The sequence below is a fragment of the Streptomyces roseolus genome, from assembly GCF_014649855.1.
Taxonomy (GTDB): Bacteria; Actinomycetota; Actinomycetes; order Streptomycetales; family Streptomycetaceae; genus Streptomyces; species Streptomyces roseolus.
On record NZ_BMTV01000002.1, the window covers coordinates 109,278 to 166,948 of the forward strand.

The window sequence follows — 57,671 nt, forward strand, 5'->3', positions numbered from 1 at the left end:
GCGGTCGCAATGAGGAAGGTTCCAGCCCCTCGTCTCCCCGGGATCATGTTGAAGGAGTTCACATGCGGCGTGGCATAGCGGCCACCGCGCTGGTCGCGGCCCTGGGCGTCACCCTGGCGGCGTGCGGCGGGAGCGACAGCGGTTCCAACGGCGGCTCGAAGGGCTCGGGCGAGCTCTCCGGCACCGTGACGTGGTGGGACACCTCCACGGTCGGCTCCGAGGACAAGGTCTTCAAGAAGCTGGCCGAGGACTTCACCAAGAAGCACCCGAAGGTCACCGTCAAGTACGTGAACGTGCCCTTCGGCGAGGCCCAGAACAAGTTCAAGAACGCCGCGCAGTCCGGCTCCGGGGCCCCCGACGTGATCCGCTCCGAGGTCGCCTGGACCCCCGAGTTCGCCGACCTCGGCTACCTCGCCCCGCTGGACGGCACCGCCGCGCTGAAGGACCAGGACGACTTCCTGGAGCAGGCCGCCGCCTCCACCAAGTACAACGGCAAGACCTACGCCGTGCCGCAGGTCATCGACTCCATGGGCATCTTCTACAACAAGAAGATCTTCAAGGAGGCCGGCGTCGCGGTCCCGAAGACCATCGCCGAGCTGAAGACCGTCTCCGCCGCGATCAAGGAGAAGACCGGCAAGACCGGCCTGTACCTCCGCGGCGACGACCCGTACTGGTTCCTCTCCTTCCTGTACGGCGAGGGCGGCGACATGGTCGACGCCGCCGACAAGAAGGTCACCTTCGACGACCCGGCGGGCGTCAGCGCCTTCAAGACCGTCAAGGACCTCGTCGACTCCAAGGCCGCGATCACCGACGCGACCAACGGCTGGGACAACATGCAGGCCGCCTTCAAGGACGGCAAGGTCGCCATGATGATCAACGGCCCGTGGGCCGTCGCCGACACCTACGCGGGCAAGGAGTTCGCCGACAAGGCGAACCTCGGCATCGCCCCCGTCCCGGCGGGCTCCGCCGGCCAGGGCGCCCCGCAGGGCGGCCACAACCTCGCCGTCTACGCCGGCTCCAAGAACCTCGACGCCTCCTACGCCTTCGCCGAGTACATGACCTCGGCCGAGAGCCAGGCCAAGGTCGCCCAGGAGCTCAGCCTCCTCCCGACCCGCCAGTCCTCCTACCTGCAGAAGGAGGTGGCCAAGAACGAGATGATCGCGTTCTTCAAGCCGGTCGTCGAGAAGGCCGTCGAGCGCCCGTGGATCCCCGAGGGCGGCAGCCTCTTCGAGCCGGTCAAGGTCGAGTACACCAAGGTCCTCACCGGCCAGACCACCCCGGAAGCCGGCGCCAAGGCCGTCGGTGACGCCTACCGCAAGCTCCTGAAGGACTGGAAGTAAGAAGGAAGGGCAGGCCGGCTGATGGCTGTGGACACTCCCAGCCAGTCGGTGGCGAAGGCCGCGGGCGAGCACGTCGCCCGCGGCCGGAGCCGCGGAACTGGTAACCCGCGACGGGCGGCGAAGCGCTCCTTCGCCACCCACTGGTACGCCTGGGCGATGGTAGCCCCGGTGGTGATCGTGATCGGCGTGATCATCGGCTATCCGCTGGTCCGCGGCATCTACCTGTCGTTCACCGACGCCAACGAGCGCAACGTCGCGCGGACGATCGGCGTCAACGAGATCCCGGCCACCTACGAGTTCATCGGCCTGGACAACTACACCGACGCGATCACGGGCAGCCAGTTCCTCGGCACCCTCGGCTGGACGGTCGTCTGGACCGTGTCCTGTGTGGCGATCACCTTCGCCCTCGGCCTGGCCCTCGCCAACATCCTCAACCGGAAGATCGCCGGCCGCTCCGTCTACCGGATGATGATCATCCTGCCCTGGGCGGTCCCCGGCTTCGTCTCGGTCTTCGCCTGGCGCTTCCTCTACGACGAGCGCCGCGGCCTGCTCAACCAGATCCTCTCCGGAGCCGGCCTCGACGCCGTCCCGTGGCTGAACGACCCGCTGATGGCCAAGTTCGCCGTCATCGCCGTCAACGTCTGGCTCGGCGTCCCCTTCATGATGGTGGCCCTCCTCGGCGGCCTCCAGTCCATCCCCGGCGAGCTCTACGAGGCCGCCGAGATGGACGGCGCCAACGCCTGGCAGCGCTTCCGGAACATCACCCTGCCGGGCCTGCGCTCCGTCTCCACCACGGTCCTGCTGCTCTCCACCATCTGGACCTTCAACATGTTCCCGGTGATCTTCCTGCTCACCCGGGGCGGACCCGGCGAGGCCACCCAGATCCTCGTCACCCAGGCGTACAAGTTCTCCTTCGAGATCAGCCCGCGCGACTTCGCCCAGTCGTCCACGTGGGGCGTCCTCATCCTGGTGCTCCTGATGATCTTCGCCGCGATCTACCAGCGCGTCCTCCGCAAGCAGGGAGAAGTCTGGTGACCACCACGACCCCCACGGCCCGGCACGCCGCGGCCCCGACCATGAACGCCCCGCTCCGCGGCCGCCGTTCGCCGCTCGCCTCGGTGGCGCTGCACGTCACCCTGATCGTCGCCTCCGTGGTCGCCGTCTTCCCGGTGCTGTGGGTCCTGCTGACCTCGCTCAAGCCCGCGAAGTACGCCACCACCACGGACTTCTTCAAGGAGACGACGTTCGAGAACTACACGAACCTGCTGAGGGACACCCCGTTCCTCACCTGGTTCGGGAACTCGCTCCTCGTCGCCGGACTCACCACGGTCGTCGGCGTCTTCATCTCCGCCACCACCGGCTACGCCGTCAGCCGCTTCCGGTTCCCCGGCAAGCGCGGCCTCATGTGGACCCTGCTCATCACGCAGATGTTCCCGGTCGCCGTCCTCATCGTGCCGATCTACAACATCATGGCGTCGCTGGGGCTGCTCAACCAGTCGGCCGGCCTGGTCATCACCTACCTGACCATCGCCGTCCCCTTCTGCGCCTGGATGATGAAGGGCTTCTTCGACGGCATCCCGCGCGAGATCGACGAGTCGGGGTACGTCGACGGGCTCACCCCCTTCGGCACCTTCTGGCGGCTGATCCTGCCGCTCGCCAAGCCGGGCATCGCGGTGACCGCCTTCTACTCCTTCATCACCGCCTGGGGCGAGGTCGCCTACGCCTCCGCCTTCATGGTCGGCGACGAGAACCTGACGCTCGCCGGCGGCCTGCAGAAGTTCGTCAACCAGTACGGGGCCCAGTGGGGTCCGATGACGGCGGCCTCCGTCCTCATCGCCATCCCCGCGGCCCTGGTGTTCCTCTTCGCCCAGCGCCACCTCGTCACCGGCATGTCCGCCGGTGCCGTCAAGGGCTGACGCCCCTGAACGCCGATCCCGTACGCCCCTCCTTACCTCCCAGGGAAGACATGACCCAGCACCTCGCCACCGCCGCCGCCGACGCCCCCACCACCGGCACCGACACGGGCTGGTGGAGAGACGCGGTGATCTACCAGGTCTACCCGCGCAGCTTCGCCGACGGCAACGGCGACGGCATGGGCGACCTGGAGGGCATCCGCAGCCGGCTGCCGTACCTCAAGGAGCTCGGCGTCGACGCCGTGTGGCTCTCCCCCTTCTACGCCTCCCCGCAGGCCGACGCCGGGTACGACGTCGCCGACTACCGGGCCATCGACCCGATGTTCGGCTCGCTGCTCGACGCCGACGCCCTGATCCGCGAGGCCCACGACCTGGGCCTGCGCATCATCGTCGACCTGGTGCCCAACCACTCCTCCGACCAGCACGAGTGGTTCCAGCGCGCGCTCCGCGAGGGCCCCGGCTCCCCGCTGCGCGAGCGCTACCACTTCCGCCCCGGCAAGGGCGAGAACGGCGAACTCCCGCCCAACGACTGGGAGTCCATCTTCGGCGGCCCCGCCTGGACCCGGGTCGCCGACGGCGAGTGGTACCTCCACCTCTTCGCCCCCGAGCAGCCGGACTTCAACTGGGAGCACCCGGCCGTCCGCGACGAGTTCCGCTCGATCCTGCGCTTCTGGCTCGACATGGGCGTCGACGGCTTCCGCGTCGACGTCGCCCACGGCCTGGTCAAGGCCGCCGGCCTCCCCGACATCGGCGCCCACGACCAGCTGAAGCTGCTCGGCAACGACGTCATGCCCTTCTTCGACCAGGAGGGCGTCCACGAGATCTACCGCTCCTGGCGGCAGATCCTCGCCGAGTACGACGGGCAGCGCATCCTCGTCGCCGAGGCGTGGACCCCGACCGTCGAGCGCACCGCCAACTACGTGCGCCCCGACGAGATGCACCAGGCGTTCAACTTCCAGTACCTGGGCACCCACTGGGACGCGGCCGAGCTCCGCACCGTCATCGACGCCTCGCTGGAGGCGATGCGCCCGGTCGGCGCCCCCACCACCTGGGTGCTGTCCAACCACGACGTCACCCGGCACGCCACCCGCTTCGCCAACCCGGCGGGCCTCGGCACCCAGCTGCGCACCCCCGGCGACCGCGAGCTCGGCCTGCGCCGGGCCCGCGCCGCCACCCTGCTGATGCTGGCGCTGCCCGGCTCCGCGTACGTCTACCAGGGCGAGGAGCTCGGCCTGCCGGACGTCACCGACCTGCCCGACGAGGTGCGCCAGGACCCGTCCTTCTTCCGCGCCAGCGGCCAGGACGGCTACCGCGACGGCTGCCGGGTGCCGATCCCGTGGACCGTCGAGGGCTCCTCGTACGGCTTCGGCGGCGGCGGCTCGTGGCTGCCGCAGCCGGCGGCCTGGGGGAGCCTGAGCGTCGAGGCGCAGACCGGCGACCCCGGCTCCACCCTGGAGCTGTACCGCAGCGCGCTCGCCGTGCGCCGCGAGCGCCCCGAACTCGGTGCGGGCGAGGCCGTGGAGTGGCTGGAGGCACCCGAGGGTGTGCTCTCCTTCCGCCGCGACGGCTTCGTCTGCACCGCCAACACCACCGGCCGGGCCATCACCGTCCCGCTGCCCGGCCGGTATCTCCTCTCCAACGAGGAAGTCCGCGTCGTCGCCGCCGACGGCGAGGACACCGTGGTGATCCCCGCCGACACCACCGTCTGGTGGGCGGCGTGACGATCCCCCCGCCGCGGGGCACCGGCAACGGCGCCCCGCGGCTCGCGGACATCGCGGCCCAGTCCGGGGTCAGCGAGGCCACCGTCAGCCGCGTCCTCAACGGCAAGGCGGGGGTGGCCGGCGCGACCCGGCACAAGGTGCTCGCGGCGCTCGACGTGCTCGGCTACGAGCGTCCCGTACGGCTCAAACGCCGCAGCGCGGGCCTCGTCGGGCTCGTCGTGCCCGAGCTGACCAACCCGATCTTCCCGGCCTTCGCGCAGGTCGTCGAGCAGGTCCTGGCCGGGCACGGGTACACGCCGGTGCTCTGTACCCAGATGCCCGGTGGTGCCACCGAGGACGAGCTGGTCGACCAACTGGTCGAGCGCGGAGTGGCCGGCATCGTCTTCCTCTCCGGGCTGCACGCGGACGCCTCCGCCGACCCGGCGCGGTACGGCCGGCTGACCGAGCGGGGCGTGCCGTACGTCCTCATCAACGGCTACCACGAACGGATCGACGCCACCTTCGTCTCCCCGGACGACCGGGCCGCGGCCCGGATGGCCGTCCGGCACCTGGCCGAGCTCGGGCACGAGCGGATCGGCCTCGCCACCGGCCCCACCCGCTACGTGCCCTCGCGCCGCAAGGCCGAGGGCTTCGCCGCCGAGCTGTACGAGGTGCTCGGCGTGGAGCGGGCGGACGCCGAACGCTTCGTGCGGCCCACCCTGTTCGGCGTCGAGGGCGGGCACGCGGCCGCCGAGATCCTGCTCGACGAGGGGTGCACGGGCATCGTCTGCGGCTCCGACCTGATGGCGCTCGGCGTCGTCCGGGCGGCCCGCGCCCGGGGCCTCGACGTGCCCCGGGACGTCTCCGTCGTCGGCTTCGACGACTCCCCGCTGATCGCCTTCACCGATCCGCCGCTGACCACCGTGCGCCAGCCCGTGCAGGCCATGGCGACGGCGGCGGTCGGCGCGCTCCTGGAGGAGATCGAGGGCAGTCCGGTGCAGCGCACCGAGTTCGTCTTCCAGCCGGAGCTGGTCGTGCGCGGCTCCACCGCGCAGCCGCCGCACGCGGTGCCGTAACTCCTTGCGCAATCTCTTGCGGTGGGCGTGCGCGAAGTATTGACCGCACGCCTGTACGCCCCTACGGTCGCGGCTGAAAACAGTTGCTGAGAGTTTCGGCAACTTCTTGCGAACAGCTCTCGACACGACAGGGACGTCGTACAGGAGGAAGCATGGCAAGAAAGACCGTGGCCGCTGCACTCGCCCTCGTGGCGGGAGCCGCTGCGGCCGTCACGGCGAACGCCCCGGCCCAGGCCACCCCGCCGGGAACCAAGGACGTCACCGCGGTGATGTTCGAGTGGAACTTCGCCTCCGTGGCCCGTGAGTGCACCGACCGCCTCGGCCCCGCCGGATACGGCTACGTCCAGGTCTCCCCGCCGCAGGAGCACCTCCGGGGCAGCCAGTGGTGGACCTCGTACCAGCCCGTCAGCTACAAGATCGCCGGACGGCTCGGGGACCGCGCCGCCTTCGCGAACATGGTGAACGCCTGCCACGCCGCCGGCGTGAAGGTGATCGCGGACTCGGTCATCAACCACATGGCCAACGGCTCCGGCACCGGAACGGGCGGGACCCCGTTCTCCAAGTACGACTACCCCGGCCTCTACTCCGGCGCCGACATGGACGACTGCCGGGCCACCATCTCGAACTACCAGGACCGGGCCAACGTCCAGAACTGCGAGCTCGTCGGCCTCCCCGACCTCGACACGGGCGAGGACTACGTCCGCGGGAAGATCGCCGGCTACCTCAACGACCTGCTCTCGCTGGGCGTCGACGGCTTCCGCATCGACGCCGCCAAGCACATGCCGGCCGCCGACCTCGCGAACATCAAGTCCCGGCTGACGAACCCGAACGTCTACTGGAAGCTGGAGGCCATCCACGGCGCCGGCGAGGCCGTCTCCCCGAGCGAGTACCTCGGCAGCGGCGACGTCCAGGAGTTCCGCTACGCCCGCGACCTCAAGCGGGTCCTCCAGAACGAGAAGCTCGCCTACCTGAAGAACTTCGGCGAGGCCTGGGGCCACATGCCCTCCGGCCAGTCCGGCGTCTTCGTCGACAACCACGACACCGAGCGCGGCGGCGACACCCTCAGCTACAAGGACGGCGCGAACTACACCCTCGCCTCCGTCTTCATGCTCGCCTGGCCCTACGGCTCCCCGGACGTCCACTCCGGCTACGAGTGGACCGACAAGGACGCCGGACCGCCCAACGGCGGCCAGGTGAACGCCTGTTACACCGACGGATGGAAGTGCCAGCACGCCTGGCGCGAGATCTCCTCCATGGTCGCCTTCCGCAACACCGCCCGCGGCGAGGCCGTCACGAACTGGTGGGACAACGGCAACAACGCGATCGCGTTCGGCCGGGGCTCCAAGGCGTACGTGGCCATCAACCACGAGTCCTCCGCCCTGACCCGCACCTTCCAGACCTCCCTGCCCGCCGGCACCTACTGCGACGTCCAGTCGAACACCCCGGTCACCGTCGGCGCGAACGGCCAGTTCACCGCGACCCTCGGCGCCAACACCGCGGTCGCCCTGCACGCGAACGCCATGAACTGCGGCGGCGGCACCACCCCCACCACCCCGCCGACCACGCCCCCCGCCACCGCGGGCGCCTCCTTCGGCGTCACCGCCACCACGGTGCCGGGCCAGAACATCTACGTCACCGGCAACCGCGCCGAGCTCGGCAACTGGGCCCCGGCCGCCGCCCTCAAGCTCGACCCCGCCGCCTACCCCGTGTGGAAGCTGACGGTGAACCTCCCCGCCGGAACGGCCTTCGAGTACAAGTACGTCCGCAAGGACGCGGCCGGGAACGTCACCTGGGAGTCCGGAGCCAACCGCACCGCGACCGTCCCCGCCTCCGGCCAGGTCGTCCTGAACGACACCTTCCGCAGCTGAGCCCCCTCCCTCCGCAGGGCCGCCCCGACCGGGGCGGCCCCCTCTTCCCGTACCTCCAGGGAGCCCCCGTGATACCCAAGCGAACGGCCGCGGCGCTCGCCGCCGCCCTCGTCGCCGCCCTCGTCCCGGCCCTGCCCGCGACGGCCGCGCCCCGCCCGCCGGCCCCGCCCTCCGACCGGGCCCTCGCCGCCGAACCGGCCCGCCAGGACCTGACCCGCGAGCAGTTCTACTTCGTGCTGCCCGACCGGTTCGCCAACGGCGACACCTCCAACGACAAGGGCGGCCTCACCGGCAGCCGCACCGCCACCGGCTTCGACCCCACCGACAAGGGCTTCTACCAGGGCGGCGACCTCAAGGGGCTCACCCAGCGCCTGGACTACATCAAGGGCCTCGGCACCACCGCCATCTGGATGGCGCCGATCTTCAAGAACCGGCCCGTGCAGGGCGAGGGCAAGGACGCCTCGGCCGGCTACCACGGCTACTGGATCACCGACTTCACCCAGGTCGACCCGCACTTCGGCACCAACGACGACCTCAAGAAGCTGATCGCCGCCGCCCACGCCAAGGGCATGAAGGTCTTCTTCGACGTCATCACCAACCACACCGCCGACACCGTCGACTACGCCGAGAAGAAGTACGGCTACCGCCCCAAGGGCGCCTACCCGTACCTCGACAAGGACGGCCGCCCCTTCGACGACCGCACCGCGGTCGGGAAGGTTGACGCCGACTCCTTCCCGTACACCCCCGTCGAGCGCGCCGGCGACAAGGTCCCCGCCTGGCTCAACGACCCCACGATGTACCACAACCGAGGCGACTCCACCTGGCAGGGCGAATCCGCCGAGTACGGCGACTTCGTCGGCCTCGACGACCTGTGGACCGAACGCCCCGAGGTCGTCGAGGGCATGAAGCGGATCTACGAGACGTGGGTCCGCGACTTCGACATCGACGGCTTCCGCATCGACACCGTCAAGCACGTCGACCTCGACTTCTGGACCCAGTGGGCCACCGCCCTCGACGCCTACGCCAAGAAGCGGGGCCGCGAGGACTTCTTCATGTTCGGCGAGGTCTACTCCGCCGACACCACCGTCACCGCCCCCTACGTCACCCGCGGCCGGCTCGACGCCACCCTCGACTTCCCCTTCCAGGACGCCGCCCGAGCCTTCGCCTCCCAGGGCTCCGGCGCCGACCGCCTCGCCAAGGTCTTCGCCGAGGACTACCGCTACACCACCGACAAGGCCAACGCCTACGAGCAGGTCACCTTCCTCGGCAACCACGACATGGGCCGCTTCGGCACCTTCCTGAAGCAGGACAACCCGAACGCCTCCGACGCCGAACTCCTCCGCCGCGCCACGCTCGCCAACGAGCTGATGTTCCTCTCCCGCGGCAACCCGGTCGTCTACTCCGGCGACGAGCAGGGCTTCACCGGCGCCGGCGGCGACAAGGACGCCCGCCAGCCGCTCTTCGCCACCCGGGTCGCCGACTACCTCGACGACGACCGGCTCGGCACCGACCGCGGCCACGACACCGACGCGTACGACACCGGCCACCCGCTCTACCGGTCGATCGCCGCCCTGTCGAAGCTCACCCGCGAACACCCCGCCCTCCGCGACGGCGTCCAGCGCACGCGCCTCGCCGAAGGCCCCGTCCACGCCGCCTCCCGCACCGACGCGCGGCAGCGCGTCGAATACCTGGTCGCCGCCAACGGCGCCACCGAGCCGAAGACCGTCGACATCCCCGTCGACTCCGCCTCCTTCCGCACCCTGTACGGCGGCCGGGGCGCCGTCACCGCGAAGGACGGCAAGGTCACCGTCACCGTCCCCGCCCTCTCCACCCTCGTCCTCCAGGCCGACCGGCCCCTCCCGGCCGTCACCGGGAAGCCGTCCGTCGCCCTGAAGGCCCCCGCCGCCGGCTCCACCGGCACCGTCGAGCTCACCGCCGACGTCACCGGCGACGCCCTCAGCCGCGTCGTCTTCGCCGCCCAGGTCGGCAACGGCCGCTGGCAGACCCTCGGCACCGCCGACCACGCCCCCTACAAGGTCACCCAGCACGTGACCGCCCCCGCCGGCACCCCGCTCCGCTACAAGGCCGTCGTCGTCGACGCCGCCGGACGCACCGCGAGCGCCACCGCCGCCACCACCGCGGGCGCGCCCCCGGCCCCCGAGAAGCCCATCGCCGTCGAGCGCCCGTACGCGATCGTCCACTACCGGCGCGAGGACGGGAACTACGACGGCTGGACCCTGGACGCGGCCGGCCAGAAGGCCGCCTTCACCGGCCGCGACGCCCACGGCGCCTTCGCCTGGGTCAAGCTCCCCGAGGGCGCCTCCTCCGTCGCGTACACCGTCGAGAAGGACGGCGCCGCCGACGGCCCGCGGCGCACCATCGACCTCGGCCGCACCGGCGAGGTCTGGATCACCCAGGGCCAGGACGGCCAGTCCGACACGAACCCGGCCCCCACCGCCCCGGACAAGACCAGGGCCGTCATCCACTACCAGCGCCCGGACGGGAACTACGACGGCTGGGGCCTCCACCTGTGGACCGGCGCCGCCCAGCCCACCGACTGGTCCAAGCCCCTGCCGCCCACCCGCGTCGACGCCTACGGCGCCGTCTACGAGGTGCCGCTCGCCGAGGGCGCCACCTCCCTCTCGTACATCCTCCACAAGGGCGACGAGAAGGACCTCCCCACCGACCAGTCCCTCGACCTCGCCGCCACCGGCCACGAGGTCTGGCTCCTCGCCGGGCAGCCGAAGCACCTGCTGCCGACCTCCGGCGGCGCCCCCGCCGTCGACCTCGGCAAGGCCGAGGCCCAGTGGATCGACCGGAACACCGTCGTCTGGAAGGTGAAGGCGAACGACTCCACCAGCCAGCAGCTCGTCTACGCCCCCGACGGCGGCATCACCGTCACCGACGGCGCCCTCAGCGGCGAGGGCCAGTGGCTCCGGCTGAACGCGGGCGGCCTCACCGACGCCCAGAAGGCGAAGTTCCCGCACCTCAAGGACTACCCCGCCTTCACCGTCGACCCCCGCGACGCCGACCGGGTCCGCGCCTCCCTGCGCGGCCAGCTCATCGCCACCCAGCGCGCCGCCAACGGCGCCCTGCTCGCCGCCACCGGCGTCCAGACCGCCGGCGTCCTCGACGACCTGTACGCCGCGAAGGCCGTCAAGGCCGACCTCGGCCCGGTCTTCCGCCACGGCCGCCCCACCCTCTCCCTGTGGGCCCCGACCGCGCGGACCGTCGCCCTGGAGATCGACGGCCGGACCGTGCCCATGCGCCGCGACGACGCCTCCGGCGTCTGGAAGGCCACCGGCCCGAAGAGCTGGAACGGCAAGCCGTACCGGTACGTCGTGAAGGTCTGGGCGCCCACCGTCCAGAAGCTCGTCGAGAACCGGGTCACCGACCCGTACTCGACCGCCCTCACCGCCGACTCCGCCCGCAGCCTCGTCGTCGACCTCACCGACCCGAAGCTCGCCCCGGCCGGCTGGAAGACCCTGCGGAAGCCGGCCGCCGTGCCGCTGCGCGACGCCCGCATCCAGGAACTCCACGTCCGCGACTTCTCGATCGCCGACCCCACCGCGAAGGCCGGCCACCGGGGCACCTTCCTCGCCTTCACCGACAAGGACAGCAAGGGCTCGAAGCACCTCAAGGCCCTCGCCGACTCCGGCACCAACTACGTCCACCTCCTCCCGGCCTTCGACATCGGCACCATCCCCGAGAAGAAGTCCGACCGGAAGGAACCCGCCTGCGACCTGAAGGTCTACGCCCCCGACTCCGAGGAGCAGCAGGCCTGCGTCGCCGAGGCCGCCGCGAAGGACGCGTACAACTGGGGCTACGACCCGCTGCACTACACCGTCCCCGAGGGCTCCTACGCCACCGACCCGAACGGCACCCGCCGCACGGTCGAGTTCCGGCAGATGGTCCAGGCCCTCAACGGCCAGGGCCTGCGCACCGTCATGGACGTCGTCTACAACCACACCGTCGCCGCCGGACAGTCCGACAAGTCCGTCCTCGACAAGATCGTCCCCGGCTACTACCAGCGGCTCCAGGCCGACGGCACCGTCGCCACCTCCACCTGCTGCGCCAACACCGCGCCCGAGAACGCCATGATGGGCAAGCTCGTCGTGGACTCGGTCGTCACCTGGGCCAAGCAGTACAAGGTCGACGGCTTCCGCTTCGACCTCATGGGCCACCACCCCAAGGAGAACATCCTCGCCGTCCGCGCGGCGCTCGACGCCCTGACCGTCGAGAAGGACGGCGTCGACGGCAAGGCGATCGTCCTCTACGGCGAGGGCTGGAACTTCGGCGAGATCGCCGACGACGTCCGCTTCGTCCAGGCCACCCAGAAGAACATGGCCGGCACCGGCATCGCGACCTTCTCCGACCGGGCCCGCGACGCCGTCCGCGGCGGCGGCCCCTTCGACGAGGACCCCGGCGTCCAGGGCTTCGCCTCCGGCCTCTACACCGACCCCAACGCCTCCACCGCCAACGGCACCCCGGAGCAGCAGAAGGCCCGCCTCCTGCACTACCAGGACCTCATCAAGGTCGGCCTCAGCGGCAACCTCGCCTCCTACTCCTTCACCGACACCTCCGGGCGCACGGTCAAGGGCTCCGAGGTCGACTACAACGGCGCCCCGGCCGGCTACGCCGACGCCCCCGGCGACGCCCTCGCCTACGCCGACGCCCACGACAACGAGACCCTCTACGACGCCCTCGCCTTCAAGCTGCCGGCCGGCACCTCCGCCGCCGACCGGGCCCGCATGCAGGTCCTCGCCATGGCCACCGCCACCCTCTCCCAGGGCCCGGCGCTCTCCCAGGCCGGCACCGACCTGCTCCGCTCCAAGTCCCTCGACCGCAACTCCTACGACAGCGGCGACTGGTTCAACGCGATCCACTGGGACTGCCGCGACGGCAACGGCTTCGGCATCGGCCTCCCGCCGGCCGCCGACAACCAGGCCAAGTGGGGCTACGGCAAGCCGCTCCTCACCAACGGGAACCTGACGGTCGGCTGCGACGAGATCGACGGCGCCTCCGCCGCCTACCGGGACCTCCAGCGGATCCGCGCCACCGAGCCCGGCTTCTCCCTGGCCACGGCCGGACAGGTCCAGGAGCGGCTCTCCTTCCCGCTCTCCGGCACCGACGAGACCCCCGGCGTGATCACCATGCGCCTCGGTGACCTCGTCGTCGTCTTCAACGCGACGCCGGGCGAGCGGAAGCAGACGGTCGCCGGCCTGGCCGGCACGGCCTACGGCCTGCACCCCGTCCAGGCGAACGGCTCCGACGCCGTGACCAAGTCCGCCTCCTACGAGGCCGGTTCGGGCACCTTCACGGTCCCGGCCCGCACGGTCGCGGTCTTCAAGGCCACCACGACCTGACCAAGTCGTCGCGGAGGTCCCGGCCGTCCTTGTGCGGCCGGGACCTCCGTGGCGAGGCTGGGGCCGGACACCCCGCACCCGCACGAGAGGCCGCCATGCCGCAGATCACCGTCGACCATTCCGTCCCCTTCGACCGGCGGGCCTTCGCGCTCGACCTCCACGGCCTCGTGGCGGAGACCGTCCGCACCTCCGTCGGCAACTGCAAGACCCGCTTCCGCGAGGTCGCGGAGACCGTCGTCGGCGACGGCTCCACCGACGCCGCCCTGGTCAACGTCGAGATCGCGCTGGCCTTCGGGCGGACCGACGCGCTCAAGGCCCACCTCGCGCAGGGCGTGCTCGCCCTGCTGACCCGGCACCTCAAGGGCGCCGAGGGAGTCCGCCTCGCCGTCGAGGTCCGCGACCTCGAAAGCGCCTACAGGAAGGCCTGATCCGGCACGGCGGGCAGGGGGGCGGCTGGGGCCTGCCTGACCCTTCCCGCCGAGTCCGACCCGGCCTGATCCGGCGCGAAGGGTCAGACAGGCCCCAGCGCGAGCAGCCGGCCCACCAGCTCGGCGAACGGGCCGTCCGCCGGCTCGTCGGCCAGGATCGCCGTCAGCACCGTCGCCGTCTGCTCGTCGTGGACCGCGCTCACCGCCGTCAGCGCCGCGAAGTCGTGCACCAGCTTCCGCTCCAGCTCCGCGCGCGGCACCCGCCGCCCGTCCAGCCACAGCAGCGCCGTCGACTCGGCGAGCGACACCCAGGACCGCACGACCAGTTCGAGCCGCGGCGACGGGTCCGCGACCCCGAGGTGGGCCACGATCTGCTCGTACGCGGCCTGCCGCACCTCGTCGATCATCGCGTTGGTCGTCGACGAGCCCACCGCGGGGCCGCCCCGCATCAGCGCCGCGAACCCCGGGCCGTGGTCGTCGACGAAGTCGAAGAACCGGCCCATCACCCGCAGCAGCCGCGCCCCCAGCGGGCCCTGCGGCGGCTCCAGGAAACGGGCCGCGAGCTCGTCGGCCGCGCGCCGCAGCGCCGCCTCGTACAGGCTCTGCTTGCCGGGGAAGTAGTGGTAGACCAGCGGCCGGGAGATGCCCGCGGCGGCGGCGATCTCGTCGATGGAGACCTCGTCGGGGGAGCGGCTGCTGAAGAGTTCGAGGGCCACCCCGATCAGCTGCTGCTTGCGCTCCTCGACGCCCATCCTGCGCCGCACACCGGTCGTCATACGAACAGCCTATCGGGGTCCGTTACGCTCCTCGTCCATGACAGCTTCCGACCAGGACACCCCGGCCGCCGAGAACCCCGAGACCGCCGGGCCGGACGAGCCCGACGAGGCGCCGGAGGAGGGAACGCCGGAAGGGGAGGACGCGCCGGACGAGGACGCCGACGAAGACGCGGACGACGAGGACGACGCGGACGAGGACGCGGACGAGCCCGAGGACGACGAGCGGCCCGGCGGGGGCATGACCCCCAAGCAGGCGAGGCGGCTGCGCGTGGCCGCCGCCTCGGTCCTGCTGGTGGCGATGGGCGTCATCCTGGTGATCCGCCTCGCGAGCCGGACCTCCGTGCTGGTCGTCGGCGTCTACGGCCTCGCGATGATCCTCTGCGGCATCGTCATCGAGCTGGCCCGCAACGGCCGCACCCGGCTCGGCACCTGGCTGCTCGTGGGCGGCCTCGCGGCCGCCCTCGCCTTCGACTGGCTGATCCTGCCCTGACGTTCAGAGGTCCAGGACGAGCTTCCTCCCGGCGCAGCGCGAGACGCAGATCAGCATCGAGTCCGCCCGCTCCGCGTCGGTGAGCAGCTCGTCCCGGTGGTCGACCTCGCCCTCCAGGACGGTCTGCCGGCAGGTGCCGCAGAAGCCCTGCGCGCAGGAGTACATGAGGCCCGGCACCTCCTCCCGTACGGCCGCGAGCACCGACTGGTCGGCGGCGACGGCCACCGTCCGCCCGGAGCGCCGGAGTTCGACCTCGAAGGCGGTCCCGTCGGCGGGGGCGGGCGCCGAGAAGCGCTCCAGGCGCGCGGTGCGGCCCTCCGGCAGCGCGGCGGCGACGGCGTCCATCAGCCCGTCGGGGCCGCAGCAGTAGACCTGCGTCTCGGCCGGCACCTGCGCCAGGAAGGACAGGTCCGGAAGGCCGTCCTCGTCCTCCGCGACCACCGTGACCCTCCCCCGGCCCTCGGCCGGGGGGACCCCCCTCTCGCTTCGCTCGCCGCCGAGCCGGAGCAGCTCCGCCAGGTACGGCATGGTGGCGCGGGACCGTCCGCAGTAGACGAGCCGCCAGTCCGCGCCCGCCGCCTCGGCGGCCCTGGCCATCGGCAGCACCGGGGTGATGCCGATGCCGCCGGCGACGAAGACGTACGCGGGGGAGTCGACCAGCGGGAAGCGGTTGCGCGGCCCCCGGATCTCTATCTCGGTGCCCTCGTGGAGCTGTTCGTGCACCTCGCGCGAGCCGCCCCGGCCGCCCCGCTCCTCGTCGACGAGCCGGGTCGCGATCCGGTAGACGTCCGCCCGGGCCGGGTCGCCGCAGAGCGAGTACTGCCGGACCCGCCCCGAGGGGAGCACGACGTCGATGTGGGCGCCCGGCTCCCAGGACGGCAGCCGCTCGCCCTCCAGGCGCAGTTCGACGACGCCCTCGGCGGGGACGAACCGGCCGGTGACGAGCACCCGGCGCGGGACGGTCGCCCCGCGCCCGTACCCGGAGACCGGTGTCTCCAGGGACGGCATCGGCCACAGCGGCGCGGTCGTCATCCGCGAGCGGACCGCCCGGCGGACGAGGAGCGCGGCGCCGGCGACGAGGGCGACGGTGGTGAACCGGGGCATCAGCGGCCTCCGTTGGCGCCGGGGGAGGAGGCGAGGTAGGCGACAGCCTGCGCGGTGTCACCCTCCTGGGAGGGGTGGTAGGAGCGGCTCAGGTAGCGGGGGATCGAGCGCAGCATGGCCGGGGTGGACGGCAGCACGCCCTCGCGGCCCTTGCGGTAGAAGTCGGCCCAGGCGACCTTCGGGTCGAGCAGGCTCGGGTCGTTCTCCATGAAGAAGCGGACCCCGCGCTGCCAGAGGAAGACGAGCGCGGAGAAGGCGAGCGCCCAGGTGCGGGCGCGGCGCCGGTAGCCGCCGTCGAGGTGCATGAAGAGCTCGAAGGCGACCGCCCGGTGCTCGACCTCCTCGGCGCCGTGCCAGCGCAGCAGGTCCATCATCATCGGGTCGGCGCCCCGCCGGTCCAGCTCCTCGGCGTTCAGCACCCAGTCGCCGAGGAAGGCGGTGTAGTGCTCGATCGCGGCGATCAGCGCGACCCGCTCCATCAGCCACCAGCGTCGGGCCCGGCCCGGCGGCAGCGTCCGGTCGCCGAGCAGCTTCTCGAAGAACCAGTCGACCTGCGCGGTGTACGGCGTCGGGTCGAGCCCCTGCCGGCGCAGGTGCGGCAGCACGTCGTCGTGCGCCTGCGAGTGCACGGCCTCCTGCCCGATGAAGCCGATGACGTCCTCGCGCAGCCGGTCGTCGGTGATGTACGGCAGGGCCTGCTGGTAGACGTGCACGAACCACCGCTCCCCGGCCGGGAGGAGGAGGTGCAGCACGTTGATCGTGTGCGTGGTGAAGGGGTCGCCGGGAACCCAGTGGAGAGGGGTCTCCTGCCAGTCGAAGGCGACCTTGCGCGCCTTGAGCTCGACGTGTTCCGACGCCACCGGTGCAGGCTGCGTATTAGACATGTCGTCAATGTACTGAGGGGTAAGCACGGGGAACAGAGCCGCGCACGGCCTTTCTGGACCCGCAGGGCGGGCAGGTGCCCCGCCCCGGCGCCCGTGTGGGCAGGCGTCCCGCTGGGGGTCCCCCTGGACGAAGTCCTCGGGGGAGGGACGGGCGGGCACACGGGACGGCGCGCTGAGCCGCGCCCAGGCTCACGCGCCTGAACCCGCACCCGCGGTACGGCGCGGTACCGGTGCGCGTCCAGGCGCGGCAGCGCGACGCCCGCTCACCGCAACGCCGGCATGCGACGCCCGTCCTCCAGCGTGGCCCTCAGCTCCGCCCGAGCCCCTGCCCCCGCCTTCGCCGCAAGCGTCGCCCCCTCGGCGCGGGCCGTGACCCCACCCGTCACCTCGACCGACGCCACGTCCGGCCCGCCCGCGGCCAGCACGTACCAGCCGCCGGCCGGCGCCTGCCACAGCGCCCCGGCCAGCACCCTCGGCTCCCGCACCCCGCACGCCGGCACGTCCTGCGCGCGGGCGGCCGGCGCGGCCGGGACCTTCGGGTCCGGCGACAGGAACTGGGCGAGGACCCGGCTGCCGGTGCCCCGCCAGGTCTCCGCCCGGGTGCACACCCAGGCCGCCCGCCCCGCGCCCTCCGGCAGCGACTGCCGGGCGAACCGCCAGGCCCGCACCGAGCCCACGCCCTGCCCGAGCACCGTCGTCAGCTGGCACGCCGTCCGCGCCCACACCGCCCGCGCCTCCCGGCCCGTCGCGTCCACCGGCGCGCCGGGCGGCCCCCACAGCAGCCGGGCCGGCACCAGCTCGCCCAGGTCGCCGAGCAGCCGGCCGCCGGAACCGTCCGCCACCTGGAGGGTGTTCCACCGCGCGCACCCCTTCGCGAGCGCCGGGCTCGGCACCGCGTCGGTCACCCCGTGCGCGTCCCGCCCCAGCGCCCACGGCGCCTTGCCGGGCATCAGCAGGTCCCGTACGGCCGTCCCGGTCACCCAGGGCGCGGTCAGGTAGCGCACGTTGCCCGCCGCCCGCGTCACCACGACCGCGCTCGCCCCAGGCCCCTCCGCGCCGTCCGCGCGGGCGAAGTCGAGGGCGGCGCCCGCCGTCCCCTCCACCGGCTCGGCGTACCGCACGATCCGCAGCCCGTCGTGGAAGAGCACCACCCGGGCCGCGTCCACCCGCCCCGCGAACAGCAGCTGGGGCGGCCCCATCGGCGGCCCGACCGGCGTGCCCGGCGTCGCCGAGGACTCCACCGCCCCGCCGGGCCGCGCCCACACCGCGAGCGCCCGCCGCAGCAGCGGCGCGTCCCCGGTGAGCTCCCCGCGCGCCGGCCACACCGAGAAGTCCCGCCGTACGGCCCCGGGCCAGACGGCCGGCGCGACCCGCTTCACCTTCGCCGGGTCGAGCGCGGCCTCGGCGGCGGGGTTGCGGGCGTAACTCGGCGCCGCAGCACCGTTTCTGCCCCAGCCGTCACCCGGCAGCCCGAGCAGCGCCCCGCACACGAGCAGCGCCACCGCCCCCACCAGCACCGCCCGCCCGTGCTGCCGCCGCCGCAACAGGTCCCCGGGCCGCGCCTGGAGCGTGCACGGGTCGAACTCCGGCGACTCCAGCAGCGAGGCCCCGCCGAGCCGGGACGCGGGGGAGGCGGGGGAGGGCGCCGCGGGAGGGGCCGGCGTCCGCCCGGGCCCCGCCTGCGCGGCGACCCGCTCGGCGGGCCCCGGAACCTCCCCCTCCTCCAGCGCGGCCAGCTCCGCCAGCGCGGACTCCGGATCCGCGGCACCCGCCGCGGCCAGCACCCGGAGGACCTCCGCGTCACCCTGCCGCTCCAGGCCGCGCAGCACGTACGCGGCGCGGGCCGCGGCGGAGAGCCCGGCGAGCAGCTGGTCCAGGGCGAGTTCGTCCGCCCCGCCCGCCCGGGGGAACAGCCGCAGCCCCCACACCTGCGGCAGCAGCGGCGGCAGCTGCGCCCGGCGCGGCACGGCGAACCGCCGCAGCGGCAACCCGGCGACCAGCGCCTGCCGCAGCACCTCGCCCCGCACGTACGCGTACCCGGGATCCACCGCGTCCTCGGGCCGCCGGGCCTCCGGCACGGCGGGACCCGGCACCCGCCGGCGCGGCAGCGCCCGCTGCACCAGCGCGTGCGCGGTCAGCACCCGCCGGTTGCGGCCCATCGCCGGCGGCAGGACGAGATAGGCGATGCGTACGAGCCGCGGATAGCGCTCGACGAGGGCGGCCTCGGCCTGCTCGACGTCGACGGGGCCCACGGGCGAGGGAACGAGATCCTGGGTGCTCACGTTCAGCAGAACGAGCGATTCTTGCGATGGTCACCCCGGCCGGACCCGCGCACCGCCCGGCCCCTCCGGGCCGCCTCAGGCCGCGTACGCCGTCAACCGCTCCCGGAGCAGCGCGATCGTCCCGTCCGGCACCCCGAGCCCGTCCCGTACGTACGCCTCCATCGAACCGTGCCGCCGCGCGACCTCCTCCAGACCCGCGTCCAGGTACTCCGGCAGCACCCCGACCATCGCGAGCGCCAGGTCCGGGTCGCCGCCCTGGGTGACGAAGCCCTCGATCATCGGCGCGAACGCCTGCCGCACCGCCGGGTTCACCGCCAGGTACTCCTCCCGCACGGCCGCCTCGTCCGCGCCGAGCAGCGTGAGCACCACCGTCGCCGCCCAGCCCGTGCGGTCCTTCCCGGCCGTGCAGTGGAAGAGCAGCGCCCCGGCCCCCGGCGTCGCCAGCTCGACGAGCAGGGCGCGGTAGGAGGCGCGGGCGGAGGGACTGCCGACGAAGGCCCGGTAGGTCCCCCGCATCGCCTCGATGATCCGCCCGCCCCCGAGGTGCCGCTCGGCGAGCGCCGGGTCGGTGAGCAGCGTCTTCAGCCGCGCGGCCGGCGGGAGCCCGCTCGCCGCCAGATGGTCGGCGAGCACGTCCGCGACGAGCAGCCGGGCACCCTCCGGCAGCCGGTCGGGCCGGTCGGCGCGCTCGCCCGCGGTCCGCAGGTCGACGACGGTCCGCAGCTTCAGCGCGGCCACCGCCGGCTCGTCCGGTTCGAGCCGGTCCAGCTGCGCCGACCGCAGCACGAGTCCGTCCCGCACCGACCGTCCGGCCCCCAGCGGCACCCCGCCGAGGTCCCGGAGATTGGCGACGGAGGCGGCGGCGATCGCGGGCATGGGCGGTACTCCTCCGAGGGGACACGGCACTCTCACCCGACCGTAACGGCCGGAACCCCACTCGGCACCAGCAGCCGAAGTAGTCCGTTCCGTACCACCGGGAGGCGGTCTGTCCGGCCGCGACGCCGGGTGACAGCATGTCCCCGATGACGCACTCCCTCTCGCCGCTGCGCGCCCTGAGAGCCGCCCTGTTCGCGGTCGTGTGCGTCGTCCTGGCAGCGGTGGGGCATTCGTCCCTGTCTGCCCATGCGCTCGACCCGTCCGCCCTCCTCGCCGCCTTCGCCGTCACGGCCGCCGGCGCCTGGTGCGCGGCCGGCCGCCGGCGCGGCCCCGTCGCCTGCGCGGCCGGCCTGCTGGCCGCCCAGGGCGCCCTCCACCTGACCTTCTCGCTGACGGGCGCCCACCCGGGGTCCGCCACGGCGACCGCGCCGGGCCACGGGGCGCACGCCGCACACGGGGCGCACGCGCACGGGGCACCCGCCGCCGCGCCCGACGCCCTCTTCGACGGGGGTGTCGGCATGCTCGCCGCGCACCTGCTCGCCGCGCTGGTCTGCGGGCTGTGGCTGGCGCGCGGCGAGGCCGCGTTCTTCGCGCTGGCGGAAGGGGCGTCCAGGCCGCTCCGGCGGCTGTTCACCGTGCCCCTCGGGCCCGTCGCCGTCCCCGGTGACCCGCGCCGCCCGGTGCGCCGGCCGCGCCGCGGCGCCCGGCGGCCGCACGTCGTCGTCCTCGCCTCCGTCCTCTCCCGGCGGGGGCCGCCCCGCCGGCCCCTCACCCGCGCCACGGTCCTCGGTCCGCTCGTCTGACGCCGCCGGGGGCCGCTTCCCCCTGCCCGACGGCAGGCCCCCGACGGACCCTCACGAGACTCCGAGGACAGACATGACCATCGACGATCCCGCACGCCCGGACGCGGCCGAGACGGCCGACACGGCCAAGGTGGCCGAGACGGCCAAGACGGCGAAGACAGCCAAGGTGGCCGAGACGCCCGACGCGGCCGAGGCGGCGAAGACGGCCGAGGCGGCCGAGGCGCCCGATATGCCCGATACGCCCGAGGCGCCGGCCTCCCCGCCGTCTCGCCCCGGTGCCTGGACCGCCCTCCGGCCCCTCCTTCTCCGGCTCCACTTCACCGCCGGCCTCCTCACCGCCCCCTTCCTCCTCGTCGCCGCCCTCAGCGGGCTGCTCTACGCGCTGTCCTTCCAGGCCGAGAAGGCCGTGTACGCGCACGAGCTCTCCGTACCGGCCGGCGGCGCCGTCCTCCCGCTGGACCGCCAGACGGACCTCGCCCGCGCGGCGAACCCGGACGGCACCGTCACCGCCGTCTGGCCCGGCGCCGAACCGGGCGCGACCACCCGCGTCCTGATGGCCGACCCCGACGCCCCCGAGGGCACCTCGCTCGCCGTCTTCGTCGACCCGTACACGGGCGAGGTGCGCGGGCAGCTGCCCAGCTACGGCAGCAGCGGCGCCTTGCCGCTCCGCACCTGGATCGACGGCCTGCACCGCGACCTCCACCTCGGCGAACCCGGCCGGATCTACAGCGAACTCGCCGCGAGCTGGCTCTTCGTGCTGGTCCTCGGCGGCCTCGCGCTCTGGTTCGCCCGGCGCCGCACGAAGCGGCGGGCGCTGCTGCTGCCGGAGCGCGGCCCCACGTCCCGCCGCCGCACCCTCTCCTGGCACGGCTCGGTCGGCCTCTGGGCCGCCCTCGGCCTGCTGCTCCTCTCCGCGACCGGCCTGACCTGGTCCCGGTACGCCGGCGAGAACATCGGCGCCCTCCAGGACGGTCTCGGCGGCGCCACCCCCACCCTGTCGGCCGGCATCGAGGGCGGCACCGGCGGCGCGGGCGGCGAGCACGCGGGTCATGGCCCCGGCCACCAGCAGGCCGACCCCGCCCCGGCGCCCACCGCCGACATCGGTCTCGACCGGGCCGTCGCCGCCGCCCGCGCCGCCGGGATCGACAGCGCCTCCATAGCCGTCACGCTGCCCGCCGAGGGCAGCGGTTACGTGGTGAAGGAGACCGACAAGCAGTTCCCGGTCGAGCTGGACCAGGTCGCCCTGGACCCGGCCGACGGCACCGTCCTCGACCGGCTCGCCTTCGCGGACCACCCGCTCCTCGCGAAGCTGACCCGGATCGGCATCGACGCCCACACCGGCGTCTTCCTGGGCCTGTTCAACCAGCTGGCGCTCGCCGCCCTCGCCCTCGCGCTGATCCTCATGATCGTCTGGGGCTACCGCATGTGGTGGCTGCGCCGCCCCCGCCGGCCGGTCGGCCGGGGCGCCTGGCGGAAGCTGCCGGTGACGCTCCTGCTGCCGCTCGCGGCGACGGCCGCGCTCCTCGGCCGGTTCGTCCCGCTGCTCGGCGTCAGCCTGCTGCTGCTCCTCGCGGCCGAGGTCGTCCTCGCCCTGGTGAACCGGCGGGCGAGGACGCGCTAGCCGCCGTTCAGGGCAGGTACTTGTAGCCGACCCGCCGCACGGTCTGGATCGTGCGGCGGTGCTCGGCGCCCAGCTTGCGGCGCAGCCGGGCCACGTGGACGTCGACCGTCCGCCCGTCGCCCACGTGCCCGTACCCCCACACCGTCTGCACCAGCTGGTCGCGGGTGTGCACCCGGTACGGGTGGGCGACGAGGTGGGCGAGGAGTTCGAACTCCAGGTACGTCAGGTCGAGCGCCCGCCCGGCGACGGTGGCGATCCGCCGCTCGTCGTCGATGGCGACCGGCCCCTCGGCCCCGGCCGGCGCGGGCGCGGGCGGTTCCTGCTCGGCGGGCAGCAGCACCAGGTAGCCGACCATCGGCGGCCGGCCGGGCAGCGTGGGCAGGGCGTGCGGAGGAGCGGGCAGCAGGGTGGCGCCCGGCGGCAGGAAGTCGGCGACCCGGGCGAGCCCGGCGACCTCGTCGGGGGCGACGGCGCGCAGCCGGGGGCGGGCGGCGGGGGAGAGCGGGGCGGCGGCCTGGATCTGGGCCATGGGAGGTCTCGGCTTTCTCGCGTGAAGAAACGGACGGACAGGTGTCGTACGTCACTGCGCGTCGGCCGAAGGCCGCGGACCGGACAGGTCTCCGGTCGGGGTTTTAGAGGGCCGACGCGTTCCTCACGCGCCGACAGCACCGGTCGTAGTCGTGGTGCTGGCGGGAAGGCCAGAACGGCTCGAGGTCGTGGCGACCCCGCGCGCTGTCGTTCCGCTCCGTGCTGGCCATATCCCTATTAAACCAGGAGGGAACGCCGGAGCGAAGGGGTGTCCACGGGAAGAGACGCCCGCCGGACGACGAGGCGCCCGCCGGACGCGAAGGTGCCCGCCGGGCGAACCGGCGGGCACCTCGACGGAACTGGCGGGCGATCAGACCTGGCCGGCCTTCGCGAGCGCCTCGCAGCAGGTGTCCACCAGGAGGCGGGTCACCACGTACGGGTCGACGTTCGCGTTCGGACGGCGGTCCTCGATGTAGCCCTTCTGGTCCTGCTCGACCTGCCACGGGATGCGGACCGACGCGCCGCGGTCGGAGACGCCGTAGGAGTACTGGTCCCACGGGGCGGTCTCGTGCAGGCCGGTCAGGCGGTCGTCGATGCCGGCGCCGTAGTTCTTGACGTGGTCGAGCGGCTTCGAGCCCTGGCCCAGCGACTCGCAGGCGGTGATGATCGCGTCGTAGCCCTCGCGCATCGCCTTGGTGGAGAAGTTGGTGTGCGCGCCGGCGCCGTTCCAGTCGCCCTTCACCGGCTTCGGGTCGAGCGTCGCGGCGACGTTGAAGTCCTCGGCCGTGCGGTAGAGCAGCCAGCGGGCGACCCACAGCTGGTCCGAGACCTCAAGCGGCGCCAGCGGGCCGACCTGGAACTCCCACTGGCCGGGCATGACCTCGGCGTTGATGCCGGAGATGCCCAGGCCCGCCTTGAGGCAGTTCTCCAGGTGCGCCTCGACGATCGGACGGCCGTGGATCTCGTCCACGCCGACGCCGCAGTAGTAGCCGCCCTGCGGGGCCGGGAAGCCGTTGACCGGGAAGCCGAGCGGACGGGTGCCCTCGAAGAAGGTGTACTCCTGCTCGATGCCGAAGATCGGCTCCTGCGCGGCGTACTTCGCGGCGACCTCGGCGAGCGCGGCACGGGTGTTGGACTCGTGCGGCGTCATGTCCGTGTTGAGGACCTCGCACAGCACCAGCACGTCGTTGCCGCCGCGGATCGGGTCCGGGCAGGAGAAGACCGGCTTGAGCACGCGGTCCGAGGCGTGGCCCTTGGCCTGGTTGGTGCTGGAACCGTCGAAGCCCCAGATCGGCAGCTCCGCCAGCGGCAGCCCCTCGCCCGCGATGATCTTCGTCTTGGAGCGAAGCTTCGCGGTCGGCTCGGTGCCGTCGATCCAGATGTACTCAGCCTTGAAGGTCACGGGGTCATCCTTAGGGCGTGGCGTGCTGCTGCGGGTGTCGTCCGCGGCGGCTCGCGGCGCTGCGAGAAGCTGCGGGGCGGCGCCGAACGTCCGGCCGGTGACCCGGCCCGCCGCCCGTGGCGCCTTCGTGTGACCGCAGCTTCGCAACACGGGATTTCCCGGTGGTTGCCCGTTTGTGAACCCCGTGTTACTCAGCCTTCCCGTGACGCGCGCGCCGCCCGTGCGAGGCCGTGCGCGTCGAGCAGCGCGCCGAAACCGGCCGACCGGATCCGCCGGACCAGCTCCTCGCCCGAGACGCCCAGCGCCTCGGCCGTCCGCCCCGGGTGCCAGTCGCAGGACGCCAGCCGGCGGAGCAGGTAACCCCTCCTGACCTGCGCGTCCGAGAGCCGGAACGTCTTCAGGTACGCCGTCCGCCCCTTGCGGTCGGTGATCAGCTCGCCGATGTGCTGCTCCCGCCCGTCCCGCAGGAACGGCGGCAGGAAGCGGTACAGGGAGAAGGACCCCATTCGGTACGCCCGCTCGAAGGCGTACGGCGTCTCCAGGAGGTCCCGCGCCATCAGCCCGTCGTGCGCCACCGCCCAGCGCCGCTCCTGCTCCCGGGCCGCCGCCCGCAGGTCGGCGAGGTCCCGGACACCACCGGCGCCGTCCCGGATCCGGGCCGTGAACTCGGGCACCGGAGCGCCGTAGTGCGCGTACTGGTGCACCAGCTCGCCGTACAGGTCCTCCACCAGCGTCGGATGCAGCAGCCGGTAGTCCTCCGGATGCGGCACGACGAAGGCGGCGGCCAGCGCGTCCGCCGCGTACACCAGCACCCCGCACTGGCCCGGATGCACCTCGAAGACCCGCAGCGCCTCCGCGAGCCCCGGCACGTCCACGCCCGCGTACGCCGCCTCGGCCCGGGGCGAGAGGCCCCGCCGCAGCGCCTGCCGCGACCACTCCTCCCACAGCACCGTCGGCCCGCCGAAGTGCAGCGACAGATAGCCGTCCAGGGCGAGGTGGAGCGGCAGGAACCGCAGCCGGCGCTCGCCGCGCCGCCGCTTGGCGAGCCGGTGGTGCGGGGCGCGCACGGGCACGACGGCCGCCGGCCCGTCCCCGAGCCGCGTCCCGTACGCCGCCTCCTCGCGGCCCGACCCCGACCAGTCCGCGACGAAGCCGTGCGGGACGTACGAGGTGAGGACGGTGCCGTCGCCGACGTCCACGGCGTCGCCCCCGGACCCGTCCACGGCCAAGCCCGGCGCGTCGTACACCTCCCGGCGCAGCCGCAGCCCCGCGACCGGCTCCTCCCGCACCAGCGGCACGAGCCGGATCCCGCCCCACACCTGCGCGGCCCGCACGCCGAGCCCGGTGAGATCGATCCGGGTCACCGCCCCGCCCCCTTCTCGTGCCCCGCGAGGAAGTCCGCCACCCGCCGGTCCAGATAGGCGCGCAGCTCCGTCAGGCCCGTCCGCCCCTCGGCGAACCCGGCGATCTCCACGAGCGCCGGCAGGTCCTCCGCGTCCCGGATCCCGACGGCCGGCACCGAAGGACCCAGCCGGCGCACGTCGAACGCCCCCGCGTCGTATACGGGGTTCACGTGCACGGCCGCCGTCCGCCGCTCCGGGTCGAGCCGCGACCGCCACACCCGCAGCACCTCGCCCGCGAGGCCCGGCGGCGCGTTGTCCCAGCCGTCCGAGACGACCACGAGCCGCTCGGGCCGGCCGTCGAGCGCGTCGAGGATCCGCAGCCCCAGCGGAGTGGGCCCGTACGGCCTGACCAGCAGCGGATCCGTACCGCCCGAGGTCCACAGGCCGGCGTACGCCCCCGGGGCCGCCAGCGCCTCCAGGAGGAAGTGGCAGCCGAGCGCCACCGCCAGCGGCCGGCGCCGCTTCACCCCCGAACCCGACGAGGAGAAGCTGTCGTCGAGGACGGCCGCGACCCGCCCCCAGCTCCCCGCGTACGGCCCCGCCGCCCGCCGCGCCGCCGCCCGCAGCGCCCCGGTCAGCTCGGCCCGCCGCGCCGCCCGCTCGGCGAACGGCAGCGCGAGCACGTACAGCGCGAGCCGGGTCAGCGGCATCACGGCCAGGTCGGAGGCGCCCGCGGCCCGCCCGGCGGCCCGCTCGCTCCGCAGCCGTTCGAGCCGGGTCATCCGGGGCGCGATCCGCTCCAGGAACACCGCCCGGTCCACCCCGTGCCGCGCCGCGAACCCCTCGGCGGCCGTGAACGGCAGCTCGTACAGCGCCTCCTCGGCGAAGTGGGCCCGCCGGTACGCCTCCAGGGTCCGGTTCGCGTACCGCGCCCGGCGCCCGGGCGCGAAGAGGAAGTCGCCGGTCTCGGCGTCGGCGGGCGGCAGGTGCGCGTGCTTGAGGGCGGCCTTGACCCCGGGCCGGTACTTCACGGCGTCGAGCGCCGGATCCGGCCGGGCGGCCAGCCACTCCCGCATGATCGCGCGCGTGCGCCGGTTGTTCACCCCGGCCTCCCGCAGCGTCCGGAACAGCCGGTAGACCCGCTGCGGCGCCATCCGCGCCAGCCGGGCCGCGACCAGGCGCCCCTCCCCGTCGCCGGCCTCGCCCGGCGTCCGCAGCAGCTGCTCGACGACGAGCGCGGCGTTGTGGTCGTTGATGTCGAGCGCGAGGCACGCCGCGTACAGCGGGCGGTAGTTGACCCGTACGTACGCGTGCAGGAAGGCGAGCGACAGCCGCTGTTCGGCGGCGGAGGACCGGAACTCCCGCTGCCCGGTCGCGGTCACGGCCGCGTTGACGAACAGCAGCACGTCCTCCGCGGCGACGAGCTCGGACACGGCGCCCCCTGTCTCTCGCGTGTCGGGGTGCCGGCCGGGGAGAGGGAGCACGATCAGCGAAGACGTTGCTTGACGAGGCAGGTATCGGAAGTCGTACCGAAGTCCCGCGGCCGGCACCCGAGCACGCTAGACGCCGCGGACCCCCCACCGCCACCGCTTTCCCCTCGCTCCTACCGCCACCGCCATCCCCGTCGCTCCCACCGCCACCGCCATCCCCCTCGCCCCCTCCACCACCGCTTTCCCTCACCCCCGCCACATCCCTCCCCCTCACCCCCTCCGCCACGGCTTTCCCCCCGCCCCCCGCCACCGCTTTTTCCCGCCACCCCCTTCGCACGGCAGACTGCCCCCATGGCCACGCACAGCACCCTCCCCACCCCGCCCGCCCTCCCCGACCGCCCCCGCATAGGCCTCCTCGGCACGGGCCCCTGGGCCGCCCGCACCCACGCCCCGGCGCTCGCCGCCCACGAGGGGAGCGCGTTCCACGGGGTGTGGGGGCGCCGCCCGGAGGCCGCCGCCGAACTGGCCGCGGCCCACGGCACGCGCGCGTACGACGACCTGGACGCCCTCCTCGACGCCTGCGACGCCGTCGCGATCGCCCTGCCGCCGGACGTCCAGGCGCCGCTCGCCGCCCGCGCCGCCCGGGCCGGCTGCCACCTCCTCCTCGACAAGCCGCTGGCGACCACGGTCGAGGCGGCCCGCGAGGTCACGGAGGCGGTGGAGGAGACGGGCGTTGCCTCGGTCGTCTTCTGCACCCTGCGCTTCGCCCCGGAGACGGCCCGCTGGATCGAGGAGCAGCGGGCGACGGGCGGCTGGTACGTGGCCGAGGCCCGCTGGCTCGGCTCCCTCTACGCCCCCGGCGCCGACAGCCCGTACGCGGCGAGCCCCTGGCGCCGCGAGAAGGGCGGCCTCTGGGACGTGGGCCCGCACGTCCTGTCGGTCCTCGTCCCGATCCTCGGCGACGTCACCCGGGTGCGGGCGGCGAAGGGCCCGGACGACACCCACCACCTGATCCTCGGCCACGCGACGGGCGCGAGCAGCACGGCCACGCTCACCCTGAGCGCCCCGCCGGCGGCGGCGGGCGCGTCCCTCACCCTCCACGGCACGGCGGGCAGCGCCGCCCTCCCGCCCTGGAACGGCGCCCGGCCCGCCTACACGGAGGCGATCACGGCCCTCCTCGCCGCGGCCCGCACCGGCACCCCCCACCCCTGCGACGCCCACTTCGCGCTCCGCCTCACCGAACTCCTCACGGAGGCGGAGACCCGGGCGACGGCCCCCTGAGCGCAGGCCGCCCCGGCGGCTAGCCCCTTCCCAGGGCGTCCCGGACGGCCTCCTCGGTCCGCGCGACGACGGCGGTGCCGTCGTCGGCGGTGACGATGGGCCGCTGGATGAGCTTCGGGTGGGCGGAGAGCGCCTCGATCCAGCGCTCCCGGTCACCCGGCTCCCGCCCCCACTCCTTCACGCCGAGCTCCTTGGCGACGGCCTCGCCGGTCCGCGTGATGTCCCACGGTTCGAGGCCGAGCCGCCCGAGCACGTCCCGGATCTCGTCGGCGGAGGGCACGTCCTCCAGGTACCTGCGGACGGTGTACTCGGCCCCCTCCGCGTCGAGCAGGGCGAGGGCGCCGCGGCACTTGGAACAGGCGGGATTGATCCAGATCTCCATCCCCCCAAGTTACCCCCGGACCCCGTCCGACCAGGCCCGATTGTCAGTGCCCCGCACTAGAATGGGAGTCGAAGCAAGGGCCCCGGGGAGGGGCCCCGCCACCGTTCGCCAGGAGGTAGCCCATGGCAGTCGCCGTGATCCGCAGGCCGTCCATCGAACCCTTCACGCCCGTCCAGAAGAAGGCCCTTCCGGCCGGTCGCCCCCGCGAGTGGTACGTCACGCACAACCGCCGCCTGAAGGCGATGCGCCTCGCGATCGCGCTGCTCGACTCCGGCGTCTACGTCCCGAGGAAGGCGACGAACGCCGCCATCCGCACCATGGCCGAGCGCATAGGCATCCACCCGCCCTCGAACCTCACCTGCCGCATGGTCCGCACCCTCATCCGCGACAAGGCCGCCTGACGCGGCGAAGGCCGCCGCCCCGGGATACGGGGGCGGCGGCCTTCGTGATGATACGGGGTGCCTCGCGGTTTAGAGGTCGTAGTAGAGCTCGAACTCGTGCGGGTGCGGGCGGAGCTGGATCGGGGCGATCTCGTGGGTGCGCTTGTAGTCGATCCACGTCTCGATCAGGTCGGAGGTGAAGACGCCGCCGGCCTGGAGGTACTCGTTGTCCTCCTCCAGGGCCTTGAGCACGGCCTCCAGGTTGGTCGGGACCTGCGGGACGCTCGCGTGCTCCTCGGGGGCGAGCTCGTACAGGTCCTTGTCGATCGGCTCCATGGGCTCGATCTTGTTCTTGACGCCGTCGAGGCCCGCGAGGAGGAGGGCGGAGAAGGCGAGGTACGGGTTCGAGGACGGGTCCGGCGCGCGGAACTCGACGCGCTTGGCCTTCGGGTTCGAGCCCGTGATCGGGATGCGCATGGCGGCGGAGCGGTTGCGCTGCGAGTAGACCAGGTTGACCGGCGCCTCGAAGCCCGGGACCAGGCGGTGGTAGGAGTTCACCGTCGGGTTGGTGAAGGCGAGCAGCGACGGGGCGTGCTTGAGGATGCCGCCGATGTAGTAGCGCGCGGTGTCCGACAGGCCCGCGTAACCGGCCTCGTCGTAGAACAGCGGGGCGCCGTTGGACCACAGCGACTGGTGGACGTGCATGCCCGAGCCGTTGTCGCCGAAGATCGGCTTCGGCATGAAGGTCGCGGACTTGCCGTTCCGCCAGGCGACGTTCTTGATGATGTACTTGAACAGCATCAGGTCGTCGGCCGAGGCGAGCAGCGTGTTGAACTTGTAGTTGATCTCGGCCTGGCCGGCGGTGCCCACCTCGTGGTGCTGGCGCTCGACCTGGAGGCCGACCTTCTCCAGCTCCAGGGACATCTCGGCGCGCAGGTCGGCGAAGTGGTCGACCGGCGGGGCCGGGAAGTAGCCGCCCTTGTAGCGGACCTTGTAACCGCGGTTGTTCTCCTCCGCACCGGTGTTCCAGGCGCCGGCCTCGGAGTCGATGTGGTAGAAGCCCTGGTTCGCCGAGGTCTCGAAGCGGACCGAGTCGAAGACGTAGAACTCGGCCTCGGGGCCGAAGTACGCGGTGTCGGCGATGCCGGTGGAGGCCAGGTACGCCTCCGCCTTCTTCGCGATGTTCCGCGGGTCGCGGCTGTACGCCTCGCCCGTGATCGGGTCGTGGATGAAGAAGTTGATGTTGAGCGTCTTGTCGCGGCGGAACGGGTCCAGACGGGCCGTCGACAGGTCGGCGCGCAGCGACATGTCGGACTCGTGGATGGCCTGGAAGCCGCGGATCGACGAGCCGTCGAAGGCCAGCTCCTCGGACGGGTCGAAGGCCGTCGCCGGGATCGAGAAGTGCTGCATCACGCCGGGAAGGTCGCAGAAGCGGACGTCGACCATCTTGACGTCTTCGTCCCTGATGAACTTCGCGACTTCTTCGGCGTTCTGGAACCCGTGCTTGGACATCCAACTCCTCCTACTCCCGGCCCGGGGAGGGGCGGGGTTGCAGCTCGGTGATGCACCAGTGCGGTGGCGCACGCTCGGACCCGACCCTAGGCAGTCGGGATTTCTCAAGCATGACCCATTTGTTTCGTCGAAGTTAACCGGGGCGGGTGGCGCCCCTCCGTGTCGCGCCCCATCCGCACCCGGACCGAAGTGATCGAAAACGGGCGCAGTACCGTGGTCGGGTGGACAACAGGCAAGCACTCGGATCGTGGCTCTCCGGCCCCCGTGCCGCGGCGGAGCAAGCAGGCGTGGACTTCGGTTACCGGGGGCAGCAGCTGGGCCTCCCCGAGGAGGGCCCCGGCTCCATCGCCCGCCCGGGCGCGCGGCTCGGCGCGCTCGCCGTCGACTGGGGCCTGTGCCTGCTGATCGCATACGGTCTCATCACCGACGGCTACGGGCAGGCGACCAGCAACTGGGCCCTGCTCCTGCTCTTCGCCGTGAACGCCCTCACCGTCGGTACCGTCGGCGCCACCCCGGGCAAGCTCCTCTTCCGGCTGCGGGTCGTCTCGGTGGCGGGCGGCCGGCTCTCGCTGCCCCGCGCCGTGCTCCGCGCGGCCCTCACCTGCCTGGCGATCCCCGCCCTGGTCTGGGACCGGGACGGCCGCGGCCTCCACGACCGCTTCTCCGGCGCCGTCCAGGTGCGGGTCTGAACCGGGACGGGGAAGAGCCGTAGAAGCAGGAACCGGAAAAGGCGGTGCCCCGGACCTCGCGGAGGTCCGGGGCACCGCCTTTTCCGGTTCTTCGTGCGTGTCAGCGCATCTTTCCGCCGCGCGGCATCTTCATGCCCTTGGGCATCGGGCCCTTCGGCAGCGGCATGTTGCTCATGAGGTCGCCCATCGCCCGCAGCCGGTCGTTGGCCGCCGTCACCTGGGGGCCGCTGAGCAGCCGGGGCAGCTTCAGCATCTTGGTGCGGACCTTCTTGAGCGGGACCTGGCCCTGCTCCTCGTCGTTGCCGACGATGATGTCCGTCACCGGCACGTCGACCAGGATGCGGGCCATCTTCTTCTTCTCGGCCACGAGGAGGGGCTTCAGCCGGTTCGGGTTGCCCTCGCCGACCAGGACGATGCCCTGGCGGCCGACGGCCCGGTGCACCACGTCCTGGCTGCGGTTCATCGCGACCGCCGGGGTGACCGTCCAGCCGCGCCCGATGTTCTGCAGCACCGCCGCGGCCGCGCCCGGCTGGCCCTCCATCTGTCCGAAGGCCGCCCGCTCGGCGCGCCGGCCGAAGACGATCGCCATCGCCAGGAGCGCCAGGACGAAGCCCAGGATGCCCAGGTAGACCGGGTGTCCGATCAGGAAGCCGATACCGAGGAGGACACCGAGTACGACGATGCCCACGCCGGCGACGACGAGCCCGACCTTGGGGTCGGCCTTCCGGGTCATCTTGTACGTGAGGGCGATCTGCTTCAGTCGCCCGGGGTTCGCGGCGTCAGCGCCGCCCGTGTTTGCCTTCCTCGCCATGCCTTGAAGTCTACGTGGCCCGGGACGTCCGGCCCGACGCGGCCTCCAGCACGTGCTGGGCCTCCATGCGGTCCTTGGCGCGGCGGCGGTCCTCCAGGACGGAGGTCCAGGCGTTGCGCCGGGCGGTGCGCTGGCCGGCGCCGAGGAGCAGGGCCTCGACGGCCCGGAGGGCGCCGGTGACGGACGGGAGGGCACTGACGCGGACGTGCGTCGACGCGGCCGGCATGTGGGGTCCTCTCTCGGGGCGGGTGAGACGAGGTGGGGGGAGCGAGCGGTGGTGGCGGTGCGTGGGACCATGCTCACAGAACGGTGTTACCAGGGCATGACCCGACGGTCAAACCCTGATGAAACGCCGATGAGAGCCGCCCGGACGGCGGAGCGGCCCGTACGGCCCCGCTGAACTGCGGGGCCGTACGGGCCGCTCCTTCCGTCGCTCGTACCGACGGGTAACGACGTGTGCGGGGGCTCACATGGAGACGCGCCGGCTCGGGCCGCCTGCACGGCCTCCACCGCCGCACCGCGCTTCTCGGAGCCCCTGGTCGCGCTCCGCCCCGCCGCCGCTCCGGCCGCGTGCCCGCCCTCGTTCCTCGGACGGGCCCGCGACCTACACTCCGGCTCGGCTGCGCTGCTCGACGGCCTGCTGGTACAGCCGGCCCGCGCGGTACGAGGAGCGGACCAGCGGGCCCGACATCACGCCGGAGAAGCCGATCGCGTCGGCCTCCTCCTTGAGCTCCACGAACTCCTGCGGCTTCACCCAGCGCTCCACGGGGTGGTGCCGGACGGAGGGGCGCAGGTACTGCGTGATCGTGATGAGCTCGCAGCCGGCGTCGTGCAGCTGCCGCAGCGCCTCGCTGACCTCCTCGCGGGTCTCGCCCATGCCGAGGATCAGGTTGGACTTCGTGACCAGACCGTAGTCGCGGGCCTGGGTGATGACGTCCAGGGAGCGCTCGTAGCGGAAGCCGGGGCGGATCCGCTTGAAGATCCGCGGGACGGTCTCGACGTTGTGCGCGAAGACCTCGGGGCGGGAGTCGAAGACCTCCTTGAGGAGCTCCGGCACCGCGTTGAAGTCGGGGGCGAGCAGCTCGACCTTGGTGCGGCCCGCGGCGCGCTCGGCGGTCTGCTGGTGGATCTGGCGCACGGTCTCGGCGTACAGCCAGGCGCCGCCGTCCTCCAGGTCGTCGCGGGCGACGCCGGTGATGGTGGCGTAGTTCAGGTCCATCGTGACGACCGACTCGCCCACGCGGCGCGGCTCGTCGCGGTCGAGGGCCTCCGGCTTGCCGGTGTCGATCTGGCAGAAGTCGCAGCGCCGGGTGCACTGGTCACCGCCGATGAGGAAGGTCGCCTCGCGGTCCTCCCAGCACTCGAAGATGTTGGGGCAGCCCGCCTCCTGGCAGACCGTGTGCAGGCCCTCGCTCTTCACGAGGCTCTGCATCTTCGTGTACTCCGGACCCATCTTCGCGCGGGTCTTGATCCACTCGGGCTTGCGCTCGATGGGGGTCTGGGCGTTCCGGACCTCCAGGCGCAGCATCTTGCGTCCGTCGGGGGCGACTGCGGACACATCGGCTCCTGTAGCTTCGATTCTTCGGCGCACACCAGGGTACGCCCGTTGCTTCCATGCCTTGCTACGTCTGGCCAACCCGTGGCCAGAGCTGGGCATTCCTCAGGCGGACGCCGTCTCCACCGGCCGCTCGATCTCGCGCGGCTTGAGCTCCGCGTTCTCCAGCACGTCCCGCAGGTGCTTCTCGACCACGGGGAGGACCTCCTCGACGGTGATGTCGCGGCCCAGCTCGTTGGCGAGCGAGGCGACGCCCGCGTCGCGGATGCCGCACGGGATGATCCGGTCGAACCAGGCGTTGTCCGGGTTCACGTTGAAGGAGAAGCCGTGCATCGTGACGCCCTTGGCGACGCGGATGCCGATGGCGGCCAGCTTCCGGTCCTCGCGGCGCTGGCCGGCGTTGGAGGGGGCGTACTCGGGGCCGTGCAACCGCGGGTCGAACTCCTCGTCCGTCAGGCGCGGGTCGAAGTCCAGCGAGAGGCCGCCGAGGGAGGGGCGCTGCTCGACCGGGTCGCCGAGGACCCAGACCCCGCTGCGCCCCTCGATCCGGGTGGTCGCCACGCCGAACTCGGCGGCGGTCCTGATCAGCGCCTCCTCCAGACGACGCACGTGCGCGACGACGTCCACCGGGCGGGGCAGCTTGAGGATCGGGTAGCCGACGAGCTGACCGGGCCCGTGCCAGGTGATCTTGCCGCCGCGGTCGACGTCGACGACCGGGGTCCCGTCGAGCGGGCGCTCGCTGTCCTGCGTGCGCCGGCCCGCGGTGTAGACCGGCGGGTGTTCCAGGAGCAGGCAGGTGTCGCCGATCTCGTCGGCGAATCGCGCTGCGTGCACCTCGCGCTGCTTGTCCCAGGCCGTCCGGTACTCGACGGCGTCCGTGCCGAAGCCCAGGCGGACGAATTGCAGCTCACTCACGGCCATGCCTCCTCCTGGGTGCCCGCGGCCGGGTTCCGGGGATCGTCCCGGGTGGGAGCCGGCCCGGCACCCTGCGTCTTACGCGCCCCTGCCACTGTACGGCGGCGCGCCGCGAACCCGACGGGCAGGTGGAGACGGGCGGGGCCCCGACCGCTGTCAGCGCGAAGTGGCAACGAGGGTTCCGGTTCCTCACACGATCGGATGAATGTGGGGCGAAGCTGGCGGTACGGGCCGGGATGACCGCTACATTCACGCCGTTCCATGAGGGTCGAAAACGGGCTGCCACCTGCGCCCGAAGGCAGGAGACCGCACAGCCGATGACGGAACGACCACCGCAGCGCGTCCCGAACCGCCAGCTCGCCGCGCTCATCGCCGAGGCCGGGTTCTCCAACGCCGGGCTCGCCCGAAGGGTGGACCAGCTCGGTCTGGAGCACGGGCTCGACCTGCGGTACGACAAGACCTCCGTGACCCGCTGGCTGCGCGGGCAGCAACCGCGCGGCACCACCCCGGCCCTCATCGCGGAGGTCTTCACCCGCCGCCTCGGCCGCCGCCTCACCGCCCAGGACCTCGGCCTCGACGCCTGCGCGCCGGTCTACGCCGGCCTGGAGTTCGCCGCCACCCCCGAGGAGGCCGTCGACATCGTCAGCGGCCTGTGGCGCAAGGACTCCGGCAGTCACGCCGAACTCCGCAAGATCGCCTTCACCCCGGCCGGCCTCGTCGTGCCCAGCCGCGACTGGCTCATCGGCCGCGCCGACGACCGCGTCGCCCGCGGCGAGCCGGTGCCCCCGCCGCCGGTCCGCCCGGCCGCCCCCGGCGGACCGGTCCGCCCGGTCGGGACCCAGGACCCGCGGGTGCCGCAGCAGGGCCGCTACTCCGTCCCCCGCCAGCGCGGTACGGAACGCGGCCCCGGCCAGCGCGTCAGCGCCGGCGACATCGCCGCCCTCCGCTCCGTCGGAGACCTCTTCCGCACCCTCGACCACGCCTACGGCGGCGGCCACGCCCGCCAGGCCCTCGTCCGCTACCTGGAGCACGAGGCCGAACCCATGCTCCGCGGCACCTACGGCGAGACGACCGGCCGGCGCCTCTTCGCCGCCGCCGCCGACCTCACCCGGCTCGCCGGCTGGACCTCGTACGACATCGCCGCCCACGGCCTCGCCCAGCGCTACTTCGTCCAGGCGCTGCGCCTCGCCCAGGCCGCCGGCGACCGGGCCTACGGCTCGTACGTCCTGCTCACCATGAGCTGCCAGGCCGTCTACCTCGGCCACGGCCGCGAGGCCGTCCAGCTCGCCCGGGTCGCCCAGCAGGGCGTCGGCTCCGCCGCGCCCCCGGTCGTCCAGGCGATGCTGCACGCCGTCGAGGCCCGGGGACACGCCGTCCTCTCCGAGGCCCGCGCGTGCAGCGCCTCCCTCCAGCGGGCCGAGCGCGCCCTGGAGTCCGCCCGGCCCGGCGACGAGGTGCCCTCCTGGGCGCGCTCCTTCGACGAGGCCCAGCTCGCCGACGAGCTCGGCCACTGCCACCGCGACCTCCAGCAGTACCGCCTCGCCGCCCAGCACGCCGAGCGCGCCCTCCAGCTCCGCGCCCCTGGCCACGCCCGCAGCCGGCTCTTCTGCCGGGTCGTCCTCGCCACCGCCCGGCTCGCCCTCGGCGAGCTGGACCAGGCGTGCGCGCTCGGTGCCGAGGCCGCCCAGCAGGCCGCCGAGATGCGCTCGGCCCGCGCGATCGAGTACGTCCGCGACTTCGAGCGCCGCCTGGAGCCCTACCGCGACGCCCCGCCCGTCCGCACCTACCGGGACCGGGTCTCCGCCCTCGGCTGACCGGCGCCCGGCGCGTCAGGCCGCCGCCTCCTCCGCCTCCTCCAAGGCGACCGCCGGTCGCAGCCCCAGGTCGGCGAGGACGGCGTCCGCGGCGCGCTCGCCGGAGGCAAGCGTGGAGCGCAGGGTGCCCGCCGCGCGGTGGTCGCCGCAGACGTACAGGCCCGCGAGGAGCCGCACCGACCGGCGGGGGTCGTGCCCCGGGGGAGTCGCCAGGACCGCGTCCCGGGTGTGGTGCAGGGCCAGCAGCTCCCAGTCGTCCGTGGACGCTCCGTACAGCGCCGCCAGGTGCTTGCGGACCCGCCGCTCGGCGTCGTCCGGCGGCGTCCCGAGGACCGTCGAGGTGATCAGCGGCCGGCCCGCCGGCGCCCGCGTCGGGTCGACCGCGCTCATCACCGCCGTGTGCGCCACCGGCCCGCCCGGGTCGGACTCCAGGAGCAGCACGGGGTCCGCCGTCGGTGCCACCGGCGCCGTGTGGTGCACCACCGTCACCGGGTGGTACGCCGGGACCCGCAGGCCCGGCAGGAGCCCGGCGGCGCTCCGCGCCCCGGTCGCCAGGACCACCGCCCGGCAGCCGACCGTCCCGTGCTCCGCCGTGTCGACCCGGGCCACCGAAACCGCCGAGACCCGGACGCCGGTCCGCACCGTGCCCGGCGGCAGCAGCGCCGCGAGCCGTTCGGGGACCGCCGCCGAACCGCCCTCCGGCACCGACACCCGTCCCCGCGCGAAGGCCCGCAGCGCCAGGTCCGCCCGCCGGCTCGACACCGCGAGGTCCGGGTCGGCGAGGAGCGCCGCGAGCAGCGGCCGCAGCACCGTCTGCACGGTCCTGGCCGGCAGCCGGCCCGCCAGCGCCTCCCGGGCGGTCCGCTCGGGCCGGGCGAGCAGCCGCTGCGTCGGCGTCGCCGCGAGCCGCACCAGCGAGGCGCCGAGCCGTGCCTGGTCCAGGGACGCCGCCGGATGCCGGGGGGCGTTCGCGAGGGCGCGCGCCACGGTGAAAGCGCCCCTGCGGTTCCTGGGGTGCGGGGCGCCCCAGCGCGCGTACCGCCCGTCGGTGTGGAGCAGCACCCCGGGCGCGAAGGGCCGCGGCACCACGCCGCCGAGCCCGGAGAGGGCCCGCAGCTCCTCCGGGGCGAGGGTGAGCAGCCGGCCCACCCGGTCGAGCCGGAAGCCGTCGGCCTCGCCGGTGGCGTGCCGGCCGCCGATGTGCGGCTCGGCCTCCAGGACGGCGACCGAGAGTCCCGCCCCGGTGAGCCGCCGGGCCGCCGTGAGCCCGGCGATCCCCGCGCCCACGACGACGACGTCGACGTCCTCGATGTCGCCGGTGTGCTGTGCCGGTGCCTGCTGTGCGCTGCGTGCGGTACTGAGCACGTGCCCCTCCCCAGGTCTGCGCCGCCTGTTGGTGGCCTATGCCCCCAACCGGCCCCCGGAATGCCCGAGTTCGCGATCCGTGTCGACTGGTGGCCACCGAGGGTAGGCAGCGCTCCCACGGCACGGGGCCCGCGCGCGGCGGGCTTGCCGGAGCACGGGGGAGCGCAGGGAGCGCTCGGGCGCGGCTCAGCGGGGCGCGGCGGCCCTGATCGACGCGTCGATGGTGGGGAAGGCGAAGGAGAAGCCGGAGGAGAGCAGGCGCTGGGGCAGCACCCGCTGGCTGCCGAGGACGTCGGCGGCGAAGTCCCCGAGGACCAGCTTCAGGGCGGCGGCGGGGACCGGGAAGGGGGTCGGGCGGCGCAGGACGCGGCCCATGGCGGCGGTCACCTCGCGGTTGGTGACGGGCTCGGGGGCGGTGAGGTTCACCGGGCCGGAGAGCGACGGCGTGTCCATCAGGTGCCGCAGGGCGGCGACCTCGTCGTGGAGCGAGATGAAGGACCAGTACTGCCGGCCGTCGCCCATCCGCCCGCCGAGCCCGGCCCGGAAGACCGGGAAGAGCCGCCCCCAGGCGCCGCCCTGACGGGCCACCACCAGTCCGGTGCGGGCGTACGTCACCCGGATCCCCGCGTCCTCGGCGGGCGCCGCGGCGGCCTCCCACTCCACGCACACCGAGGGCAGGAAGCCGGTGCCGGCCGGGGCGCTCTCGTCCACCGCGCGGCTGCCGGTGTCCCCGTACCAGCCGAGGGCGGTGCCGCAGACCAGCGCCTCGGGCGGCTCGGCGAGCCCGGCGAGGGTCCGGGCGATCGCGGTCGTGCCGAGCACCCGGCTGTCCCGGATCTCCCGCTTGTACGCCTCGGTCCACCGGCGCTCGCCGACGCCGGCGCCCGCCAGGTGCACGACCGCGTCGACGCCGACGAGCCCGGCCCCGTCCACGTACAGCCGCTTCGGGTCCCACTCGACCTCGTCGGCGGTCCTGGCGGGGCGGCGCACCAGCCGCAGGACCTCGTGCCCGTCGGCACGCAGGGAGCGGACGAGGGCGGCGCCGATGAGCCCGGAGGCTCCGGTGACGGCGACGCGCTTGCGGGGGGCGGAAGGCTGCATGGTCCCATCCTGCCCGGTGGGGCGACGGGCGTGGCAGAGTGGCCGCCATGACCCCGCCGGAGAGCTTCGTGATCCGCGCCGCCCTTCCGGGCGACGCCGAGCCGCTGGGCCTGCTGGACCGGGCGGCCTGGTCGCCGCTGCACGCGGTGACGCCCGCGCCCTCGGAGCCGTACCCGCCGTTCTTCGACGAGCGCCACCTGCCGGAGGACTACCTGGTCGCCGAGCTCGACGGCGCCCTCCTCGGGTACGTGCGGGTGGGGCGCCCCACGCCGTTCCCCTCCAACGCCCACGTCCGCCAGATCCAGGGCCTCGCCGTCGCCGACGCGGCCCGGGGCCGGGGGGTGGGCCGGGCGCTGCTGCGGGCGGCCCTCGCGAAGGCGGCCGCCGACGGCGCCACCCGGATCACCCTGCGGGTCCTCGGCCACAACGGACCGGCCCGCGCCCTCTACGAGGCCGAGGGCTTCACCGTCGAGGGCGTCCTCCCCGGCGAGTTCGTCTTCGACGGCGTGCCGGCCGACGACGTCCACATGGGCCGCTCACTCGTCTAGGCCCCACAGCGCCACCCCGCCCATCAGCTCGCGCAGGCAGCGCAGGGCGAGGGCGGCGGGGGAGCCGGGGCCCTCGACGGGGGCGTCGTCGGACTCGGCCCAGCTCTCCAGGGCGATCCGGATCGCGTCGGTGGCGGCCGCCGCGGCGAGCCGCACCTCCAGCGGGTCGGCCTCCGGGCCGGCGAGGGCGGCCAGGACCTCGCGGAGCCGCTCCTCCGACTCCTGGTTGACCCGGTACCAGACCGCGCGCAGCGCCGGGTCCTCGGCGGAGGCGCGCAGCAGCCCCCGGGTCCAGCGCAGCCCCTCGGCCCCGGCCTCGTCGACCGGGGTGAGGGAGGCGGCGATCGAGCCCTCCAGGGCGGCCGCCAGCGGCGTGCCGGGGGCGGTGGCGGCGAGCGACTCCCGCCAGCGGTCGGCGCCGCCCGCGAGGAGCGGGGCGACGGCGTCCTGCTTGGAGCGGAAGTAGCGGTAGAAGGTGCGCAGCGCGACCCCGGCCCGCTGGGCGATGGACTCCGCGGTGGTGCCGTCGGGCCCGTCCTCGCTGAACAGCTCGGCCGCCGCGCGGGCGATGTCCAGCTGGGTGGCGGCTTTGCGGCGCTGGGTGAGGGAGGGTGGCGCGGTCGTCGGCCCGGGTCGGTTGCTCACCGTACGAGGGTACGCCCCGGACCCCTCGGAATGCATGAAATGCAAGGATGGCAAAACGTGCCACTTCGGCGTACGGTGGTCAGCAGGCAAGGAAGCTTGACATCGAGAGGTCGCCGCCATGAACCAGCTCACCCGTTACGAAGGACGCCGCGCGCTCGTCACCGGCGGCGGCTCCGGCATCGGCCAGGCCACCGTCCTGCGCATGCTCGCCGAGGGCGGCCGCGTCGTCGCCGCCGACATCAGCGAGGACGGTCTGAAGGACACCGCCGCCAAGGCCGGCGACGCCGCCGACCGCCTCACCACCGTCGTCGTGAACGTCGCCGACGAGGAATCCGTGCGCGCCGGCGTCGCCGCCGCCACCGCCGCCCTCGGCGGCCTGGACGTGCTGGTCAACGCGGCCGGCGTGCTCCGCTCCTCGCACACCCACGAGACCGGCCTGGACTCCTTCGAGCAGGTGCTCCGGATCAACCTGACCGGCACCTTCCTCATGATCCGCGAGGCCATACCGGCGCTCCTGGAGGGCGACGGCCCCGCCGTCGTCAACTTCTCCTCCACGTCCGCGATGTTCGCCCACCCCTACATGGCGGCCTACGCGGCCAGCAAGGGCGGCATCCAGTCCATGACCCACGCGCTCGCCGCCGAGTACGCCCGGCAGGGCATCCGCTTCACCGCCGTCCAGCCCGGCTCCATCTCCTCCGGCATGACCGACGGCTCCGGCGCCAGCAAGCAGTCCCTGGGCCCCGGCCTCCCCGCCGACGCCGACATGTCGCTCTTCACGAAGCTCGCCCCCGCCCTCGGCCAGGGCTTCGCCGGCCCCGAGACCGTCGCCGGCGTCGTCGCGATGCTCGCCTCCGAGGACGGCCGCTTCATCACCGGCACCGAGGTCCGCGTCGACGGCGGCACCCACTTCTGAGCACCGCCCCCCGGTCCGGGCCCTGCCCCGCGGTCAGGGCCTGAACCGCTCCCACAGCCGGGGCAGCCGGGCCGCCAGCGCCTCCTCGTCCGCCAGGTCCAGCGGCGCCCCCTCCGGTTCGCCCTCCGGCATCGCGATCCCCAGGTCCGGCGTCTCCGTCCCGGTCAGCGTCTCGTACGCCTCGTCCGCCGCGAAACCGAGCTCCTCGCCGTCCCCGTCCAGCTCCGGATCGAACGCGTCGAGCAGCTCCGCCAGCTCGTCCGGATCGGCCACACCGCCCTCGTACACCTCCCGGCCCTGCCCGATCAGCCAGCAGCGGAAGGCGTCGAAGCCCTCCTCGCCCGCCCCCGCCCCGTCGAGCAGCACCGCCGCCGCGCCCCACACGTCCCAGTGGTACGCGCGGTTGAACCGGGCCTCGAAATGGCGCGCGTAGTCGAGCACCGTGTCCGGATCCAGCCGGGTCAGCCGCTCCACGAGCAGATCCGCCTGTTCCTCGGCGTCGCCCTCGGCGTCCGCGCGGGTGGCGTCGATGATCTCCCAGAACTCGGTCTCGTCCATCACGGCACCAGCATCCTGGTTCCCCGACGGCGACGCACCCGGAAAGACCGGATTCCATCCGGACAGAAGATGTCGGGTATTCCTGCCAGCCTGGACCCATGACCACCGAAACCACGCCGCTGCACGGACGGATCTGCCTGGTCGCCGGGGCCACCCGGGGCGCCGGACGGGCCATCGCCGTCCAGCTCGGGGCCGCCGGAGCCACCGTCTACGTCACCGGCCGCACCACCCGCGAGAAGCTCAGCGAGGTCGGCCGCGCCACCGAGACCATCGAGGAGACCGCCGAACTGGTGACCGCCGCCGGCGGCCGGGGCGTCGCCGTCCCCACCGACCACCTCGTCCCCGAGCAGGTCCGCGCCCTCGTCGACCGGATCGACCGCGAGCACGGCCGGCTCGACGTCCTCGTCAACGACGTCTGGGGCGGCGAACACCTCATCGTCGACACCTTCGGCAAGCAGACCTGGGACGTCGACCTCGCCGCCGGCCTGCGCATGCTCGAACTCGGCGTCCGCACCCACCTCGTCACCTCGCACACCGCCCTGCCGCTGCTCAACCGGCACCCCGGCGGCCTCGTCGTCGAGGTCACCGACGGCACCGCCGCCTACAACGACACCCACTACCGCGAGAACCTCTTCTACGACCTCGCCAAGAACGCGCCGATCCGGATGGCCTTCGGCCTCGCGAAGGAACTCGCCGACACCGGCGGCACCGCCGTCTCCGTCAGCCCCGGATGGCTCCGCTCCGAGCAGATGCTCGCCCACTTCGGCGTCACCGAGGAGAACTGGCGCGACGCGACGAAGCAGCTCCCCGACTTCGCCGTCTCCGAGTCCCCGGTCTACGTCGGCCGGGGCGTCGCCGCCCTCGCCGCCGACCCCGACCGCGCCCGCTGGAACGGGCGGTCGCTCGACAGCGGCCGGCTCGCCCGGGAGTACGGCTTCACCGACGAGGACGGCTCCCGGCCCGACTCCTGGGGCTTCATCCTGGCCAAGGAGACCGACCCGGACACCCGGGTCGAGGACTACCGGTAACGCTCGGCCGCCGCCCGCGCCGCCTCGGCGAACCGCGCGCGCAGGGAGGCGGGGGCCACCACCTCCGCCTCCGGGCCGAGCCCGAAGAGCTGCCCGAAGGCGACCTCCTCGTCCTCCACCCGGAGCGTCGCCGTCACCCGGCCGTCCCCGTCCGGCACGGCCCCCGCCAGCGCCTCCTCGGCCGCCGCCCGGTCCGTCACGTGCGGCAGCCGGCGCGCCCCCTCCTCCGTCAGCCGCACCACCACCTCGGCCCGCAGCAGCGAGCGCGCGAACTCCGCCGCGCGCTCCGCCCAGAAGGCGTCCAGCGCGAAGCCGGGGTCGCGGTCGAACCGGTCCTCGCCGACCGTCACCGCCGTGAACCGGTCCACCCGGTAGGTGCGGTAGGCGCTGCCGGCGAGGGCGCAGACGTACCAGACGCCCGCCTTCAGCACGAGCCCGTACGGCGCCAGCTCCCGCTCGACCTCCTCGCCGTCCCGCCGCCGGTAGCGCGCGGTGAGCCACCGGTCGTCCCAGACCGCCTCCGCCACCGCGGGCAGCAGCTCCGGCGTCACCGGCTCCTGGTACCAGCCCGGCGCGTCCAGGTGGAAGCGGCGGGCCGCCGAACCCGGGGCGTCCGCCAGCGAGGGCAGCAGCGCGGCCGTGACCTTCAGCCGGGCCGCCGAGGCCGCGTCCTGGAGCCCCATGTCCCGCAGCGCGCCCGGCAGTCCGGAGAGGAACAGCGCCTCCGCCTCGTCCCTGGCGAGCCCGGTCAGCCGCGTACGGTAGCCGCCGACCAGCCGGTACCCGCCGGCCCTGCCCCGGTCCGCGTACACGGGAACCCCCGCCTCCGAGAGGGCGAGGGCATCACGCGTGACGGTCCGCTCCGACACCTCCAGCTCGGCGGCGAGCTCGGCCGCCGTCATGGAGGCACGGTTCTGGAGCAGCAGGACCATCTTGATCAAACGAGCGGCGCGCATGATCCCATCATGCGCGCCGCCGCCCTTTTTCCGGGCCCGGTTCGCCTCCGGGCGCCTCCAGCGGGTACCGACGGTCGACCGTGCTCGGTCCTTCGTTCCTCAGGACCTGCGCGCTCTCCCCTTCGGCACCCGCGGCGCCCTTCGGCTCACTCGCCTTCCACCGGCCCTTACAGGCCGTAGCGCTCGCGCGCCTCCTTCACGGCCGTGGCCGGGACCTCGCCGCGGCGGGCGAGCTGGGCCAGGGACGCGGCCACGATCGACTGCGCGTCGACACCGAAGTGGCGACGGGCCGCGGCGCGGGTGTCCGAGAGGCCGAAGCCGTCGGCGCCCAGCGACGAGTAGTCCTGCTCGACCCACTGCGCGATCTGGTCCGGGACCTGGCGCATGTAGTCGGAGACCGCGAGCACCGGCGACTCGACGCCCGCCAGGGCCTGGCGCACGTACGGCACGCGCTCCTCGCCGCGCAGGAGGGCGGCGTCCGCCTCCAGGGCGTCGCGGCGCAGCTCGGTCCAGGAGGTGGCGGACCACACGTCGGCGCCCACGCCCCACTCCTCGGCGAGCAGCTTCTGCGCCTCCAGGGCCCAGTGGATCGCGGTGCCCGAGCCGAGCAGCTGGATCCGGGGGGCGTTGGCGGGCAGCGTCAGGCCGGCCGACTCCGCCGTGTTGAAGCGGTACAGGCCCTTGACGATGCCCTCGTCGACGCCCGCGTGGCCCGGCTTGGCCGGCTGCGGCATCGGCTCGTTGTAGACCGTCAGGTAGTAGAAGACGTCCTGGTCCTCGCCCGGCGCGGCCTCGCCGTACATCCGGCGCAGACCCTCCTTGACGATGGCCGCGACCTCGTAGGCGAACGCCGGGTCGTAGGTCAGGGCGGCCGGGTTGGTGGCCGCGATGACGGGGGAGTGGCCGTCGGCGTGCTGGAGGCCCTCACCGGTCAGGGTGGTGCGGCCGGCGGTGGCGCCGACGAGGAAGCCGCGGCCGAGCTGGTCGCCGAGCTGCCACATCTGGTCGGCGGTCCGCTGCCAGCCGAACATCGAGTAGAAGATGTAGAACGGGATCATCGTCTCGCCGTGCGTGGAGTACGCGGTCGACGCGGCGATGAAGTCGGCCATCGAGCCGGCCTCGGTGATGCCCTCGTTCAGGATCTGGCCGTTGACGGCCTCCTTGTAGTACATCAGCTGGTCGCGGTCGACCGGCTCGTACGTCTGCCCCTTCGGCGAGTAGATGCCGAGCGAGGGGAAGAGGGACTCCATGCCGAAGGTACGGGCCTCGTCCGGGACGATCGGAACCCAGCGCTTGCCGGTCTCCTTGTCGCGGACCAGGTCCTTCACGAGGCGGACGAAGGCCATCGTGGTGGCGACCGACTGCGAGCCGGAGCCCTTGTCGAAGGAGGCGAAGGCCTTCTCGGACGGGGCCGGGAGCGGCGCGACCGGGTGGACGCGGCGGGCCGGGGCGGGGCCGCCGAGGGCCGCGCGGCGCTCCTGGAGGTAGCGGACCTCGGGGGAGTCGGCGCCCGGGTGGCCGTAGGGCACCACGCCGTCGACGAACTGCGCGTCCGAGATGGGGAGTTCGAGAAGGTCACGCATGTTCTTGAACTCGTCCGTCGTCAGCTTCTTCATCTGGTGGTTCGCGTTCTTCGACGCGAAGCCCTCACCCAGGGTGAAGCCCTTGACGGTCTGCGCCAGGATCACGGTCGGCGCGCCCTTGAACTCCAGGGCGGCCTTGTACGCGGCGTACACCTTGCGCGGCTCGTGGCCACCGCGCGAGAGGTGGAAGCACTCCAGGATCTTGTCGTCGGAGAGCAGCTGCGCCATCGCGGCGAGCTCCGGGTCCTTGCCGAAGAAGTCCTGGCGGATGTAGGCGGCGTCACGGGTCTGGTACGTCTGCACCTGCGCGTCCGGCACCTCGCGGAGGCGGCGGACCAGGGCGCCGGTGGTGTCGAGCGCGAACAGCTCGTCCCAGGCGTTGCCCCAGAGGGTCTTCACGACGTTCCAGCCGGCGCCGCGGAACTGGGCCTCCAGCTCCTGCACGATCTTGAAGTTGGCGCGGACCGGACCGTCGAGGCGCTGCAGGTTGCAGTTGATGACGAAGGTCAGGTTGTCGAGGCCCTCGCGGGCCGCGAGCGCGAGTGCCGCGGTCGACTCGGGCTCGTCCATCTCGCCGTCGCCGAGGAAGGCCCAGACGTGCGAGGCGGAGACGTCCTTGATGCCGCGGTTGGTCAGGTAGCGGTTGAAGCGCGCCTGGTAGATCGCGGAGAGCGGGCCGAGGCCCATGGAGACGGTGGGGAACTCCCACAGCCAGGGCAGGCGGCGCGGGTGCGGGTAGGAGGGCAGGCCGTTGCCGCCCGACTCCTGCCGGAAGTTGTCGAGGTGCGACTCGTCCAGGCGGCCGTCGAGGAAGGCGCGGGCGTAGATGCCGGGGGAGGCGTGGCCCTGGATGTAGAGCTGGTCGCCCGAACCGTCGCCCTCCTTGCCCCGGAAGAAGTGGTTGAAGCCGGTCTCGTAGAGCCAGGCGGCGGAGGCGAAGGTGGCGATGTGGCCGCCGACGCCGTGCTTGGAGCCGCGGGTGACCATCGCGGCCGCGTTCCAGCGGTTCCACGCGGTGATCTTCCGCTCCATCTCCTCGTCGCCGTCGATGACCGGCTCGGCGGAGGTGGGGATGGTGTTGAGGTAGTCCGTCTCCAGCAGCTTGGGCAGGGCAAGGCCCGCGCCCTCGGCGTGCTGGAGCGTGCGGCGCATCAGGTAGGCGGCCCGGTGGGGGCCGGCGGCCTTGGTGACGGCGTCCAGGGAGGCCGCCCACTCGGCGGTCTCCTCGGTGTCACGGTCCGGGAGCTGGTCGAGCTCGCTCGGAATCTTGCCTACGGGATCGGTCATGATCGCCGCCTTCCGGACAGATGGGGGTGGAGATAAAAACGGTGGCCTTGTCTGGCAGGACAGGGCGAAGGGCCGGGTAGCGGCCCGCCGGAAACTGTAAACCGCCGATCGATGATCGATCAAAGGGTTGAAGGAGGAAACCTCTTCAGATCGAGAAAGTCGGCACAGGGTGCCGTCGAAAAGGGCACCCGGTGCCTTGTTTTCGAACGGTCGGAAAACGCCCGGAGCCCCGCCGAAGCGGGGCTCGCACGCGGGCTCTGACCAGCGAAAACCACTCAGGCGCGGGGAGCGCAGCCCAGCACGTGCGCCTTCACGAGGGCCCCGATGTTCGGATCGCCCCGGCGGAAGGCCTCCACCAGCTCCTGGTGCTCCTCCGCGTACGACTTCTGCACCGTGCCGAGCCAGCGGATCGACAGCGCCGTGAAGACCTCGATGCCGAGCCCCTCCCAGGTGTGCAGCAGCACGCTGTTCCCGGCAGCCTTCACCAGCTCGCGGTGGAAGGCCACCGTGTGCCGGACCTGCGCCGTGCCGTCGGAGGTCGCGTCCGCCTCGTACAGCGCCGCCACGTGCGGTTCGAGGGTCGAGCAGTCGGCGGAGAGCCGGGGCGCGGCGAGCTCGGCCGCGATCTGCTCCAGACCGGCCCGGACCGGGTAGCTCTCCTCCAGGTCGGCCGCGGTGAGGTTGCGGACCCGGACGCCCTTGTTCGGCGCCGACTCGATCAGCCGCAGCGACTCCAGCTCCCGCAGCGCCTCGCGGACCGGGGTCTGGGAGACCTCCAGCTCGGTCGCGATCCGGCGCTCCACGATCCGCTCGCCCGGCTTCCAGCGGCCGCTGACGATCCCCTCCACGATGTGCTCGCGGATCTGCTCGCGCAGCGAGTGGACGACGGGGACGGTCATGGAGCGGCTCCTCCGGGAGTTTCGTGACCCTTAGACAATACGGCGGTGTCCCCGCCCGGACACACATCCGGACGGGGACACCGCTGGTGAGGCTCGTTACGTTGCCTCCGAGGCGGAAAGCCTCAACGCGCCTTACAGACCGAGGTCCACCTCGAACTCGCCGGCCTCCAGGATCGCCTTGACGGCCGTCAGGTAGCGGGCGGCGTCGGCGCCGTCCACCAGACGGTGGTCGTACGACAGCGACAGGTAGGTCATGTCGCGGATGCCGATGACCGTGCCCTCGGCGGTCTCGATGACGGCCGGACGCTTCACCGTGGCACCGATGCCCAGGATGGCGACCTGGTTCGGCGGAACGATGACGGTGTCGAACAGCGCACCGCGCGAACCGGTGTTGGAGATGGTGAAGGTGGCGCCGGCCAGGTCGTCCGGCGTGATCTTGCCGGCGCGCACGGCGCCCGCGAGCTCCGCGGTCTTCTTGGAGATGCCGGCGATGTTGAGGTCGCCCGCGCCCTTGATGACCGGGGTCATCAGACCCTTCTCGGAGTCCACCGCGATCCCGATGTTCTCGGAGTCGAAGTAGGTGATCGTGCCCTCGTCCTCGTTGATCCGGGCGTTGATGACCGGGTGGGCCTTCAGCGCCTGGGCCGCCGCCTTCACGAAGAACGGCATCGGGGAGAGCTTGACGCCCTCACGGGCGGCGAAGGCGTCCTTGGCACGGGCGCGCAGCTGCATCAGCTTGGTGATGTCGACCTCGACGACCGAGGTCAGCTGGGCCTGGCCGTGCAGCGCCTTCATCATGTTGTCGCCGATGACCTTGCGCATGCGGGTCATCTTGACCGTCTGGCCGCGCAGCGGGGAGACCTCCAGGGCCGGGGCGGCCTTCGCGGCGGCCGGCGCGGCCGCGGCGGGGGCCGGAGCGGCCTTCTTGGCCTCGGCGGCCGCGAGGACGTCCTGCTTGCGGATGCGACCGCCGACGCCGGAGCCCTTGACGGTCGCCAGGTCGACGCCGTTCTCGGTGGCGAGCTTGCGGACCAGCGGGGTCACGTAGGCGCCGTCCTCCGCCGGAGCGGCGGCCGGGGCCGGGGCGGCCGGGACCGGGGTGACGACCGCCGGGGCGATCGACGGCGCGGCCGGAGCGGCCGGAGCCGGGGCGGCGGGCGCGGCCGGGGCGGCCGGCGCGGGGGCCGGAGCCGGGGCCGCCGGAGCGGCCGGGGCCGGGGCGGCGGCGGCCGGAGCCGGGGCCGGAGCCGCGGCGGGGGCGGCCGGGGCCGGGGCGGCGGCCGGAGCGGCACCCGCGGCACCGATGACGGCGAGCTTGGCGCCGACCTCGGCGGTCTCGTCCTCGCCGACGACGATCTCCAGGAGGACGCCGGAGGCGGGGGCGGGGATCTCGGTGTCGACCTTGTCGGTCGAGACCTCGAGCAGCGGCTCGTCGGCCTCGACGGTCTCGCCGACCGACTTCAGCCAGCGGGTGACGGTGCCCTCGGTGACGGACTCGCCCAGCGCGGGCAGGACCACGTCCGTGCCCTCGGCGGAACCGCCGCCGGCGGCGGCCTCGGCGGTCGGGGCCGGGGCCGGCTCCTGGACCTCCGTGGACGGGACGGCCTGCGGGGCCTGCGGCGCCGGGGCCTCGGCGGCCGGGGCCGGAGCGGCCTCGGCGGCGGGCGCCGGAGCGGCGGCGGGGGCGCCCGAGCCGTCGTCGATGATGGCGAGCTCGGCGCCCACCTCGACGGTCTCGTCCTCGGCCACCTTGATGGAGGCGAGGATGCCGGAGGCGGGGGCGGGGATCTCGGTGTCGACCTTGTCGGTCGAGACCTCGAGCAGCGGCTCGTCGGCCTCGACGCGCTCGCCCTCGGCCTTGAGCCAGCGGGTGACGGTGCCCTCGGTGACGCTCTCGCCGAGCGCCGGCAGGGTTACGGAAACCGACATGGTTTCAGTTGCTCCTAACGAATTGCGGAAGTGTGTCGTCGCGCCCTGTGATGACGTGAGCGTCAGTCGTGTGCGTGCAGCGGCTTGCCGGCCAGGGCCAGGTGGGCCTCGCCGAGCGCCTCGTTCTGCGTCGGGTGGGCGTGGATGAGCTGCGCCACCTCGGCCGGCAGCGCCTCCCAGTTGTAGATCAGCTGCGCTTCGCCGACCTGCTCGCCCATGCGGTCGCCGACCATGTGGACGCCGACCACGGCACCGTCCTTGACCTGGACGAGCTTGATCTCGCCGGCGGTCTTCAGGATCTTGCTCTTGCCGTTGCCGCCGAGGTTGTACTTGAGGGCGACGACCTTGTCCGCGCCGTACAGCTCCTTGGCCTTGGCCTCGGTGACGCCGACGGAGGCGACCTCGGGGTGGCAGTACGTCACCCGGGGCACGCCGTCGTAGTCGATCGGGACCGGCTTCAGACCGGCCAGCCGCTCCGCGACGAGGATGCCCTCGGCGAAGCCGACGTGCGCGAGCTGGAGGGTCGGGACCAGGTCGCCGACCGCGGAGATCGTGGGCACGTTGGTGCGCATGTACTCGTCGACCAGGACGTAGCCGCGGTCCATCGCGACGCCCTGCTCCTCGTAACCGAGGCCGGCCGAGACCGGGCCGCGGCCGATGGCGACGAGCAGCACCTCGGCCTCGAAGGTCTTGCCGTCGGCGAGGGTGACCTTCACGCCGTTCTCGGTGTACTCGGCGCTCTGGAAGAAGGTGCCGAGGTTGAACTTGATGCCCCGCTTGCGGAAGGCGCGCTCCAGGAGCTTCGAGCTGTTCTCGTCCTCGACCGGAACGAGGTGCTTCATGCCCTCGATCACCGTCACGTCGGTGCCGAAGGACTTCCACGCGGAGGCGAACTCGACGCCGATCACACCGCCGCCGAGGATGATGGCGGACTCCGGCACACGGTCCAGGGTGAGGGCGTGGTCCGAGGTGATGATGCGGTTGCCGTCGATCTCCAGGCCGGGCAGGGACTTCGGCACGGAACCGGTGGCGAGGAGGACGTGACGGCCCTCGACCCGGCGCCCGTCGACGTCGACCGAGGTGGGGGAGGACAGGTGGCCGGTGCCCTCGATGTAGGTCACCTTGCGGGAGGCGACGAGGCCCTGCAGACCCTTGTAGAGGCCCGCGATCACGTCGTCCTTGTACTTGTGCACGGCCTTGATGTCGATGCCGTCGAAGGAGGCCTTGACGCCGAACTGCTCGGCCTCACGGGCCTGGTCGGCGACCTCGCCGGCGTGCAGCAGGGCCTTCGTCGGGATGCAGCCGTTGTGCAGGCAGGTGCCGCCGAGCTTGTTCTTCTCGATGAGTGCGACGTCCAGGCCCAGCTGCGCTCCGCGCAGCGCCGCGGCGTAACCGCCGCTACCGCCGCCGAGGATCACTAGGTCGAAAACGGTGCTGGCGTCGTTCGCCACGTCACGTCCTCCATGCATGTGCGCTCGTCGCCGGTCGTCGATGACCGGGCGGCGGCTCCGGTGTCCGGCCGCATTATTTCGGCCCTGTGGTGGGGGCCCTGTCCTGCCGAGAACCCATCTTCGCACTTGTTGACGGATGGCGGGACGCGGGGCCGGTGGATGAGACCGGCCGATCCTCCGTCCGGCCGTCCGAGCAGGCGTACGAAGCTACGGATTTCGTCGAAGGCGAACAACGGCGGAAGGCCCCGGAGCCGCAGCGTCCGGGGCCTTCCGTCACCTCGGCCGGCTCAGAGCTCGCCGGCCGCCGTCAGCTCGGCGAGACGGACCAGGGTGCGGACCGAGGAGCCGGTGCCGCCCTTGGGGGTGTAGCCGTACGGGGCGCCCTCGTGGAAGGCCGGGCCCGCGATGTCCAGGTGCGCCCAGGTGATGCCCTCGCCCACGAACTCCTGGAGGAAGAGGCCGGCGATCAGGCCGCCGCCCATCCGGACGCCCATGTTCGCCATGTCGGCGGTGGGGGAGTCCATGGTCTTGCGCAGCTCCGCGGGGAGCGGCATCGGCCAGGACTGCTCGCCGACCTCGCCGGCGATCTCGTGGATCGCGGTCCGGTAGTCGTCGTCGTTGGACATGATGCCGAAGGTGCGCTCGCCGAGCGCGAGGACCATGGCGCCGGTCAGGGTCGCCACGTCGACGATCGCGTCCGGGTGCTCCTCCGACGCCTTGGTGATGGCGTCGGCGAGGACGAGCCGGCCCTCGGCGTCGGTGTTCAGGACCTCGACGGTCTTGCCGCCGTACATGCGCAGGACGTCACCCGGGCGGGTGGCGGAGCCCGACGGCATGTTCTCGGCGAGGGCGAGCCAGCCCGTGACGTTGACCTCCAGGCCGAGGCGGGCCGCGGCGACGACGGTGGCGAAGACGGCGGCGGCGCCGCTCATGTCGCACTTCATCGTCTCGTTGTGGCCGGCCGGCTTGAGGGAGATGCCGCCCGAGTCGTAGGTGATGCCCTTGCCGATCAGGGCGAGGGTCCGCTCCGCCTTCGGGTGGGTGTGGGCGATGCGGACCAGGCGCGGCGGGTTCGCCGAGCCGGCGCCGACGCCGAGGATGCCGCCGTAGCCGCCCTTGGCGAGCGCCTTCTCGTCGAGGACCTGCACCTTGAGGCCGTGCTCCTTGCCGGCGGCCTGGACGGCGGCGGCGAAGGTGGCCGGGTACAGGTCGTTCGGCGGCATGTTGATCAGGTCGCGGGCGCGGTTGATCTCCTCGGCCACGGCCAGGGCGCGGTCCGCGGCGGCCTTGTGGGCCTTGTCGCGCGGCTTGGCGCCGAGCAGCGCCACCTCGGCGAGCGGCTTCTTGCCGTCCTTCTGCTCCTTGAGGGCGTCGAAGGAGTACGCGCCGAGCAGCGCGCCCTCCGCGATCGCGCCGGCGTCCTCGGCCGAGGCGACCGGCAGCGCGAACGCGGCCTTCTTGGTGCCGGACAGGACGCGGGCGGCGGTGCCGGCGGCGCGGCGCAGGGTCTCGGAGTCGTACGACTCGCCTTCCTCGGGGGCGGAGCCGAGGCCGACGGCGAGCACGACCGGGGCCTTCAGACCGGCGGGCGCGGGCAGCTTGGTCGCCTCACCCTCTCCACCCGAGGCACCCAGGGTCTCCAGGACGGCGGCGAGCCTGCCGTCGAACGCCTTGTCGACGGCCTCCGCGCCCGGGGCGACGACGAGCGTCTTCCCGGCCTTCGCGACGCCGACGACGAGGGCGTCGGCACGCAGCGTCGCCGCTCCGGCAGTGCTGAGAGTGAGAGCAGTCACGGTGGTGAATTCTCGCTTCCATTGAGTTCTGTGGCGGTCGAGGGGTGGGCCGACCGAGCCCGCCGCATCGTATTTCGGCCCGATGAGCGCCGAGAACGAGCCTACGCTCGCTCACCCGGTTCGCTCACCGCGGCTTCGATTCACTCATCCGAGGTGTCTCTTTCATGTTTGTCCTTCCGGCTGTCGTGCCGACGCCACACTCGCCTCATTCACACAAGCGCGGCCTCCACGCCTTCGCTTCATCTCCACGGGACCCCCCGAGCCGGGGGACCCGCCGAGGGGGGACACCACACCATGCACGCGAACAGATTCCGCACGCCCGCGCCCGCGCCGGGGAAGGCCGGAAAACGGGCGGTGCCGGCCCGTGCCGGCCGCACCGCCGGGGCGCTCGCCGCCGCGGCGCTCCTCGCCACCGTGGTCCCGTCCGCGCAGGCCGCGGCCGCCCCCGTGCCCCGGATCGACCTCACCGTCCTGGTCGTCGACGACGGCGGGAGCGCCATCGAGGCCATCACCGCCGAACTGAGGGGCTCCGGCGTCCCGTACCGCACCCTCGACCTGAACGACCCGGACCGGCCCGTCCTCACCCCCGCCTTCCTCAGCGACACGGTCGACGGCCGGCCGCGCGCCAGGTACCAGGGCGTCGTCCTGCCCCACGAGACCGCCTTCGGCCCCGACTCCGCCGAGCACACCGCCCTCCAGGCGTACGAGCGGACCTTCGGCGTCCCGCAGGTCGACGCGTACACCTGGTCGCACCCCGGCGTCGGCCTCGACTACACCACCGACGGCGGCTGGTCCGGCGTCCTCGACGGCGTCACCGCCGGCGTCACCCCGGCCGGCAGGGCGGGCCCCTTCGGCTACCTCGCCGGCAGCCTGACCTTCGAGGACAACGACCCCGCGGTCTCCGAGAGCTACGGCTACGCGGGCCGTCCCCGGGCCGGCTTCACCAGCCTCGTGGACATCCCCGTCGACGGCGGCGGCCGGGCCAGCCTGGTCGGCGAGTACGCCGCCGACGGGCGCCGCGAACTGGTCGTCACCTTCGCCTACAACCAGCACCAGCGGCAGTTCCGCGCCCTCTCCCGCGGCATCGTCGAATGGCTCACCCAGGGCGTGCACCTCGGGCAGTCCCGGAACTACCTCTCCGTCCACGTCGACGACGTCCTCGCCCCCGACGCCCGCTGGGACACCGTCCGCGACTGCACCCCCGGCGACCTCGACTGCGTGGGCGGAGACCCGGAGGCCGAGAACCCCATCCGGATGACGGCCGCCGACGCCACCTACGCCGCCGCCTGGCAGAAGGCCTCCGGCTTCACCCTCGACATGGTCTACAACGGCGGCCAGGGCGAACAGTGGAAGGCCGAGCACGGCGGCAGCGACCCGCTCGCCGCACGCCTGATCGCCGACCGCGCCCAGTACCGCTGGATCAACCACACCTACACCCACCCCTACCTCGGCTGCGTCCAGGACAACACCACCGTCCCCTGGCGGTGCGCCACCGACGCCTCCGGCAGCACCCTCTGGGTCAGCCGCGCCGAGCTCTCCGCGCAGATCCGGAACAACGTCGACTGGGCTGTGGGCAAGGGCATCTCCGTGGACCGCTCCGAACTCGTCACCGGCGAGCACTCCGGTCTGAGGACCCTGCCCCAGCAGCCCGCCGACAATCCGCACCTCGCCGGCGCCCTCGCCGACAACGGCGTGAAGTGGACGGCCAGCGACAACTCCCGCGAGCCCCGCCAGCGGGCCGTCGGCGCCGCGAAGACCGTGCCCAGGCACCCCATGAACGTGTACTACAACGTCGGCACCGCCGCCGAGATGACCGACGAGTACAACTGGATCTACACCTCCCGCGCCCACGGCGGCAGCGGCGTCTGCGAGTCGAACCCCGCCTCGACCTGCCTGCCCGCCCCGCTCGACCCGGCCACCGGCTTCGCGGCGCACATCGTCCCGCAGGAGGCCCGCACCGCCCTCGGCCACGTCCTCGCCAACGACCCCCGGCCGCACTACGTCCACCAGTCGAACCTGGCCGAGGAGCGCCTCCTCTACCCGGTCCTCGACCGGGTCCTCGCCGACTACCGGGCGCTCTTCGCGGCCGACACCCCGATCGTGAACCCCCGTCAGAAGGACGTCGGCGCCGAACTGACCCGCCGCGACGCCTGGGACGCCGCCCTCGCCGCCGGCAAGGTCACCGCCTACCGCATCGGGAACACCGTCACCGTCAAGGCGCCCTCCGGCGTCCAGATCCCCGTCACCGTCCCCGAGGGCACCCGCAGGCAACTCGTCCTCGGCACCACCGCCTTCGGCACCGCCTACGCCGGAAGCCGCTCGGCGTGGACCGCGCCCGAGCTGCTCCAGACCGCCGTCACACTCCGGCTCCCGACCGCCTGACCAGCACGCTCTGGGGGGAACACACACCATGCCGAGCAGTGGCCGTCACGTCACCATGCTCACCGAAGGCACCTACCCGCACGTCCACGGCGGCGTCAGCACCTGGTGCGACCAGCTCGTCCGGGGCATGCCCGAGGTCACCTTCGAGATCCTCGCCCTCACCGGCAGCGGCCGCGAACCCGTCACCTGGGAGCTGCCGCCCAACGTCACCCGGCACACCGCGTTCCCCCTCTGGGGCCACCCGCGGGGACCGGCCGCGCCCACCAGGCCGCGCCGGCCCCCACGGGGGCGCGACCGCCGCCGCTTCCTCGCCGCGTACGAGCGCTTCCTGCTCGCCCTGCTCGACCCGGACGCCGGCCACGACCTCGCCGGCCCCCTGTACGAGCTCGCCGCCCTCGCCCGCGAGGGCCGGCTCACCCCGGCCCTCCGCTCCGAGGCGGCCCTGCGCTCCCTCATGTGGATCTGGACCATGCCGCACCTGCCGACGCGTGCCGCCGGGCCCACCGTCCACGACGCCCTCACCGCCACCGACCTGCTGGAACACGCCCTGCGGCCGCTCGGCGCCCGGATAGCCGACGGCAGCGTGGCGCACGCCGTCTCCAGCGGCCTCGCCACCCTGCCCGCGCTCGCCGCGCAGCACTTCGAAGGGGTGCCCTTCCTGCTCACCGAACACGGCATCTACCTCCGCGAGCGCTACCTCGGCTACCGCACCGAGGCCCAGAGGTGGCCCGTGAAGGCCCTCATGCTCGGCTTCTACCGCGAGCTCAACTCCCTCGGCTACCGCCAGGCCGACCTCATCACCCCCTGCAACCAGTACAACCGGCGCTGGGAGGAGCGCGGCGGCGCCCCCGCCGACCGCATCCGCACCGTCTACAACGGCGTCGACCCCGCCCTCTTCCCCGAGGCGGGACCCGAACCCGAGACCCCCACGCTCAGCTGGTGCGGCCGGGTCGACCCGATCAAGGACCTGGAGACCCTGATCCGGGCGTACGCGATCTGCCGCGCCGAACTCCCCGAGCTGCGGCTCCGCCTCTTCGGCCCCGTCCCCGCCGGCAACGAGGACTACCGCACCCTCCTGGAGAAGCTCGCCGCCGAACTCGGCGTCGCCGACGGCGTCTCCTTCGAGGGCCGCGTCTCCGACGTGCCCTCCGCCTACGCGGCCGGCAGCGTGGTGATGCTCTCCTCCATCAGCGAGGGCTTCCCCTTCTCCCTCATCGAGGCGATGTCCTGCGGCCGGGCCACCGTGTCGACGGACGTCGGAGGGGTGCGGGAGGCGGTCGGCGACACCGGCGTCGTCGTCCCGCCCCGCGAACCGGCCGTCATGGCCGCCGCGGCCTCCGCGCTGCTGCGCGACGGCGCCCGCCGCGCCGAGCTCGGCCGGCGGGCCCGGCAGCGGGTGATCGACGAGTTCACCCTGCACCGCTCGGTCGACGGCTTCCGCCGCATCTACCGCGAACTCGCCGCCCCCCGCTCCGGCGCGGCGATCCCCGCCGTCCCGCCGCTGCGCGTCAGCATCCCGTCCCCGCGCCGAGGCGCGCCCCGAGTCCCCGAAGGCACCCCGGCATGAGCGGCTCCCTCTGGCTGAAACCCCCGACCACCCCTCCGCCCCTCCCGTTCCCGCCCCGCCCGGACCGCGGGACGCCCCACGCCCCCGCCGGACCCGGGGTCGCGCCCGACCCGCTCGACGAACTCGCCGGCCGGCTCGACGCGTTCGTGGCCGCCGCCGTGCACCCGGACGAGATAGCCGCGCTGCTCGAATCGGACGGCATGACCGACGACCACATCCGCCTCACCTACGGGCGGAACGATTCCTTCGCGCTCGCCGAGGACCTGTACGCGCGCGTGGCCCGCCGCCACCCCGGGCCGCCCGGGAAGGACCGGAGCCGCCCGGGGCCCGCCGAAGGGCTCGGCGGCTGCCTGCTGCGCGGCCTCGTCTTCGCACTGCCGGGCCTCGCCTACGTCCTCGCGGGACCGCTGCTCGCCGGACAGCAGGGGCGGTACGGGCTGCCCGCCGGCACCGTGCCGCTGCTCGCCGGGGCCGTCACCGGCTGGGTCTGGAACCAGGCCCTCTCCCACCGCGCCCACACCTGGCTCGGTCTCGGCGACCGGGCCGCCGCCGCCCGCGCCCTGCTCACCGGCGCCCCGGCCGGCGCGCTCGCCGGCACCGCCGTCGCCCTCGCCGCCGCCCGCGACGGCGAACTCCCGGCCGCCGTCTTCGCCGCGGGCCAGTCCCTCTACCTCGGCGCCGCCACCGTCCTCCTCGTCCTCGGCCGCGAACGGGCCCTGCTCGCCGCCCTGCTGCCGCTCCTCGGCGCCCTCCCCGCCCTCCGGTGGGACCTGCCCGACCCGCTGCGCGTCGCCCTGCCGGCCCTCTCGCTCACCGCCGCCTGCCTGGTCGCCGCCCGCGCGCTGCGCCCCGGCACCGCGCGCGGTGCCGCCGGGCGGGGCGGACCGCCGCTGGCGGCCTCCGTCCCGTACGGCCTCTTCGGCCTCGGCAGCGGCGTCCTCGTGCTGTACGCCGGACTCGGCGACGCCCTCGCCACCGGCAGCGGCGCGGTCATCGCGCTCACCCTCTCCATGGGGCCCGCCGAATGGCTGCTGCACCGCTTCCGGGGCGACAGCCTCGCCCGGCTGCGCACCCTCACCACCGCCCGCGAGTTCCGC

General features: G+C 73.4%; 46 protein-coding genes (1 of these 46 only partly in view). 21 read left to right on the forward strand and 25 right to left on the reverse strand.

Annotated features, from left to right (window positions below; genetic code table 11):
• Positions 1-62: 62 nt before the first annotated feature.
• The 8 genes from IE245_RS02595 (at position 63) to IE245_RS02630 (ending at position 13,691) form a co-directional block, all read left to right on the forward strand.
• The gene (locus IE245_RS02595; protein WP_189945025.1) at positions 63-1,340 is read left to right on the forward strand and encodes an extracellular solute-binding protein; all 1,278 of its coding nucleotides are present in this window, start codon (positions 63-65) and stop codon (positions 1,338-1,340) included.
• Positions 1,341-1,361: 21 nt separating this feature from the next.
• A complete protein-coding gene (locus IE245_RS02600; protein WP_189945027.1) occupies positions 1,362-2,375 on the forward strand; it encodes a carbohydrate ABC transporter permease in 1,014 nt (337 codons plus the stop codon).
• Entirely contained in the window at positions 2,372-3,256 is an 885-nt protein-coding gene (locus tag IE245_RS02605) for a sugar ABC transporter permease (RefSeq protein ID WP_373305251.1), read from the forward strand. Before IE245_RS02600 ends, IE245_RS02605 begins: the two co-directional genes overlap by 4 nt.
• 50 nt (positions 3,257-3,306) lie before the next feature.
• On the forward strand, positions 3,307-4,974 hold the full coding sequence (locus tag IE245_RS02610; protein ID WP_189945029.1) for a glycoside hydrolase family 13 protein: 1,668 nt from the start codon (positions 3,307-3,309) through the stop codon (positions 4,972-4,974).
• Complete coding sequence (locus IE245_RS02615; RefSeq protein ID WP_189945031.1) at positions 4,962-6,029, forward strand: LacI family DNA-binding transcriptional regulator; 1,068 nt, start codon at positions 4,962-4,964, stop codon at positions 6,027-6,029. Before IE245_RS02610 ends, IE245_RS02615 begins: the two co-directional genes overlap by 13 nt.
• Before the next feature lie 152 nt (positions 6,030-6,181).
• Positions 6,182-7,897 (forward strand): carbohydrate-binding module family 20 domain-containing protein, encoded by a 1,716-nt coding sequence (locus tag IE245_RS02620; protein WP_189945033.1) that lies wholly within the window; start codon positions 6,182-6,184, stop codon positions 7,895-7,897.
• Between the two features lie 68 nt (positions 7,898-7,965).
• The gene (gene pulA / locus IE245_RS02625) at positions 7,966-13,263 is read left to right on the forward strand and encodes a pullulanase-type alpha-1,6-glucosidase (RefSeq protein WP_189945035.1); all 5,298 of its coding nucleotides are present in this window, start codon (positions 7,966-7,968) and stop codon (positions 13,261-13,263) included.
• 95 nt (positions 13,264-13,358) lie between these two features.
• Positions 13,359-13,691, forward strand: a complete 333-nt coding sequence (locus IE245_RS02630; RefSeq protein WP_189945037.1) for a 5-carboxymethyl-2-hydroxymuconate Delta-isomerase — start codon at positions 13,359-13,361, stop codon at positions 13,689-13,691.
• A gap of 83 nt (positions 13,692-13,774) precedes the next feature.
• Here IE245_RS02630 and IE245_RS02635 read toward each other — a convergent pair whose 3' ends face one another.
• Complete coding sequence (locus tag IE245_RS02635) at positions 13,775-14,467, reverse strand: TetR/AcrR family transcriptional regulator (RefSeq protein WP_189945039.1); 693 nt, start codon at positions 14,465-14,467, stop codon at positions 13,775-13,777.
• Positions 14,468-14,504: 37 nt separating this feature from the next.
• On the opposite strand from IE245_RS02635, the gene IE245_RS02640 reads away from it, so the two are divergent.
• Positions 14,505-14,957, forward strand: a complete 453-nt coding sequence (locus tag IE245_RS02640; protein ID WP_189945041.1) for a hypothetical protein — start codon at positions 14,505-14,507, stop codon at positions 14,955-14,957.
• A 3-nt stretch (positions 14,958-14,960) separates the two neighbouring features.
• On the opposite strand, the gene IE245_RS02645 is transcribed toward IE245_RS02640, so the two are convergent.
• From IE245_RS02645 to IE245_RS02660, 4 genes are all read right to left on the reverse strand, one after another.
• Positions 14,961-16,061, reverse strand: coding sequence for a PDR/VanB family oxidoreductase (locus IE245_RS02645; protein WP_189945043.1), 1,101 nt, complete (start codon positions 16,059-16,061; stop codon positions 14,961-14,963).
• The gene (locus IE245_RS02650) at positions 16,061-16,945 is read right to left on the reverse strand and encodes a metal-dependent hydrolase (RefSeq protein ID WP_189945046.1); all 885 of its coding nucleotides are present in this window, start codon (positions 16,943-16,945) and stop codon (positions 16,061-16,063) included. The genes IE245_RS02645 and IE245_RS02650 overlap by 1 nt, the downstream gene beginning before the upstream one ends.
• A 263-nt stretch (positions 16,946-17,208) precedes the next feature.
• Positions 17,209-19,227: a hypothetical protein gene (locus IE245_RS02655; protein WP_373305252.1), complete on the reverse strand. Its 2,019-nt coding sequence runs from the start codon at positions 19,225-19,227 to the stop codon at positions 17,209-17,211.
• A gap of 75 nt (positions 19,228-19,302) precedes the next feature.
• Entirely contained in the window at positions 19,303-20,103 is an 801-nt protein-coding gene (locus IE245_RS02660; protein ID WP_189945048.1) for a tyrosine-protein phosphatase, read from the reverse strand.
• Positions 20,104-20,249: 146 nt separating this feature from the next.
• Between IE245_RS02660 and IE245_RS02665 the strand changes: the two genes are divergently transcribed.
• Together IE245_RS02665 and IE245_RS02670 are read left to right on the forward strand one after the other, a co-directional pair.
• Positions 20,250-20,906, forward strand: a complete 657-nt coding sequence (locus IE245_RS02665; RefSeq protein WP_189945050.1) for a hypothetical protein — start codon at positions 20,250-20,252, stop codon at positions 20,904-20,906.
• Between the two features lie 229 nt (positions 20,907-21,135).
• Positions 21,136-22,527, forward strand: a complete 1,392-nt coding sequence (locus tag IE245_RS02670) for a PepSY-associated TM helix domain-containing protein (protein ID WP_189945268.1) — start codon at positions 21,136-21,138, stop codon at positions 22,525-22,527.
• A 7-nt stretch (positions 22,528-22,534) separates the two neighbouring features.
• On the opposite strand, the gene IE245_RS02675 is transcribed toward IE245_RS02670, so the two are convergent.
• The 4 genes from IE245_RS02675 to IE245_RS02690 all read right to left on the reverse strand — a co-directional run bounded on the left by IE245_RS02675 (position 22,535) and on the right by IE245_RS02690 (position 27,233).
• On the reverse strand, positions 22,535-23,056 hold the full coding sequence (locus IE245_RS02675) for a winged helix-turn-helix domain-containing protein (RefSeq protein WP_189945051.1): 522 nt from the start codon (positions 23,054-23,056) through the stop codon (positions 22,535-22,537).
• A 369-nt stretch (positions 23,057-23,425) separates the two neighbouring features.
• Positions 23,426-24,457, reverse strand: a complete 1,032-nt coding sequence (gene glnII / locus IE245_RS02680) for a glutamine synthetase (protein WP_189945052.1) — start codon at positions 24,455-24,457, stop codon at positions 23,426-23,428.
• Positions 24,458-24,648: 191 nt separating this feature from the next.
• Complete coding sequence (locus IE245_RS02685; RefSeq protein ID WP_189945053.1) at positions 24,649-25,821, reverse strand: ARPP-2 domain-containing protein; 1,173 nt, start codon at positions 25,819-25,821, stop codon at positions 24,649-24,651.
• Positions 25,818-27,233, reverse strand: a complete 1,416-nt coding sequence (locus tag IE245_RS02690) for a hypothetical protein (RefSeq protein ID WP_189945054.1) — start codon at positions 27,231-27,233, stop codon at positions 25,818-25,820. The genes IE245_RS02685 and IE245_RS02690 overlap by 4 nt, the downstream gene beginning before the upstream one ends.
• A 348-nt stretch (positions 27,234-27,581) precedes the next feature.
• Here IE245_RS02690 and IE245_RS02695 point away from each other — a divergent pair, with 348 nt between their 5' ends.
• Positions 27,582-28,511, forward strand: coding sequence for a Gfo/Idh/MocA family protein (locus IE245_RS02695; RefSeq protein WP_189945055.1), 930 nt, complete (start codon positions 27,582-27,584; stop codon positions 28,509-28,511).
• Positions 28,512-28,530: 19 nt separating this feature from the next.
• Here IE245_RS02695 and IE245_RS02700 read toward each other — a convergent pair whose 3' ends face one another.
• Positions 28,531-28,893 (reverse strand): arsenate reductase family protein, encoded by a 363-nt coding sequence (locus IE245_RS02700; RefSeq protein WP_189945056.1) that lies wholly within the window; start codon positions 28,891-28,893, stop codon positions 28,531-28,533.
• Positions 28,894-29,015: 122 nt separating this feature from the next.
• Between IE245_RS02700 and IE245_RS02705 the strand changes: the two genes are divergently transcribed.
• Complete coding sequence (locus IE245_RS02705) at positions 29,016-29,294, forward strand: hypothetical protein (protein WP_189945057.1); 279 nt, start codon at positions 29,016-29,018, stop codon at positions 29,292-29,294.
• A gap of 69 nt (positions 29,295-29,363) precedes the next feature.
• On the opposite strand, the gene glnA is transcribed toward IE245_RS02705, so the two are convergent.
• On the reverse strand, positions 29,364-30,785 hold the full coding sequence (gene glnA, locus IE245_RS02710) for a type I glutamate--ammonia ligase (protein WP_189945058.1): 1,422 nt from the start codon (positions 30,783-30,785) through the stop codon (positions 29,364-29,366).
• Between the two features lie 221 nt (positions 30,786-31,006).
• Between glnA and IE245_RS02715 the strand changes: the two genes are divergently transcribed.
• Positions 31,007-31,474 carry an RDD family protein gene (locus IE245_RS02715; protein WP_189945059.1) on the forward strand — a complete coding sequence of 156 codons (468 nt, stop codon included), beginning with the start codon at positions 31,007-31,009 and terminating at the stop codon, positions 31,472-31,474.
• A gap of 100 nt (positions 31,475-31,574) precedes the next feature.
• On the opposite strand, the gene IE245_RS02720 is transcribed toward IE245_RS02715, so the two are convergent.
• The 4 genes from IE245_RS02720 to lipB form a co-directional block, all read right to left on the reverse strand.
• Positions 31,575-32,285 carry a DUF4191 domain-containing protein gene (locus IE245_RS02720; protein ID WP_169085510.1) on the reverse strand — a complete coding sequence of 237 codons (711 nt, stop codon included), beginning with the start codon at positions 32,283-32,285 and terminating at the stop codon, positions 31,575-31,577.
• Positions 32,286-32,295: 10 nt separating this feature from the next.
• Complete coding sequence (locus IE245_RS02725) at positions 32,296-32,511, reverse strand: SCO2195 family GlnR-regulated protein (RefSeq protein ID WP_189945060.1); 216 nt, start codon at positions 32,509-32,511, stop codon at positions 32,296-32,298.
• A gap of 378 nt (positions 32,512-32,889) precedes the next feature.
• A complete protein-coding gene (gene lipA / locus IE245_RS02730; RefSeq protein ID WP_189945061.1) occupies positions 32,890-33,843 on the reverse strand; it encodes a lipoyl synthase in 954 nt (317 codons plus the stop codon).
• A gap of 102 nt (positions 33,844-33,945) precedes the next feature.
• Positions 33,946-34,755, reverse strand: coding sequence for a lipoyl(octanoyl) transferase LipB (gene lipB, locus IE245_RS02735; RefSeq protein WP_189945062.1), 810 nt, complete (start codon positions 34,753-34,755; stop codon positions 33,946-33,948).
• Between the two features lie 317 nt (positions 34,756-35,072).
• Here lipB and IE245_RS02740 point away from each other — a divergent pair, with 317 nt between their 5' ends.
• Positions 35,073-36,569, forward strand: coding sequence for an NsdA family TPR-like regulatory protein (locus IE245_RS02740; RefSeq protein WP_189945063.1), 1,497 nt, complete (start codon positions 35,073-35,075; stop codon positions 36,567-36,569).
• Positions 36,570-36,584: 15 nt separating this feature from the next.
• Here the strand turns inward: IE245_RS02740 and IE245_RS02745 are convergent, their stop codons facing one another.
• Both IE245_RS02745 and IE245_RS02750 read right to left on the reverse strand, forming a co-directional pair.
• Entirely contained in the window at positions 36,585-37,880 is a 1,296-nt protein-coding gene (locus IE245_RS02745) for an NAD(P)/FAD-dependent oxidoreductase (RefSeq protein WP_229851052.1), read from the reverse strand.
• Positions 37,881-38,120: 240 nt separating this feature from the next.
• Positions 38,121-39,035: a TIGR01777 family oxidoreductase gene (locus IE245_RS02750; RefSeq protein WP_189945065.1), complete on the reverse strand. Its 915-nt coding sequence runs from the start codon at positions 39,033-39,035 to the stop codon at positions 38,121-38,123.
• A 47-nt stretch (positions 39,036-39,082) separates the two neighbouring features.
• On the opposite strand from IE245_RS02750, the gene IE245_RS02755 reads away from it, so the two are divergent.
• Entirely contained in the window at positions 39,083-39,583 is a 501-nt protein-coding gene (locus tag IE245_RS02755; protein ID WP_189945066.1) for a GNAT family N-acetyltransferase, read from the forward strand.
• Here IE245_RS02755 and IE245_RS02760 read toward each other — a convergent pair.
• Positions 39,572-40,264, reverse strand: coding sequence for a TetR/AcrR family transcriptional regulator (locus IE245_RS02760; RefSeq protein WP_189945067.1), 693 nt, complete (start codon positions 40,262-40,264; stop codon positions 39,572-39,574). The genes IE245_RS02755 and IE245_RS02760 overlap by 12 nt on opposite strands.
• An 82-nt stretch (positions 40,265-40,346) precedes the next feature.
• Between IE245_RS02760 and IE245_RS02765 the strand changes: the two genes are divergently transcribed.
• A complete protein-coding gene (locus tag IE245_RS02765) occupies positions 40,347-41,141 on the forward strand; it encodes an SDR family NAD(P)-dependent oxidoreductase (protein WP_189945068.1) in 795 nt (264 codons plus the stop codon).
• Between the two features lie 33 nt (positions 41,142-41,174).
• On the opposite strand, the gene IE245_RS02770 is transcribed toward IE245_RS02765, so the two are convergent.
• Complete coding sequence (locus IE245_RS02770; protein ID WP_189945269.1) at positions 41,175-41,699, reverse strand: DUF4240 domain-containing protein; 525 nt, start codon at positions 41,697-41,699, stop codon at positions 41,175-41,177.
• Positions 41,700-41,797: 98 nt separating this feature from the next.
• Here IE245_RS02770 and IE245_RS02775 point away from each other — a divergent pair, with 98 nt between their 5' ends.
• Positions 41,798-42,727, forward strand: a complete 930-nt coding sequence (locus IE245_RS02775; RefSeq protein ID WP_189945069.1) for an SDR family oxidoreductase — start codon at positions 41,798-41,800, stop codon at positions 42,725-42,727.
• Here IE245_RS02775 and IE245_RS02780 read toward each other — a convergent pair.
• The 6 genes from IE245_RS02780 to IE245_RS02805 form a co-directional block, all read right to left on the reverse strand.
• Positions 42,718-43,683 (reverse strand): helix-turn-helix transcriptional regulator, encoded by a 966-nt coding sequence (locus IE245_RS02780; protein WP_189945070.1) that lies wholly within the window; start codon positions 43,681-43,683, stop codon positions 42,718-42,720. The genes IE245_RS02775 and IE245_RS02780 overlap by 10 nt on opposite strands.
• Positions 43,684-43,850: 167 nt before the next feature.
• Complete coding sequence (gene aceE / locus IE245_RS02785; RefSeq protein ID WP_189945071.1) at positions 43,851-46,553, reverse strand: pyruvate dehydrogenase (acetyl-transferring), homodimeric type; 2,703 nt, start codon at positions 46,551-46,553, stop codon at positions 43,851-43,853.
• 275 nt (positions 46,554-46,828) lie between these two features.
• The gene (locus IE245_RS02790) at positions 46,829-47,452 is read right to left on the reverse strand and encodes a GntR family transcriptional regulator (RefSeq protein WP_031014059.1); all 624 of its coding nucleotides are present in this window, start codon (positions 47,450-47,452) and stop codon (positions 46,829-46,831) included.
• A 132-nt stretch (positions 47,453-47,584) separates the two neighbouring features.
• Positions 47,585-49,381 (reverse strand): 2-oxoglutarate dehydrogenase, E2 component, dihydrolipoamide succinyltransferase, encoded by a 1,797-nt coding sequence (sucB, locus tag IE245_RS02795; RefSeq protein WP_189945072.1) that lies wholly within the window; start codon positions 49,379-49,381, stop codon positions 47,585-47,587.
• Positions 49,382-49,443: 62 nt separating this feature from the next.
• Complete coding sequence (gene lpdA / locus IE245_RS02800; RefSeq protein WP_189945073.1) at positions 49,444-50,832, reverse strand: dihydrolipoyl dehydrogenase; 1,389 nt, start codon at positions 50,830-50,832, stop codon at positions 49,444-49,446.
• A 287-nt stretch (positions 50,833-51,119) separates the two neighbouring features.
• On the reverse strand, positions 51,120-52,625 hold the full coding sequence (locus IE245_RS02805) for a leucyl aminopeptidase (RefSeq protein WP_189945074.1): 1,506 nt from the start codon (positions 52,623-52,625) through the stop codon (positions 51,120-51,122).
• Between the two features lie 294 nt (positions 52,626-52,919).
• On the opposite strand from IE245_RS02805, the gene IE245_RS02810 reads away from it, so the two are divergent.
• The 3 genes in view from IE245_RS02810 to IE245_RS02820 are tightly spaced (at most 28 nt apart) and all read left to right on the forward strand, a layout consistent with a single transcriptional unit that may run on beyond the window.
• The gene (locus tag IE245_RS02810) at positions 52,920-55,007 is read left to right on the forward strand and encodes a hypothetical protein (RefSeq protein WP_189945075.1); all 2,088 of its coding nucleotides are present in this window, start codon (positions 52,920-52,922) and stop codon (positions 55,005-55,007) included.
• Between the two features lie 28 nt (positions 55,008-55,035).
• Positions 55,036-56,574 (forward strand): GT4 family glycosyltransferase PelF, encoded by a 1,539-nt coding sequence (gene pelF / locus IE245_RS02815; RefSeq protein ID WP_189945076.1) that lies wholly within the window; start codon positions 55,036-55,038, stop codon positions 56,572-56,574.
• A protein-coding gene (locus IE245_RS02820) for a hypothetical protein (RefSeq protein WP_189945077.1) crosses the window boundary here: on the forward strand, positions 56,571-57,671 show its 5' portion. Its footprint extends 333 nt past the window's final position; 1,101 of the gene's 1,434 nt are visible here — the first part of the coding sequence; its start codon is at positions 56,571-56,573; its stop codon lies off the right edge, out of view. The genes pelF and IE245_RS02820 overlap by 4 nt, the downstream gene beginning before the upstream one ends.

Excerpts from the sequence above, each read along its gene's own strand:
- IE245_RS02595 (WP_189945025.1), top strand. The coding sequence starts at position 63 with ATGCGGCGTGGCATAGCGGCCACCGCGCTGGTCGCGGCCCTGGGCGTC.
- IE245_RS02600 (WP_189945027.1), top strand. The coding sequence starts at position 1,362 with ATGGCTGTGGACACTCCCAGCCAGTCGGTGGCGAAGGCCGCGGGCGAG.
- IE245_RS02610 (WP_189945029.1), top strand. The coding sequence starts at position 3,307 with ATGACCCAGCACCTCGCCACCGCCGCCGCCGACGCCCCCACCACCGGC.
- IE245_RS02620 (WP_189945033.1), top strand. The coding sequence starts at position 6,182 with ATGGCAAGAAAGACCGTGGCCGCTGCACTCGCCCTCGTGGCGGGAGCC.
- IE245_RS02630 (WP_189945037.1), top strand. The coding sequence starts at position 13,359 with ATGCCGCAGATCACCGTCGACCATTCCGTCCCCTTCGACCGGCGGGCC.
- IE245_RS02635 (WP_189945039.1), bottom strand. The coding sequence starts at position 14,467 with ATGACGACCGGTGTGCGGCGCAGGATGGGCGTCGAGGAGCGCAAGCAG.
- IE245_RS02640 (WP_189945041.1), top strand. The coding sequence starts at position 14,505 with ATGACAGCTTCCGACCAGGACACCCCGGCCGCCGAGAACCCCGAGACC.
- IE245_RS02645 (WP_189945043.1), bottom strand. The coding sequence starts at position 16,061 with ATGCCCCGGTTCACCACCGTCGCCCTCGTCGCCGGCGCCGCGCTCCTC.
- IE245_RS02650 (WP_189945046.1), bottom strand. The coding sequence starts at position 16,945 with ATGTCTAATACGCAGCCTGCACCGGTGGCGTCGGAACACGTCGAGCTC.
- IE245_RS02660 (WP_189945048.1), bottom strand. The coding sequence starts at position 20,103 with ATGCCCGCGATCGCCGCCGCCTCCGTCGCCAATCTCCGGGACCTCGGC.
- IE245_RS02665 (WP_189945050.1), top strand. The coding sequence starts at position 20,250 with ATGACGCACTCCCTCTCGCCGCTGCGCGCCCTGAGAGCCGCCCTGTTC.
- IE245_RS02670 (WP_189945268.1), top strand. The coding sequence starts at position 21,136 with ATGCCCGATACGCCCGAGGCGCCGGCCTCCCCGCCGTCTCGCCCCGGT.
- IE245_RS02675 (WP_189945051.1), bottom strand. The coding sequence starts at position 23,056 with ATGGCCCAGATCCAGGCCGCCGCCCCGCTCTCCCCCGCCGCCCGCCCC.
- IE245_RS02695 (WP_189945055.1), top strand. The coding sequence starts at position 27,582 with ATGGCCACGCACAGCACCCTCCCCACCCCGCCCGCCCTCCCCGACCGC.
- IE245_RS02700 (WP_189945056.1), bottom strand. The coding sequence starts at position 28,893 with ATGGAGATCTGGATCAATCCCGCCTGTTCCAAGTGCCGCGGCGCCCTC.
- IE245_RS02705 (WP_189945057.1), top strand. The coding sequence starts at position 29,016 with ATGGCAGTCGCCGTGATCCGCAGGCCGTCCATCGAACCCTTCACGCCC.
- glnA (WP_189945058.1), bottom strand. The coding sequence starts at position 30,785 with ATGTCCAAGCACGGGTTCCAGAACGCCGAAGAAGTCGCGAAGTTCATC.
- IE245_RS02720 (WP_169085510.1), bottom strand. The coding sequence starts at position 32,285 with ATGGCGAGGAAGGCAAACACGGGCGGCGCTGACGCCGCGAACCCCGGG.
- IE245_RS02725 (WP_189945060.1), bottom strand. The coding sequence starts at position 32,511 with ATGCCGGCCGCGTCGACGCACGTCCGCGTCAGTGCCCTCCCGTCCGTC.
- IE245_RS02740 (WP_189945063.1), top strand. The coding sequence starts at position 35,073 with ATGACGGAACGACCACCGCAGCGCGTCCCGAACCGCCAGCTCGCCGCG.
- IE245_RS02750 (WP_189945065.1), bottom strand. The coding sequence starts at position 39,035 with ATGCAGCCTTCCGCCCCCCGCAAGCGCGTCGCCGTCACCGGAGCCTCC.
- IE245_RS02755 (WP_189945066.1), top strand. The coding sequence starts at position 39,083 with ATGACCCCGCCGGAGAGCTTCGTGATCCGCGCCGCCCTTCCGGGCGAC.
- IE245_RS02760 (WP_189945067.1), bottom strand. The coding sequence starts at position 40,264 with ATGCATTCCGAGGGGTCCGGGGCGTACCCTCGTACGGTGAGCAACCGA.
- IE245_RS02765 (WP_189945068.1), top strand. The coding sequence starts at position 40,347 with ATGAACCAGCTCACCCGTTACGAAGGACGCCGCGCGCTCGTCACCGGC.
- IE245_RS02770 (WP_189945269.1), bottom strand. The coding sequence starts at position 41,699 with ATGGACGAGACCGAGTTCTGGGAGATCATCGACGCCACCCGCGCGGAC.
- IE245_RS02775 (WP_189945069.1), top strand. The coding sequence starts at position 41,798 with ATGACCACCGAAACCACGCCGCTGCACGGACGGATCTGCCTGGTCGCC.
- IE245_RS02780 (WP_189945070.1), bottom strand. The coding sequence starts at position 43,683 with ATGCGCGCCGCTCGTTTGATCAAGATGGTCCTGCTGCTCCAGAACCGT.
- aceE (WP_189945071.1), bottom strand. The coding sequence starts at position 46,553 with ATGACCGATCCCGTAGGCAAGATTCCGAGCGAGCTCGACCAGCTCCCG.
- IE245_RS02790 (WP_031014059.1), bottom strand. The coding sequence starts at position 47,452 with ATGACCGTCCCCGTCGTCCACTCGCTGCGCGAGCAGATCCGCGAGCAC.
- sucB (WP_189945072.1), bottom strand. The coding sequence starts at position 49,381 with ATGTCGGTTTCCGTAACCCTGCCGGCGCTCGGCGAGAGCGTCACCGAG.
- IE245_RS02810 (WP_189945075.1), top strand. The coding sequence starts at position 52,920 with ATGCACGCGAACAGATTCCGCACGCCCGCGCCCGCGCCGGGGAAGGCC.
- pelF (WP_189945076.1), top strand. The coding sequence starts at position 55,036 with ATGCCGAGCAGTGGCCGTCACGTCACCATGCTCACCGAAGGCACCTAC.